This is a genomic window from Moraxella sp. CTOTU46934, from assembly GCF_031979465.1.
In the GTDB taxonomy this organism is placed as follows: domain Bacteria; phylum Pseudomonadota; class Gammaproteobacteria; order Pseudomonadales; family Moraxellaceae; genus Faucicola; species Faucicola tetraodonis.
Genome location: NZ_DALZEG010000004.1, coordinates 1 through 57,671 on the forward strand (window position 1 = coordinate 1; position 57,671 = coordinate 57,671).

Consider the following 57,671-nt stretch of genomic DNA (forward strand, 5'->3'; position numbering starts at 1 on the left):
TTTATCGCCCTAAGTGAAAATCCACACAAGTTGTTCTTGTGTTCGTTGTTATTTAATGTACCAAAGATATCGTCTATCATCTGGTGAGCTTGATATTGTAATACGTTTTGTTTTACGCTGTCAAGCTTTATTTTAATTCTTGCTAAGCTTCGTAACTTGTTTTACTTATTTGTAAACTCTTCGTCGCTCAGTGGTGGCGTATTATACGTGAATCTAAATGGGTGTCAACAGGAAAATATAAATAATTTTAAATTAATTACTAACTTTCTTTTATATTAATGATTTTATTCATATTTTAACTGTTTAAAAAACTCAAATCTTCTTCTGGACGCTTGGTAAACACTTCACAGCCGTTTTCAGTGACCATCAGTGTGTGTTCCCATTGGGCGGACAATTTACGGTCTTTAGTAATTACCGTCCATTTATCGGGTAAGGTTTTGGTTTGCCATACACCTTGGTTAATCATTGGTTCAATGGTAAATGTCATGCCTGTCGTCAGTTGTAAACCGGTATTTTTTTTACCATAGTGCAGAATTTGTGGTTCATCATGGTATACGTCACTAATTCCATGTCCGCAATATTCTCTTACTACGCTAAAACGCTCGGGTTCAGCCACCGCTTGAATCGCTGCGCCAATATCGCCTACATAGGCGCCATTGCGAACAGCTTTCATCCCTGCATATAGTGCGTCTTGGGCAATTTTGCAGATACGCTGCGCCATGATAGATCCTTCACCGATAATCCACATTTTTGAAGTATCACCATGATAGCCATCTTTTATCACTGTGACATCAATATTGACGATATCGCCCTCTTTTAGGATACGGCTGTCATCGGGAATACCATGACAAACAACATGGTTGATTGAGGTACAAAGCGTATGCTGGTAGCCATGATAGCCGACATTGGCAGGAATGGCTTTTTGGATATCGACAATATAGTCGTGGGCAAGCTTGTCTAATGCCCCTGTCGTTACACCTTCTTTGACATATTCATCTAACATCACTAAGACGTCGGCGGCTAACTTACCAGCGACGCGCATTTTTTCAACGGCTTCCGGGTTATTTAATAGTGTTTTCATACAATAATTATCTGATTTTACAAAAATTTAAGAAGACGTATTATAGCGCTTTTCGCCTTTTTCACAAAACTACTATTTGTTTAAACAGTTGTTACTTGAATTTTGGAAGGGTTGTAACTATTGTGATGTTCTACAATGACAACAAAGGCTGGGAACGTCTATGGCTAATTCAATTAATATCGATACACAGAAGTATGTAAGACCGTCTGAAGCTGAAATCAAGGCAAATTTGAATGATGAGCAATATTATGTGACACAGCAAAACGGCACTGAACGCCCTTTTAGTCATGAATATGATCACCAATTTGAACGTGGTATCTATGTGGATATTGTGAGTGGTGAGCCGCTTTTTAGCTCATCGGACAAGTATGACTCAGGTTGTGGTTGGCCCGCCTTTAGCAAACCGATTGATACAGCAGTAATCAATGAATTGTTTGATGACAGTCACGGTATGCGACGTACTGAAGTACGCAGCCGTGTTGCTGATTCGCATTTAGGCCATGTGTTTAATGACGGTCTTCCTGAGCTTGGCGGCATGCGCTATTGCATCAATGGCGCATCGCTACGTTTCATCCCTGTAGATGAGATGGAACAAGAAGGTTATGGTGACTTAATCGGATTGGTTGAATAATTACCATCTGCATTTGCTAAAACATATAGCTTAACCATATAAAAATGTGTTAAAATAGCAGTTTGTCATTTTATCTTGAAATGGCAGATTGCTTTTTTTATTTACTAACATGACACACACATTGCTATTTTCAAGCTAACAAACTTGATAAGAGTTAAGCTGGGTGTTTGCAAATTTGATTAATTAAAATCCTGTAGATTTTGATGCGTGTTTGCAAATCGGCTTAATCGGTAATGTGGAGGCATAACCCAACTTTACTTAAGGAAATCTCATGGCGTCAGCTAATCCTACCCAAGTTTCAATGCGTGATCTTTTAGAAGCCGGTGCACACTTTGGTCACCAAACTCGTTTTTGGAATCCAAAAATGGGCAAATTTATTTTTGGTGCACGTAACAAAATTCACATCATCAACCTTGAGCACACCGTTAAAGCGATGAACGAAGCACTAAACTTCGTAAATCGTGAAGCAGCACGTGGCAACAAAGTACTATTTGTTGGTACTAAACGTGCAGCAAGCAACGTTATCAGCGAACAAGCCGCTCGCGCTGGTATGCCTTATGTTGACCATCGCTGGTTAGGTGGCATGTTAACCAACTGGAAAACCATCCGTCAGTCAATTACTCGTTTGAAAGAATACGAAAAACAAGCTGAAGATGGTACGTTTGCTAAGTTAACCAAACGTGAAGCGTTAGAGCGTACTCGCGAAATGGAAAAACTTGAGCGTGCCTTAGGCGGTATCAAAAACATGAACGGTCTACCTGATGCAATTTTTGTGGTTGACGTTGACCATGAAGCGATTGCAATCAAAGAAGCAAAAAACTTAGGTATCCCTGTTATTGGTATCGTTGATACAAACTCAAACCCAGATGACGTAGATTATGTCATTCCTGCCAATGACGATGCGATTCGTGCGGTAACGCTATACGTATCAGCGGTTGCAGATGCAATTATCGCTGGTAAAGAATACGCTAAAACTCAAGGCGGCAAAGCAGCAAATCAAGAAGAAGCAGTAACTGAAGCACCAGCAGAAGCTGCGGCAGAATAATGGTTACCGTAGTATCATAGCAGCGCATTGCTTAGGTTGTTATGATACTGTCATCAAAATTTTATAAACTAACTTTGATAGGTAAACACAAAATTGGTTTATAAAAATTCGAATTTGTAGCGTAATATTAAAGGGCAAAAATCACCCATTTTTGTCCTTTAATCTTCAAATTTTTAGACAATAAACAACCCAATTCTCATCTATAATGATAATCAATTGAGGTATCTCATGGCAGAAATTAGTGCAAAACTGGTAAAAGAATTACGTGACCGTACAGGTCTTGGTATGATGGAATGTAAAAAAGCCCTGCAAGAAGCAGACGGCGACATCGAAACCGCAATCGATAACCTGCGTAAATCAGGTCAAGCAAAAGCTGCTAAAAAAGCAGGTAACATTGCTGCTGATGGTGCTATCATTATCGCTCAAGAAGGTAACAAAGCCTTACTACTTGAAGTAAACTGTCAAACTGACTTCGTGGCAAAAGATGCTAACTTCACCGCATTTGCAAACAAAGTAGCTGAACTGGCGCTTGCTAACGATACCACTGATGTAGCGGCTATCTCTGCATTGCCGTATGGCGATGGTCAAACGGTTGAAGAAGCCCGTGTTGAGCTCGTACAAAAAATCGGCGAAAATATCCAAGTACGCCGTGCAGAAGTGATTGAAGGTGACAACCTAGCCTCTTACCGTCACGGTATCCGTATTGGTGTAGTGGTTTCTGTTGAAGGTGGCAATGCAGACACCGCAAAACACGTAGCGATGCAAGTTGCAGCATTCAACCCAATCGCCGTTGATGAAGCCAATGTACCTGCTGATATTCTAGCGCGTGAAAAAGACATCATCGAAGCGAAAGCGAAAGAATCTGGCAAACCAGACGCCGTGATTGAAAAAATGATCACAGGTGGTCTACAAAAGTACTTGAACGAAGTGACTTTGTTGAACCAACCTTACGTTATCGACAACGAGAAAAAAGTTGGCGATATATTAAAATCTGAAGGTATGACGGTTAAAGCATTCAAACGCTTAGAAGTGGGTGAAGGCATCGAGAAAAAACAAGAAAACTTCGCTGAAGAAGTGGCAGCGGCACAAGCAGCAGCAGCTAAATAATAAGCGACAACCGCTAGGTTGTAGACTTATTAAAAATACCCCATTCATTTGGGGTGTTTTTTTGTCTAATTTTTTATTTTTTAAATTCAAAAAAGCGAGTTGAAGGCTCGCTTTTTTATGTCAAGCGCTTATTTATATGTATGACGATTATTTGGCTGCGGCTAACGCTTGCTCAAGGTCAGCTTTGATGTCGTCAATATGCTCAATACCAATGGATAAACGAATCATGTCTTCGCTGACACCTGCTTTTTGCAACTCTTCAGCATTTAACTGGCGGTGTGTAGTAGTTGCAGGGTGACAAGCGAGTGACTTGGCATCACCGATATTGACCAAACGGGTAATTAATTGTAGCGCATCAATGAACTTCGCCCCTGCTTCACGACCGCCCTTTAACCCAAAGGTTAGAATCGCTGATGGCTTACCACCAAAGTATGTTTGCGCAAGCTTATGCTCTGGATGGTCGGTTAATCCTGCGTACTTGACCCAAGCCACTTGCGGATGATGGTTTAAAAATTCTGCCACGGCTTGGGCATTTTGGCAATGTCGCTCCATGCGCAAGGCTAACGTCTCTAGCCCAAGCATAATTTGCCAAGCGTTCATTGGGCTTAGTGCCGCACCGGTATTACGTAAGGGCGCAACGCGTGCACGGGCAATAAACGCCGCAGCACCCATGGCTTCGACAAAATTGACACCATGATAGCTGGCATCTGGGGTATTTAAAATCGCGAAACGTTCTTTGTGAGCGCCCCAATCAAATTTACCACTATCGATAATCACCCCACCCACCGACGTGCCCGAACCGCTCACATATTTGGTCAATGAATGAATCACAATATCAGCCCCATGCTCAAATGGACGGCACAATGTTGGCGTGGCGACGGTATTATCAATTACCACAGGTACGCCTTTGCTATGAGCAAATTCGCTAATTTTTGCGATATCCAGCACGTTACCCAATGGATTGCCAATACTTTCGCCAAATACCAATTTAGTACGTTCATCAATCAAATCAACCAAGGTCTCAGGTTGGGTATAATCAAAAAAACGCACTTCGATACCTTGACGTGGCAACGCATGGGCAAATAAGTTGTAAGTACCGCCATATAAAGTTGATACTGAGACGATGTTATCACCTGCCTCACATAGCGTTTGGATGGTATAAGTAATCGCCGCCATCCCGGATGCCACCGTTAATGCGCCGATGCCGCCTTCTAACGCTGCCATACGCGCTTCAAGCACAGCGTTGGTTGGGTTCATGATACGGGTGTAGATATTGCCGGCAACTTTCAGATCAAAAAGGTCAGCACCGTGTTGGGTGTTATCAAAGGCATACGAACTGGTGTGGTAGATAGGGACAGCGACAGCTTTGGTGGTTGGTTCTGGTTCGTACCCTGCATGAATAGCGAGCGTTTCTGGGCGATGCGGTGGGCTCATATATATTCCTTTAATTTAGTTTAATTAGCAAAAAAATCTCTTTTGCATTGTAGCGATTTGCTAATCAATTTTGCAAATTCACAATAGAGCATTATTGGAACATTAATGGCATGTTTTGGAATATAGATTTATAGTGACTTGGCCTCTAAAAGTGCGCCATATATCCATTGATAACCACCAATGATAGACAAACAAACACAGCACCACTAAGCTTTGCGAATAGGCTTTATAAAAGAACCCGCTACCTTTTGGTAACCACCATGGAATGAAACAAGCCATCATTATTACGGGCTTTCACGTAATTACTCTAGACGAAGATAAATTAGAAAAAATAAATTAGCGATAATGAACTAGAAAAGATAAATCATGGAGAACGCCCCACCGTTAAATACCTAATCTAACAAAAGTGTTGAAGCTGGTCACACCAGAATAAACCCTAGAGAGCAATTCAGACGAAAATACCCTTAAAATAGTATCAAATACGCGTAAACTAGCCTGCCAATTTAGTGAAAACAAGCGTAAAAGTATCTTTAGCTTGTAAAAAAACCCATAATGACCGTTGTCAGTATGGGTTTAACCAATGATATTAAAGCAGGGGTATTAAAGCCATTGTATCGAAGCCCTATGATTAAAGCGTTAACTCGTGTCTAAATTAGCTTATAGCTGTAACTCACTGATATCTGCAACCGTTAAAAACAACCCACGCACTTTTTTTAGCAGCGCCAACCGATTGGCTTTAAGATTAGCATCTTCACTATTCACCATCACCTGCTCAAAGAAGTCATCCAATGGCTGCTGCAGCGTGGCTAGCGATTGTAAAATCTGGGTGTAGTTGGCGTTGTCAGTATGTTGGTGGGGCTCAATACTTTGCGCTGCAGTTTGCACCGCTTGATACAATGCTTTTTCGGCAGGTTCTTGTAAATAAGCCGTTTGTATTTGGCTTGCAATCTCACCCTCAGCCTTGGCTAAAATATTGGCAACGCGTTTATTGGCCTCGGCAAGTTGTTTGGCGGGTGGCAAATCACGGAAAGCTTGGACGGCTTTGATACGATGGTCAAAATCCATTGGCACTTGCGGTTGTAGCGCCTGTACCGCCATAATTGTATCCACGCTCACGCCTTGGTCTTCATACATGGCACGGTAGCGTGAATTGATAAACTCCATCACTTGTTTAAAAGTTTTTGGTAAGTCGTCAATTTTGCCTACATAACCCAATAAAGCTTGCTCAAGCAATACTACCAAATTTAATGGCAGTTGCTTCTCAATCAAAATACGCAGTACCCCAATCGCCGCACGGCGCAGACTAAACGGGTCTTTTGAACCGGTTGGCGCTTGGTCAATGCCAAAAATACCGACCAGCGTATCCAAACGGTCTGCTAATGCCAGCGCCGTTCCAATGTTGGTCGCGGGTAGTTTATCGCCGCTAAATTTTGGTAGATATTGCTCTTCGATTGCCGCCGCCACTGCTTCTGGCTCTTGGTTTAAACGCGCATAGTAAGTCCCTGCCACGCCTTGTAATTCTGGAAACTCACCCACCAAGGTACTGGCAAGGTCTGCTTTTGACAGCAAGCCTGCTCGTGCCGTTTGCTCAACGTCTTCGCCAATTTGGGTAGCAATAAAAGCAGCTAACTTGGCAATACGCTCAGATTTTTCCCAAATTGTCCCTAACTTATCTTGGAATACGCGGGTTTTGAGATTTTCAGTCAGTGCAAATAATGGCTGTTTTTGGTCTTGTAAAAAGAAAAACTCGGCATCGGCAAGGCGTGGACGTACCACTTTTTCGTTACCAGCAATCACTTGCGCTTTATCTTTACTGTCAATGTTACTGATAAAGATAAAATAAGGCTGTAATTTACCTTGGCTGTCAGTCAAACAAAAATATTTTTGATCCGCCTGCATGGTGCTAATCAAGGCCTCTTGCGGCACTTGTAAAAATCGTGGCTCAAAGCTTGCGCGTAGCGCTACTGGGTAGTCGACCAGCGCAGTGACTTCATCAAGCAAATCTTGCGGTACGATAGCGGTCGCCCCTACTTCATCGGCAAGCTGTTGGACTTGCGCTTTAATCTGTTGTTGGCGTTTGTCAAAATCAGCGATAACGTGCGCCTCGGCAAGGTTTTGCTCATAGCTGTCCGCCGTGTCAATTCTAACCTTATCAGGATGATGGAAACGATGTCCGAGACTATAACGACCCAGTTCAACGCCCTGCGACCCTGTCTCACCTGACATTAACCCTTGAATCGTTGCTGGCAGCACTTGGTCGTCTTTGAGTAGCACCAACCATTTGACAGGGCGAACAAACTCGGAACGCTCTGCGCCACTACGCATGCGTTTGGCAATCGGCAACTCATCTAAGGCTTTTTGAAAAATACTCGGTAGTAAATCAGCCACAGGCTGACCGATGATATTCATTTCATAGCCGATATAATCGCCTTTATCACCCTTGATGGTAATCAAATCCTTGACGTCAATACCCAAGCCTTGGGCAAACCCTTGTGCCGCTTTGGTTGGATTACCGTCCTTATCATAGGCAGCTTTGACTGCAGGACCGCGTTTTTGTTCGATTTTATCGGGCTGTTTTTCACTAATTCCTTGAATCTGTAAGGCAAGGCGACGCGGGGCGGCAAAGCTTTTAATGGTATCAAAGCGAATATTGGCATCTGTTAGCGATTGGGTGACATGGTCGTTAAGTGCATCGCGCAATGTTTTTAGATTTTTTGGGGGCAATTCTTCGGTGCCAAGTTCAAATAAAATAGTAGACATGCTAAAGCCTTGTTGATTCAAATAGGGTAAATATAGGCGATTATAGCAGAAATTTAAGCCATAAAAATGCCCCATCATTGGGGCAAATCAAGAAAACCGTCAGCGCAAAACGAAAATTAAACTTATCGGCTGGCACTTGCCGAAGTCGTTGCAGCGGTTGTAGCGACTGGCGTATTGACCGCCGCTTTTGGTTTGGCTTTGGCAGGATTGACGACAAAGTTAATGCCTAACAACAACAGCGTCACCCCTAAAATCGGGCGCAATTTTTTCTCAGGTAATTTACTGCTCAATAATGTGCCTACAATAATGGCAGGAATCGCGCCAATGAGCAAAAAGGTCAGCATGTGAAAATCCACACTGCCTGACAGCAAATGTCCGAGACCTGCGACCAAGGTTAATAGCACCGCATGTACCACATCTGAGCCGATGATACGAATGAGGGGCAATTGGGGAAAAATCAGCACCAGCGCCATGACACCAAATGCCCCTGCCCCAACCGACGATAAGGTCACTACTACCCCGAGCAATATGCCCATCAGCACTAATTTATATTTAGGGATTTGGGAGGTGAGGCTGTCAGTTTGGTCATTTTTGCGGTATTTATCAAAAAACGCCTCAATACGGTTGCGAAAAATCAGCGAAATCCCGGTAATGGTCAACATCACGCCCAATATCAAGGTCATGATGAGTTTAATGGCGTTGATATTACCCAAGTAAGTAGCGACGAGATAATTGGTGACAATGGAGGCTGGAATACTACCAATCGCTAGCCATAGCACGATTGGCCAAACGACATTTGATTTTTTAAAATGTACCACACCACCAAAAAACTTGGAAATAGCGGCGTATAGCAAATCGGTGCCAACAGCAATATGCGGCTCTACTTTTAGCAGTAAAATCAGAATCGGCGTCATCAGTGACCCACCGCCCACGCCCGTCACACCCACGCAAAATCCGACAAAAATACCCGCTAAAATAAAATAAAGTTCCACTCACCGCCCCTTGTTACCTGGCTTATTTGCTGCGGCTATTGTAGTAGAATAGCGCGTCGTTGCCCTGTGGCGATTTTTGATATAAATATGCGAGATTAGAATATTCTGATAATTTGATATTTTTTATTAGCGTTGATAACAAAATAAGCAATAAAATAAGGCAAGAAAAAAGGCAATAGAAACTATCTATTGCCCTTTTTAATTTGACCGTTCAAAGAAAATTTTTTCGTCGATTTGACAGAAGCTATTGTTATTTATCCGCTTCTTTCATCTGTTATTTTGAAATAGCTTCTTTTGGTAGATATTTTTCTAACGCATCTGCTTTATGTGCATCATCCGCCAATGGGAAGCCCAATTTGGCGCGCGTTTCTACATAGCTTTGTGCGACCTTACGTGCCAAGGTGCGCACACGCAAAATAAAGCGCTGACGCTCAGTGACTGAAATCGCCCCACGCGCATCCAACAAGTTAAAGGTATGTGACGCTTTGAGCACCATTTCATACGCAGGCAGCGGCAGATTAAGACCGACCAACTTATCGGCTTGGCTTTCATAAAAATCAAATAATTCAAACATTTTTGCCACATCGGCATGTTCAAAGTTGTAGGTCGATTGCTCTACTTCGTTTTGGTGGAATACATCGCCATAGGTGACACGACCAAATTCGCCATCCGTCCATACCAAGTCATACACACTGTCCACGCCTTGGATATACATGGCAAGGCGCTCAAGACCGTACGTGATTTCTCCTGTCACAGGAAAACATTCAATACCACCGACTTGCTGAAAGTAAGTAAACTGGGTAACTTCCATGCCATTGAGCCAAACTTCCCAACCAAGCCCCCATGCACCAAGCGTTGGTGATTCCCAGTTGTCTTCTACAAAACGGACATCATGCGTTAAGGTATCAATGCCAATCGCTTTGAGTGACCCCAAGTACAATTCTTGAATATCAGGTGGATTGGGCTTGAGTACCACTTGGAACTGATAATAATGTTGTAACCGGTTTGGGTTGTCGCCATAGCGACCATCCGTTGGACGGCGTGATGGCTGCACATAAGCGGCATGCCAACGCTCTGGACCTAATGCTCGTAAGAAAGTGGCGGTATGAAACGTGCCTGCACCCATTTCCATATCGTAAGGCTGTAACACCACACAGCCTTTTTCTGCCCAATAATTTTGCAAAGTTAAAATCAATTGTTGAAACGTCATCATACGAGAATTACCACTATATAGTCGGTGATTAGGCAAACCGTGTTTATCAAAATAGTTGTCCAGTTAATTTTGATAAAGCGTCAGTTTTTTTAATTAGTCACATTAAAAATTTAAATTTTTTTGCGTCGCAAATAGCACTTAAAATAGGCGGTACAATTGCCGAACGATATTTTTACTTAAAACGCCCAAAATAGCAAACTTATCCAATTTTTTAGCTATATATAACCATGGTTATTGAGCAAATTAAGCGGTGGGCAAAACTACAAAGCATTAAAACAATATACATTTCGCGACAAATCAGTTACCGCATTTTAGCACTTTTTTACTAGATTTACGAAAATTCCTGTTAACCTTGAACAAGTGATTTCGACGATTGATTGTTAGCTTTTTTTATGCGCTTTTAGCTTTTTTAATCGTTTTTTTTAAGATAAATCAGCCAAATTTGATACGTCATCCATTGTCGTTTTAGTTGGGTTTTGACTTTTAATTTTCATCTTTTACCGCCATAATAACCTATACAAGCTTTTACTTAACTTATCTTAAGTAATTGTTTTCAATAACTTTTCATGAGGTCAACCATGCTTATTTCGGCAAGTCTATTATTAGCTGCTACGTCGTTAACTTCTAACTGGTTGTTTTTAATCGTTCTAGTGACTGTCGGTATGCTAGCGATTGCTTTTACCCCTTATCGTTTTGTATTGGGCTATTTTATATTGGGTATGGTGTACTGGATTTCGGTGGAAGGGCTACATTGGGCAGTCGTTACGCTGTCATCGTTGACTGGCACAGATGCGTATGTGGCGGCAATTGGCTTATCGATGATTCCAATTGTGATAGCGTTAAATGGAAAACCTAAGTTTAACAAAGCCGCAAGTCAAGCTACTACCAACCAAACCATGTTAAAAAGTAGTATTCAAATGAGCGCCGGTCATCGTCCTGTGGTATTAGAAAAAGATACTGATTTTCATCAAAACTTTGTTCGTCATGCTTCTGTGTTTGACTCAAAACACTAATAAAAATCCTATCCCCTTATTGCTAATTAGTAGCAAGTTATTTAACCCATCATGTTGATGGGTTTTTTATGCGCTTTAGCTTGATAAAAGGTAAAAGATTCGCTGTCTTACGCTGCTCAAATACACAAATCAAACGCTTTGATTACAAAAAATGATACTGGTATGTTAAACATTACTGTAACTTGGCATCGATGACCTTATAATATATTGTATAACAAAGCTATTAAATCCTTTGTAGTAGCGAATTATAATCTCTTTGAAGTGAATGACTTAATTATTATCATTTATTAAAAGACCTTGAGCATTGCAATATCTATAAAATCTATAATTTTGGAGGACACGTATGTTATCTCAATTAACCCAAATCAAATCAGATCCCCTTGACGTATTATTGTTTGCCGTTGGCTTGCGTCTAACCCAACTTGCCAAAATGGGCGATGACAAATTTAAAGGCTTATTAGAAAACCGTAATTTTACCATTCAACTCGGCAGCGACGCGGAACAAACGTCACGCTATTATGAGATTAATAACGGTACTTTTAGCCAACATGCAGGTCCAGCCAAAGAGCCAACATTGACGATTACCTTTAAAGACTCAATGACGGGTGTGAAATTGCTCACTAAAGGTGAGGCGACGGCATTTATGACGGGCATCCAAAATGGTGACTTAAAAATGTCCGGTGATTATTCACTGCTAATGTGGTTTAACCAAATCGCAAAATTTATTGTGCCAAAAGTACCTGAGCCACTTAAACCTGTGGTTGAACAAGCAAAACCCTTGATTGAAAAAGCCACACCTTTTGCTAAAGAACTTTGCAGCAAAGCCCTAGCAATGATTGGGGGCGCGAGCGCGGGTAAAGCATCTGGTAGCAGCAAATACTTTAATGAAGCCAACACCAAAGATGTCAATGCTGACAGTGATTCTGAAGCTACGAGCAAATTAGACACCCTTAAGGCGAAAGCGGCTGAAATTAAAGATGATGCGGTGGAAAAATTTGATGAGCTAAAAACCGAAGCCAAAGAAAAAATCGATGCCCTCAAAGAAGATGCGAGCGGAAAATTAGCGGATATTAAAGACACCGCTAACGAAAAACTTGGCGAAACCAAAGAAAAGTTGGATGAGGTTAAAGCGCAAGCGGCTGATAAAATTGACGATGCTAAAGAAACTGCCACTGAAAAGCTTGATGAAGCAAAAGCAGCCAAAGATGATAAACTTGCGGATGCTAAAACCAAGCTTGAAGACGTCAAAGACCAAGCAGCTGAAAAATTAGCTGATGTTAAAAGCTTGGCAGGTGAAAAACTAGATGATGCTAAATCAAAGGTTGAAGAATTAAAAACCCAAGCCGATGACAAACTAGATGCGCTAAACGATGAAGCCAAAGAAAAAGTCAGCGAGGCAAAAGATAAAGTCGAACAAGCTAAGCAAACGCTGACCGACGAAACAGCCAGTGATTCTGATGCATCCGATAATAAAGCCATCGAAGAGAAGTATGAAGCGGCTAAAGATACTACTAACGCTCAAGATAGTACGGCTAAAGATATTACAGCAGATAATGATAGTATCCGTCCTGACAACGTGTTTGCCAAATCAGCGGATAATGACAACTTAACGCCTGCGCTGCGTAAATCTGCTGAGATTGAGGCAAAGCATGCGTCTGATGAGGTCATTGCCGACAATGTCAAAACTAGCGCAGTCAGTGATGATAAATCACCTATCACCAATATTTCCATTACTCGTGGTGATAGCTCTCAAGACAAATAAGCCATTGTCATTAAATGATAAAAAACAATCACTTTAGGTGGTTGTTTTTTTTTGGTATGATGAGACACCTTTTATTATTTTAAGCTTTGTTTTAATTAGGATTATAGCTGTCATGGCAGACTTATTAGCAATTCAACAATCACAACAACCGATTGGCACCACACTGACCCCCCAAAGCCGCCCAACTCGCGAGCAAATCCAAGCTTGGTTTGAACTACCTTTGATGGATTTACTGTTGCTCGCGCAAAACAAACTTCGCGAACACTTTCCACCCAATGCGGTACAAGTCAGTACCCTGCTATCAATAAAAACAGGCAATTGTCCTGAAGATTGCGGCTATTGCTCACAGTCAGGACACCATAGCACCGACTTACAACCTGAAAAGAAAATCGAAGTACAAAAAGCGATTATCGAGGCCAAAAAAGCCAAAGCCGCTGGCTCTAGCCGTTTTTGTATGGGTGCAGCATGGAAGCACCCAAACGATAAAGATATGCCCTATGTGGTTGAGCTGATTAAAGAAGTCAAAGCATTAGGCTTAGAAACCTGCATGACGCTTGGCATGTTATCCGGTAACCAAGCGCAAGTACTTGCTGAAGCGGGATTAGATTACTATAACCATAACCTTGATACCTCACGCGAGTACTACAACCATATCGTCTCCACCCGTAGTTATGATGACCGTCTAACTACCCTTGACCATGTGCGTCAAGCAGGCATTAATATTTGCTCAGGTGGTATCATTGGTATGGGTGAAAGTCGTGATGACCGCATCAATCTACTCACAGAACTGGCTAATCTGCCAAAACCCCCTGAATCAGTCCCAATCAATATGCTGGTACCCATTGAAGGCACGCCGATTGCAGATCAGCTGCAAGGCACGCGCTTGCCTGTGCTTGAGTGGATTCGCACCATTGCTGTCACGCGCCTTGCTTGCCCAACTAGCTATGTGCGTATTGCCGCAGGTCGTGAAGGCTTAACCGATGCCGAGCAAGCCATGTTGTTTATGGCAGGTGCCAATTCTTTCTTTTATGGGAATCGTTTATTGACCACCGATAATGCTACCACCAACCATGATGATCAATTGATTGCCGATTTAGGGTTGACGGTTGAAAAAGCCGAGCCTAGACAAATCCCGGTGACCAATGCGATGAATGGTCGCATCGGGAGTTTGGCTGTCGTTTGATATGCCAAGAAACCGCCGAAGTGGCGGTTTTTTCTTAGATGCTTTAACGATGCCTTAACAGAGTTGAAAAGTATGTTAGCCAATTTTGCCCTTCAATCAGCCCTTGATGAACAGCGCCAAAAAGACTTGTATCGTCAACTGACACCCATTAGCCATGGCGTGACGCCCACCATTGACATAGATGGCAAAACCTACGTCAACTTTGCCAGCAACGATTATTTGGGACTTGCCACCGACCCACAACTCATACAAGCGTTTAGCCAAGCTGCAAAAACTATCCAGCAAGTCGGTAGTGGCGCGTCGCACTTGATTACGGGGCATACGCTTTGGCATGAACAGTTGGATACCACCCTTGCCCAAGTGACAGGCTATGAACGGGCATTAACTTTTAGCACAGGGTATATGGCGAATGTCGGTGTGATTCAAGCGTTGTGTGGTAAAGACAGCGTGATTTTCAGTGATAAGCTCAATCATGCCTCCATTGTCGATGGAGCAATCCTTAGCCGTGCCAAAGTCATGCGTTTTGGGCATCGCAATTATAGCCAATTAGAGCAGCTGCTTTCGCAAAGTAGCGCTAAGCAAAAACTGATTGTCACCGATCATATTTTTAGTATGGATGGTACTATTGCCGATTTGGATGCGCTGCATGCGTTAGCGGTTCGCTATGAATGCGCCTTGATGGTCGATGATGCCCACGGTTTTGGTTTGCCCTATCAGGCTTATAAAAAAGCCCAACCGCAAGCGGATATCTATATCGGTACCTTTGGTAAAGCGATAGGTACCAGTGGCGCATTTGTCGCAGGTTCGAGTGAGTTGATTGACTATGTGGTCAATTTTGCCCGTTCATTTATTTATACTACGGCGATGCCCCCTGTGCTTGCCAGCGTGACTGAAACTAGCATTGCCATGTCGCACACCGATACTTTGCGCAGCGATCAATTACTTGCCAATATCAAACAGCTCAGTCAAGGGCTAGTGCAGCAAAATTGGCAAGTAGGTATTGATAATCAAATACCGACCACCGCCATTATTCCTGTGGTCATTGGCAATAATGACAGAACCCTGCAGCTTGCCAATGCGTTAAAATCTCGCGGTTTTTGGGTCTCGGCAATCCGCCCACCTACAGTGCCGGTAGGCACAGCACGGCTACGCTTTTGCGTAAGCGCTCGTCATAGTGAACAACAAATCTCGGATTTACTTGCTGTCATGCAGACTTTAAAATAACAGCTATTTGCAGACTTTTTTAGGGCAAGTTTATTTAGAATAAGCTGATTTAGGGTAAGCTTGTTTAGTTGCATCATCATCGGGGTAAGCAATGACAGAATATTTTTTATGGTTTAAAGCTTGGCATGTGATTTCATTGGTGTGTTGGTTTGCCGCGATTTTTTATCTACCACGCTTGTTTGTGTATCATGCCATGAGTACCGATAAAATCAGTCAAGATCGATTTGCGTTGATGGAGCGTAAACTGTATCGCGGCATCATGACACCTGCGATGATTGCCACTTGGATTTTTGGCTTGTGTATGCTGCTACCTAATTGGGACAGTTATAAAACCCAAGTTTGGCTACATATCAAGCTAGCCTACGTCATTGCGTTGACGGTATATCATGTAGCTTGTGGTCGATTTCGCTTAAAACTCATTGATAACCCTAACTATAAAACCCATGTTTTTTGGCGGTGGTTTAATGAGGTGCCTGTGTTTATTTTGGTCGCCGTGGTGATTTTGGTGATTGTTAAACCGCAATTTGGCGCGTAATCATTTTGGCACTTCAGGGCTTCAATCATAGCGCAAGGGTTCAATCATAGAAGGTTGCCATGATTGCCTGCGCTATTTTCGGTGAGTGCAAGGTGTAAATACGGGTCAAGGTCAGCTTGTTTGAGCAGCCAATCGACATAATCAGCCGGCAAGTCTTTAATGGCAACCCCTTTATGTTTGCCAAAGCGCATTACCGTGGGTTTTCGGGCATGTTCACTGGCTTGATACAGCTGTGCCATATCGGTGATGCGATGCTGATAGCAGATAGCTTTTAATACCAAAAAAGTAAACCAAATATCGTATTTGGCACCATGCGCGAATTTGATATTTTTTTTGGCAACCTGCGGCTCAAAAAAACACAGTAGCGCCCCCAAACTATGGCTATCTAACTGCGGGAAAAAATGCCGTGCCAGTGCCAAAGTGCAAATACGCTTAATGTTTGATAAATCACAGTTGGCATTGGTGAGCACGTCAGCATCAAAGTCGATATTGTGCCCAATGAGATACTCGCAGTCTTTTGGTAACTGAAAATCAGTATGCGGCGGCTTGTCTGCCACATCGTCGTCAAAAATGCCTGTGATGGCTTGGCTGCCCAAAGTAATTTTTTTGTGTGGGTTAAAGCGCTGCTCAAAGGCGTTGTGGGTCTGTAGTATCAGCTCGCCTGCCGGACTAAACACCACGCCAATGTAGGCAATTTCGGTCGCATGGGGCTCAACCAATCCATGCGCTTCTGTATCTAAAATATAACTACTCATAACCTTAAAACTTACTAAATCGCTCAATTCACCAGTTGTAGAGAATCATCATACACGATTTGGCGATAGCTTCGTTAGGTTTTCAGTATCTTGGGTGCACCAACCGCTGGGTAAAATTTTTGCTTGGTATTTGCCACTTCGCTAACCCTATTAAATTAGTCAACTTAACCAACAAGGGTATGGGTCTCAGGATAACGAATACGGGTCGGTTTAGGGGTGGCGATAAAATACGCCAAAGTTAACGGTCCAAGACGCCCCATATACATCATAAACATAATCACCCATTGCCCAGGCTCACTCAATGTCGGGGTGAAATTTCGCGATAACCCGACGGTTGACGATGCCGATATCACTTCAAATAAAATATCAGTCAAATGCCCTTCTGGCTCAAATATCGTTAAAATAAACGCCGCTAAAGCAATCATCAAAATCGAGGTGCTCATCACCGCAAACGATTTTTTTACCAAGTGATCAGAGATAGCACGATGAAAAATCGTCACTTGCGGGTGCTGACGCAAATATGCCCTAGTCGATGCTAGGATAACCACAAACGTGCCGATTTTGATACCGCCACCTGTGGACATTGAGCCTGCGCCAATAAACATCAATATAAAAGTCAATAACGTACTGGCATCTGTCACTTGGCTATAATCAATATTATTAAAGCCTGCAGTACGTGACGTCACCGCCATAAACCAAGACGCAAACCACTGCCCAGCTTCGCTCAATCCGCCAATCGTTTTGGCGTTATGACGCTCAAGTAACCAATACAGTATACAACCAATGATATTGAGCGCTAACGTGCCCAAAACCATGACTTTGGTGTGCAGGGTAAATTTTTGCCAGCGCTTGTGTTTGATGATATCTAAAATCACCAAAAACCCGATACCGCCCGTGATAATAAGCAAGCTTATGATAAAACTAATCATCGGCTGGTGCACATAGGCAGTCATATTGTTGCCATTTAGCGCAAAACCTGCATTGTTAAATGCTGAGATACATAGAAAAAACGCTTCATACATCGCATTTTTTAGCCCTTTTAGCGGTGCTAAAAATAGCGTTAACCCTAAAAAACCCAAGCTCTCGGTGATAAAGGCAATTTTGATTACCGCTTTGGCGGTACTGCCAATTTGGTTGCTATGAGTACCCAACGCTTCTTGCGCCGTGATTGAGCCAGATAACCCCATTTTACCTTGCAGACTGGTCAATACCAAAATTGCAAAGGTCATAAAGCCTAGACCGCCAAATTGAATCAGCGCGGCAATCACCAGTTGTCCAAACGTGGTATAGTTGGCGGTATCTACGACATTTAGCCCCGTAACGGTCACCGCAGAGGTCGCAGTAAAGGCTGCCGCTAGGATACTAATCGGTTGAATCGTTGCGATTGGCAATGACAGCAAAACCGTCCCCATCACGATTAACGCTAAAAACCCCAAGGACAAAATCGCAGGCGAGGACAAATACAGTCCCTGTTTAGTAGGCGGTTCTAGGTCGTGAGTACTGGATTTTGATTTATCAACAATTTTTGGTTTGTCGCCTTTTTTGACTTCACGAAACGGCATATCTACAATTACCTTTTTTACGTGAGTAGCGGGCTAAATAGCCGTTTGGCGAATGGCTTTGGCAAGGCGACGCAGCGCTTGGGTATCACCACCCACCACCAATTTATCCCCACCTTGAAAGAAAAAGCCATCGGGTAATTGGTTAAAGATTTGCTGGTTGCGTTTTAGCATGATAAAAGTAATATCAGGATGGCTGTGTTGGACATCCGACCACGGGTGCCCTCGCCACTGCTCAGGCGGGTCTAGACGAACCAAAAACTGCTCGTCACCCAACGCCATGTATTGTTTGACCATCGGATAGTTCATTTTTTGGGCAATACGAATCCCCATGTCTTGTTCGGGATGAACTATATTATTCACCCCTAAGCTTTGTAGGATTTGGTGATGGGAGTCGGTTTTGGCTTTCACCCATAGGTTTTGTACGTTCAGGCTTAGTAGGTTGAGTGTACATAGCAAGCTGGCTTCAAGGTTATCACCAATGCTCACGAGTACCCCGTCGAAACTTGCAAGGTCAAGCTCTTCTATGGTGTCTTTGTCGGTGGCGTCAGCAATCACGGCACGGGTGACATATTCACTGATGTCATCGACCAGTTTTTCATCAATATCAATCGCTAGGACTTGGTTGCCCAATTTTTCAAGCTCTTTAGCGCAGGTAATACCAAAAACACCCAGTCCGATAATGGCAAATTGCATTTTGATTTTTCCTTTCTTAGCCCACTTCCTGAGCAATTTTTTTTAAATCATCAATACAGATAACATATTTTCTCATTATTTTTTAGCGCGCTGGCGACTGGCTTCATACAGCACCATGCCAGTGGCGACACTGACATTTAAGCTTTGGATTTGCCCATGTTCATTGCCGGGCATCGGGATATAAACCAACTGGTCGCAGGTATCTGCGGTCAAACGGCGAATACCATCACCTTCTGAGCCCATCACAATCGCCACATCACCTGTCAAATCACAGTCTTGCACGGGCTTTGCCGTGTCATCGAGTGCCGTACCAAACACAAACACCCCTTGTTTTTTGATGTCAGTGAGCGTACGCGCAAGATTAGTGACTTGGATAAAAGGCATTAATTCCACCGCACCGACAGCGACTTTTGCCACGGCTGGGGTGATGCTTGAGCTATGATTTTTGGGAATAATGACGGCTGAGACGCCCATTGCCACAGCGGTACGCAAACACGCGCCAAGGTTGTTCGGGTCGGTGATTTGATCAAGCACCAGTAGTAATAGCGGTTTTCGCTCGGCTTGGTGTTTGTCAACTAAGTATTTGAGATCTGCCTCATCTTGGAGTTCAGCAGGGCGGGCTTGTAATACCACGCCTTGATGCTGCGGACTTTCTGCAAGTTTGGTGAGTTTGTCTTTGGCGCTGATTTGTATCGCAATCCCGTAAGTTTGGGCAAGCTCGGTGATGTTGGCTACCGTGGCATCATCTTGTTTTTTACCGTCTTGAATAAAGAGTATCAACCCATCGATACCGCGGTGTTGCAAGATGGATTGCACGGCATGAATGCCATAAAAGTAACTCGGTTTTGCCATGATTGATGACCCTTTTTTCAATTTTATATTTGCCTTGCCCCTAGCCTTGTATATTATCCGTTAGCCTTCTAGGTGGCAAATGTACTGCACGACTGCTTCATTACGTAGCTCATAACTGCTATGCCCTTCGACCAAGAATGCTTGACCGGCACGGTAATAAGTAAATTCTTCCTCGCCTGCCAGTTTGACTTCACACTCGCCTGCCAAAATTTCGATACGTTCAGATGAGTCGGTTTTAAATTCATAGGCTGGCACATCGGCATCACAAGGCAGCACGATTCCTAGCATTTTTTTGCGTCCATCTTCAAACCAAACGGTCCGACTAAAAGTGCGACCTTCATAGTAAACATTCGCTATTTTTTCTACCGATACATGGTCGAAACGATTAGGTGACGTCATGAGATTCTCCTTAAAATACACAGTCAGTTGACTTGATAACGCTGCCTTGTTATAAAAAATTATAAAGAATTATAAAGATGGGCAAGTCGTTTTGCGGCAACCCGCTTTTTTTAGTCGACAAATGGGTTCTATAATCAAACGCAGTCCGTGACTTGTCGCAATCAGCCAATGGTATTGCCGATAGATTGTTAACGGTTGATAAAAAATTATGTTCCGTTATCCTTATGCAGACGTTGTTTAGACCAATAGGATAGCATCAAATTTAGTCAACTTTTATGACAATCTATTATAACAATCTATGTTTTATCACAATCGATGAAACCGCCCTCAGCTTAACTAGGCGAAGATTGCTAGACACAGATACCCATCAAAGATACCCAGCTGACTGAAAGTTGGATTTTTGCGTTGCTTATTTTGTAATTGTCCCAATTATGCTATTGTTTAGTGTGAAACAGCTAGATGGAATTTTTACTGATTTTTGAAGACTTGTCTAGGATTATTGTGAGCTTTTCATGAGAAGGTTACAATAAAGTTTTTGCAAATTTGACCGCCAATGTGCCACTCTTAACGTCAATGATAGGATTGATATGCTGACACAGTTAACCTTACAAAATTTAGCACTCGTCACCAATGCTGAGATTGAGATGAATGCTGGATTTAACATTATCACTGGCGAGACAGGTGCTGGTAAATCACTATTGCTTGACGCCTTGACCTTGTGCGTGGGTGGTCGTAGTGACGCAGGTTTGATTCGGCATGGACAGACCACGGCAGACGCTTTTGCAGAATTTAATATCGGTCAATTACCTAAAGTCATTGCATGGCTGAGCGAGCAAAATTACCCATTCGAAGACGATACGCTGCTGATTCGCCGGCAACTTGCCAACCAAAACGGTACGCTTCGTAGTAAAGCTTGGCTCAATGGCATGCCCATTAGTATGAATGAGCTTAAAACTTTAGGTGGGTTACTGGTCAATATTCACAGCCAACATGCCCAGCAAAGTTTGCTACGTCCGCAGTTTGTGATGGAATGGCTGGATAGTGCCACGGGCTTAAACAGCCAAGCAAGCGACGTGAAACAGGCTTTTTTGCAGTACGAACGCCTTAAATCACAAGTCGCGCAGCACGCCAAAGACGAGCAATTGCGCCAGCAGCAAATTCAGCTATTGAGCAATCAATTAGCCGATATTGAGCCAATTGCCACTGTCTTATACAGTGAACTTGAAGCTGAATATGATGAATTATCTAACCTTGAAAACCTCATGCAGCAAGCCGCCTTGTCGGTGCAATTACTCGATAATGACAGCGATGAGCCCGATGTGATAGGCTTGCTTAATCGGGCGATTAAACTGTGTGAAGCGCAAACCGAGCTTAGCCAAACCTATGCTGATTGTGTTGAACAGTTGTACTCAGCACATACCCAAATCGCTGAAGTCGCTAGCACCCTGAGCAATTATGCCGAAGGGCAAAGCCTTGACCCCAAGCGGTTAGCACTACTTGATGAGCAGTTATCGACGTTCCACCGACTGGCGCGCAAATATCACACCACCCCTGAAAGCCTTGTTGAAGACAGCCAAGCCTGGCAACAGCAATTAGATGACTTGCAATCGGTGATGTCGCCTGAAGCGATGGCAGAGCAAATTGAAGAAGCTTATCAAGCCTACTTACAAAAAGCCCAAGCGTTGGATGACAGTCGCCAAGCTAATGCCAAGACATTAGCTGAAGCCCTAGTCGCACGGTTAAAAGCATTGGCATTGCCCAATGTGCAAGCAGCATTTGAATTTACCCCACTTGATAAACCGCAAAGTATCGGGTTATCGCAAATAGAACTGCTATTTAGTGCCAATGTCGGTATGCCGATGCAACCGATTCACAAAATCGCCTCAGGCGGTGAATTATCACGGCTAGCCCTTATCATGCAAGTCATTGATGCGCAAGGGGTTTGCCGTAATACGACCACCGATATGGCAACGACCACCCGTCAGTTATTGGTATTTGATGAAGTGGATGTGGGTATCAGTGGTGGCACGGCGCAAGTGGTGGGCGAGTTACTGCGTGAACTGGGTGAAGAACAACAAATCATTGCTATCACTCACCAATCGCAAGTCGCGGCACAAGCCCATCAGCATATTTTGGTGTACAAAACCCAGCAAGAAAAAGCCCAGTCTCACTTAAAAATTCTGTCGGGCGATGAGCAAGTGCAGGAATTAGCGCGCATGTCGGGCGGGGTCAATATCACCGAAGACACGCTCAAACACGCGCGCAGTTTGCTAGCAAGTCGCCGTGTCAGTTAATTTAACATTGCTTGACGCTTTTAATGTTTATCGTTTTTAATGCTTATTGTTTTTAATGTTTGCCGCTTTTAAGTCGCTTTTAATTAGGTATGCCACTGAATGTCAAGAAACCAAAATCTTACCAACCATTTTTTGATAGCCTCGCCCAATATTGACGGCGGGATTTTCTATCAATCTTTGGTCTATATTTGCCGTCAAGACCAACAAGGCGCGTTAGGGCTAGTAATTAACAAACCCATCGAAACCAGCAACGTTGCCAAATTGTTTGAAGAATTAAATATTGATGTGACCATCACCGACTTGCACCGAAAATTACCCTTAGATGGAGGCCCCATGAACCCGGAAGTTGGGTTTGTGCTCCATACGGGACAGCCAGATTGGGTATCTTCGTTTGCCATCACCGAAAACGTCTGTATCACCACTAGCAAGGATATTTTACAAAGTATCGCGGGTGGTCAAGGTGTTGAGCATTTTGAGCTTTGTTTGGGTCATGCCAGCTGGGGAAAAGGGCAGCTAGAAGAAGAAATCAACCAAGGCGATTGGTTTGTTTTGCCGGCATCAATGGGGCTATTGTTTGATATCGACCATCAGACTCGCTGGCAAGTCGCCGCTCAGCAGTTGGGCGTTGATTTTAACAAACTGAGTACGGATATCGGGCATGCTTAACCTGACTATGGCACAAGATACCCATCACACCCACACTATCGAAACGGTGATGGGGCTTGATTTTGGCATCGCAAAAATGGGTATCGCCTTGGGCAATACCTTAACCCAAACCGCAAGCCCGTTGATGCAGTTTAAAATGGATAATGGCAAACCCAATTGGGATGAATTGCTAAAAATTATCGAGTCATGGCAAGTGAGTACCATCATCATCGGTTTGCCGCTGAATATGGATGGTACTGCATCAGAGCTTGGCAATCGTGCCAAAAAATTTGCTCGTAGGCTTAAGCACCAGCTTGAGGAAGCGCATCGACCACGGCCGATTATTTTGGCGGATGAGCGCTTAACTAGCCGTGAAGCCAAAAATTTGGCTTGGGAATATGGGTTAATCAAAAGTGACAAAGAGCCGATTGATAGTATCGCCTCAGCGATTATGCTCGGCAGTTGGCTTAGAAGTGGCGAAGGAGCGCTGTTATCATGACTCAATTAAATGCACCTGCCATGCCAACGACCAAAGGCTTTTCTGCCCCTGTTCTTGGTTTGATTGAGCACGCACAGCGACTCAACAAATGGTCAATTTATCTGGTTTATTTAGCAATTGCGCTATTTTTATTATTTGGTACCCTAAAGAGCTTGTCACAGTTTAAGGACAGTCAAACGATTTATACTTTGTTTCATTGGGTGCCTTACGGACTTGTTGGACTGACCATACCGCTATCCTGCTATGTGGCGTTTATTTTATACCGTTACCGTTTAAGCCAGCCGAGCATGCTTGCGCTGTGTATCGGTATGGGATTTGGCTTGTTTGTTATCAGTAGCTATGTCGCCCTAGCCGCCTGGATTGGGGTGGCGTTTATGTTTAAAGCCAATTTAACCCGTTTTTTTAATTTTATCCAAGAAAGTCGACAAACAGAAACTCAAAAAACAGAGACTCAACATGCCTGATGCCAATTACCAACTCGATACCCAAGGGCTGATTTGTCCAGAGCCGATTATGCTACTGCATAAAACCGTTCGTAAAGCGCAGTCGGGAGAGGTGATTCATGTCATCGCCACTGACCCTGCGACCACGCGCGATATCCCCAATTTTTGTCGTCATCTGGGGCATGAACTTATCGAGCAGCAAGACATCATTAACCCGCAACAACACCAAAACCCTGATCCGTATGCCAATGTGTATCATTACTGGATTAAGAAAAAAGCTGGTTAAAAAAACGCCCCCTTATCCCGAGATTTCAAGTCATTTATGTCCCAAGTCGCCGCGCGCCAACCTCGCCAAGTCAAAGCCTTACACCTTCATGATGAGCCCAGTTATATTCAGCAGTTTCGCCAAGAATTGCTAACCCGAGGACTTGCCACCAATACGCGCAATGCTTATATTCGTGACTTGATGCTGTGCGAAACCACCTGTAGCAAAGCCATCACCCGTTGGGATGCCAGTGACGTGTTGGCTTGCCTAGCAGCGCTCTATAAACAAGGCAAAACAGCACGCAGCCAAGCACGTGCCTTATCATCGCTTAAACAGTTTTTTTTATGGCAAATCAACGCCAATCAGCGTGATGACAACCCGTGTGAGCATATCAAGACCCCAAAACTTGGCCGCGCGCTGCCCAAAGATTTATCCGAAAGTGATGTCGATGCCCTACTCGCTAGCCCAGATACATCGACCCCATTGGGCATGCGTGACCAAGCCATGTTTGAAGTGCTCTATGCCTGCGGGCTACGTGTCTCTGAGCTTATTCATTTATCGCTTAGTGAAGTCAATCTCAATGCAGGCTGGTTACAGGTTACCGGTAAAGGTGATAAGACTCGGCTGGTACCCCTTGGCGAAGTGGCGATTGATGTATTGACTGATTATTTGACCCTGGCGCGACCACAATTATGTATCATGAAAAATGGGCGAGAAAGTCGCTGCCAAGCGGTATTCTTGACCCAACAAGGCGGCTACATGACCCGCCAAAACTTTTGGTATGTCATTAAACGCTACGCCAAGCAAGCCGGCATCGAAAGCGAAATTTCTCCACATACTTTACGTCATGCCTTTGCTACTCATTTGCTCAATCACGGCGCTGACTTGCGCAGTGTACAGATGTTATTGGGTCACAGCGATTTATCAACCACCCAAATCTATACCCATGTGGCTACGGCAAGACTGCAACAGCTACATCAGCATCATCATCCGCGCGCTTAAGGCTGTTTGTTTATAGACAAATTTTTTGAAACCCATAAATCATAAAATCGGTCGTGAAGCCCATTGACCCTGCTTGCTGGCAGCGCTCGATTAATGCTTCACGTCTGGCTGGCTGCGCCCGAAACGCATAGGGCGTCATCGTCAATAAATCTTGTAACTGCATAGCGGTAAGCGAAATGGTGGTTTCCACCCGCGTTTGCTTAACCAACGCAAAATACGGTGCTAATTCATCGATAAATTTGTCTGAGTCGTGCGCCACGATTTGTTCAAATAGCCCATCACGCATCTCAATCAAGTGATTGACGGCAGGCTTGGCAATCACTACAAAACCCTGATCGCTGACTAACCGATGAAATTCATCCACCAAAATCGGGCTAAAAATACTGGTCAATATACTCACCGCATGACTGGCCAATGGTACTTGCGAAGCAGATGCCACTAAGCAATATTTTTGCGTGGTCGTGCTAATTGGTTTAAGTCGTTTGGCGGTGGCGAGTACGGCAGGTTTGCTGATATCAAGCGCAACTAACTTGCTTGGGTTAAGCTGTAAAAATCGCTCAGTGTAATACCCTTCGCCACAGCCAATGTCCAGCCAATTTACCGATGGTTGGGCGGATAATAGCCCTTTGCAAAAGTCATACAGCCCATCTTGCAGCGACTGATAAAACCCCGCTTGCAGAAAACGACGCCGCGCCATAATCGACTCATCACTATCACCGGGGTTTTTGCTATGCTTATTTTGCACCGGCAGTAGATTCACATACCCTTGTTTGGCGACATCAAAGCTATGTTGCCGCTGCTGCGCATTTTCACCGGTGCATTGCCAAACTTTTTCACCCACCTTTAGCGGACTTTGGCAAATCGGGCAGCGAAAATTTGCAGAAAATGTCGAAGGGGATGCCACCATAAAAATATCTCAAAAAAGCTGTTAAAAACCCAATTGATGCAAAGCGCCGTTAGCGAACGTAGCAAAGTTAGCGAAGTTTCAACGTCATCAGCCCTAAAATAACCAAGACAATGGTAATAATCCAAAAACGGGTGACCACTTGGGTTTCTTTCCAGCCGCCTTCTTCAAAATGGTGATGCAGGGGCGCCATGCGAAAGATGCGTTTTTTACGCAGTTTGTAAGAGCCTACTTGTAGCATGACCGATACCGCTTCTGCCACAAATAGACCACCCATGATGAACAGTACAATCTCTTGGCGCGTCATCACAGCAATGGTGCCGAGCATTGCGCCTAACGCTAATGCACCCACATCACCCATAAACACTTGGGCGGGATGCGCGTTAAACCATAAAAACCCAAGCCCTGCGCCAACCATGGCACCACACACGACTGTGACATCGCTATTATAAGCAATATAGGGCACGTGGAGATATTCAGCAAAGCGAAAATCCCCTGACACATAAGCAAACACCCCTAAGCCTGCCGCGACCAACACCACAGGAAAAATGGCGAGACCATCCAAACCATCGGTTAAGTTGACCGCATTTGAGGTGCCGTTAATCACAAAATAAGTAAAGATAATAAACGCCAAACCCAATGGTACAGCGGAGAAAGGAATTGACACGTTTTTAAATAACGGAATCAGTAAATCTTGCATGGCGTGAGCTGTCGCCACATGCGGCTGCTGACTGGCAATCCAGTACAAGGACACACCCACAAATAAAGCACCAACCGACAACCAAAAATATTTTTTGCGTGCAATCAAGCCTTTTGGGTCTTTATATTTGATTTTTAGCCAGTCATCTGCCCAGCCCACCGCACCAAAAATCACCAAGACCACCAGCAAAATCCATACGTAGGGGTTGGTTAGATTCGCCCACAGTAGCGTGGTCACCAAAATACTGCCTAAAATTAAAATCCCGCCCATGGTGGGTGTGCCTGTTTTAGCAAGGTGACTCTGTGGGCCGTCGTTACGAATGGCTTGTCCATATTTGAGCGCCCGCAGCCGTTCGATGACGCGGCCACCAAACACCATACTGATACCCAGCGCAGTCAGCACTGCCAATAAAACACGTAAGGTCAGCGATGACACAGCCGAAAATGGGGAATAAAATTGGCTTAGCCATTCAAATAACCACAATAGCACGAGTGGACTCCTTAGGGGGTTCTGGGTAAAAACAGGGGCTTAAGGTCCCTGTCATTATCATGATAGGATACATGAAAAATCGCTATGAAAACTATCTGTGAAAACCGTCTATAAGAACCGTCTCACGTTGACTCATTAGCAAAAACCCATCATAAAAAGTTGACTATTTTAAGTAAAAATTCACAAAAAATCAGCCAATTTTTATCAAATGGCTGATGAAAGCTCTGTTTTTAGCTAGGATGGCTGACGGGTTAACTCGTCAATTACCTGCTCCATCATCATATAGCGCGAGCCTTTAAACAAGATATGCCAAGCGTCATCACTACTCGTCAGCTTATCTTTGATCGCTGCAAGTAGGGTGGCTTTATCTGGATATGCCTGTGCTTGCATGCCGGATGCCTGCGCTTGCGCGACGGTAACAGGCGTTAACTCCCCCACCGTATACAGCACAGTCACGCCCGAGGCGGCAATAGCCTCACCGAGCTTGCGATGCTCCTCTTGCGCGGCATCACCCAACTCACCAATATCGCCCAATACCAACATGGTGGGCGCACCTTGACTCACCAACACTTGCGTGGCAGCAAGGACGGCACTGGGATTGGCATTATAAGTATCATCAATTAAAGTATGTTTACCAAACTCAATAAAATTGAGCCGACCTTTGGCAGGTTTGGCGGCATCGAGTCCTTTGGCGATATCATCAATCGACAGCCCCAAAGCTTGCGCACAGGCCGCGGCGGCTAAGGCATTGCTGATGTTGTGTTCACCTGCAAAGTTTAAGCTGACGTTTTGACTCTCGATTTCATCAATTTCAAAATTGAAATTTAGGCTAAAGGTGCTGGTATTACCGACTTCCACATCATCAGCAAACACATCGCCCATCAGTAGCACCGTATCTTCATCTGTTAAGCCAATTTCTTTGGCTTGTTGCATATCCACGCCAGCATCCGCCAAGGACACGTCACGCTCGCCAAAGGTCAGAATATTTTGGGTAAATTGTTGGGCATTATTGAGTAGCGTATCAAAATAATCATCACCAAATGGCACAATCGCTGTACCTGTGTCACTTAATCCTTGATAAATCTCAGATTTGGTTTTGGCGATATTATCACGCCCGCCAAATTCCCCCAAATGGGCCGTGCCGATATTGAGCACACAAGCGACATCAGGCTTGACAAGCTGGGTGGTATAAGCAATCTCTCCGACATGATTGGCACCAAGCTCCATGACGGCGTAACGATGCGCATCGGTCAGCTCTAGCAGCATCATCGGCACGCCCAAATCATTGTTGAGATTGCCGCGGGTGATAAGTGTCGGCGCAATACGGTTTAAAATACTGCCAAGCATTTCTTTGGCAGTGGTTTTACCGCTCGAGCCTGTAATCGCGACGACTTTTAGATTGGGATGTTGGTCACGGCGGTAAGCACCTAATTTGCCGAGTGCCAATTTTGTATCAGTCACTACGAGTTGCGGCAAATCACTTTCGACTGCACGACTGACAATCGCTAAGACTGCGCCTTTATCCTTGGCAGTTTTTACATAATCATGCCCGTCAAAGTTGTCACCTTTAATGGCTAAAAAGATATCGCCTTGTTCAATTTTGCGGGTATCGGTGATAATTTTTGTGGATGTCTGGGTAAAATCACTGTGAAAGGTTGGGTTTAGGTCTTTCACAGCTTCGGTTAAGTTGGCAGATTGCCAAATATATGCAGTCATTGTCGTCTCTTTATTCGGGTCTCTTTATTGGGGTCTTGTTATAGTTTATTACTAGCGAATCTCGTCATCTTGCCCATCATTGCGCTTGCGTCTTGCCAACGTCAGTAAGATTAATGGCATGATTGGGGCGCACGGCTTGCCCTGCATTGGACTCGCTTTGGGCATGACGGATTAGGTAGATTTTTTTCATGATGCTAGGCTAAGTTATTTGCCAAATTTGTCAATGGCATTTTTCACCATCACTTTATCATCAAAATCGTGGCGTACCCCTTTGATTTCTTGATAGGTTTCATGCCCTTTGCCTGCAATCACCACGATATCGTTAGGCTTGGCATGCTGCACCGCATATTCAATGGCCTTTTGACGGTCTGGCTCGATAATGGCTTGATAGTGCTGCTGGCAAGTCATGCCCGCTTGCATATCGTTCAAAATCGCGTTAGGGTCTTCACTGCGTGGGTTATCGGCAGTCAAAATCACTTTGTCAGCCAGGCGCAGTCCTGCTTGCGCCATCAGTGGACGTTTACCCTTATCACGGTCGCCACCACAGCCAAATACCGCCCACAGCTCACCTGTACAGTGCGATTTTAAACTGGTCAACACCTGCTCTAGCGCGTCTGGCGTATGCGCATAATCCACGATAAAACAGCTGCTGGTCGATGGCACCCGATCCATACGACCTGTGGCGCCGCGAAGCTTTGGCACTGCCGCTTGGATTTGCGCCACACTCAATCCCATCGCGGCACTTTGTGATAACGCGAAGGCACCTGCGATACTCGCGAGCAAATTGGCCACATTAAATCGCCCTAACAATGGACTGTTCACCGTTAATTCACCTTGTGGCGTGACAGCCTTTGAAAGAGCAATGGTCAAATCACCCCCTTGCAAGCTAGGCAGGATGGTTTTGGCAAAAAAATCGGCTTTGTCATTGGTCAAACTATACGTCCACACGGTTAAATTAGAGGCGTTAGCTGCCTCAATCATCAATTCACTAAATTCATCATCTAAATTAATAATCGCGTGAGTGAGGGTGGGAAAATGCGCTTTATCAAACAGTCGCGCTTTCGCCTGCGCATAATCGTCCATGTCAGTATGATAGTCGAGATGATCACGACTTAAATTGGTAAACATCGCCACATTGACAGGTACGCCTTGCAGCCGCTGCTGGTGCAATCCGTGAGAGCTGGCTTCAATGGCTAAGGCTTGTACGTCTTGCTTGGCAAAATCATCAATCGCATGTTGCAGATTAAAGACTTCTAGGGTGGTGTGGGTACTTGGGGTAAGATTGGGCGCCCCTTTTTCACCAAGCACGCCATTACCTGCCGTGCCCATGACCGCAGTTTTGATGCCCGATTGACTGATGAGTTGGGCGACCAATTGACTTACGGTGGTCTTGCCATTGGTGCCTGTCACCGCGATGACCGCCGGTAACTTGGTGGGATGTTGCTGTTGCAAACTGGTTTGAATCAGAGAACCTAAAAAATCACGAATGGTGGGTAAATAAATAATCGGTAACGTAAACTGCGACTGGATCGCGGATACATCAATTTCTGACAATACAAACGCCGCTTTGTTTGCGACTTGGGCAAGATAACCTGCAACTTTTTCCAAATCTAGGCTATCGGTCGCGTTTTGACTTTTTAGCAATACAAATACATCGCCTTGACCCACTTGACGGCTATTGACCACAAACTGCCCAAATGGTTGATTCATGACAGGGTTTAACAGTTGTCGCACGCTTTCTGGTAGCGATAGCGCAGACATCATCGGTTGCAACGTAATCATAGCTTTTTCCATAGGGTTGTTATAAGTCATTGACACTTTCGATGCTGGCGGCAGTGGTTTCTTTACCCGATAGCGGCTTGTCAAACGGCACATTGTACAAACGCAAGGCTTCTTTCATCACACTGCGGAACACGGGTGCTGCAACCAAACCACCAAATTTGTAAACACGCGGGTCTTCAACCATGATAGCCACCACAAAACGTGGGTTGGAAGCAGGGGCAATACCGACAAACGCGGTGCGGTATTGGTCGTTATAATAACCGCCTTTGGGATTGGTGCGTCTTGCCGTACCGGTTTTACCCGCCACACGATAGCCATCGATAGCCGCTAAGGTTGCCGTACCACCAGGCTCAGTGACTGACGTCATCATATCGACAATGGTAAGGGCATCGCTGGTTTTGATGACTTGCTTGGCGGCAGGTTTGGCAAAAGGAACGGAGACATTATTGGTACTACTGCTATTGAGCGCGTTATCACGGGTACTTTTAAGGAGCGTCAATGGATGCATTACGCCCCCTGCACCTAGCACACTGTAAGCCTGCGCAAGCTGGGCGAGCGTAACTTGTAGACCGTAACCGTACGACACAGTTGCGCGGCGTGCGATTTCATTTTGCTCAGGCGTTGGCACTAGACCTGCAGATTCACCGGGTAATTTTAGGTTGGTTTTTGCGCCAAACCCAAAGGCTTTTTGCGTATCACTCATCGCGGTGGCAGGCAAAGAAAGGGCGATTTTTGCCGAGCCGATATTACTCGATTTTTGCAGTAGGGTACGCAGACTAATGGTGCCTAAATTGCCATGGTCACGAATAGTATGCCCTTGCACCACCATGCTCCCTGGACTGGTATTAACCAGTGAGTTGGCATTGTACTGTCCTGACTTTAAGCCCGTGGCAACGGTGATGGGTTTCATCACCGAACCGGGTTCAAATACATCCATCAAGGCATGGTTACGCTGGTTTTCATTGGATAAGCTATTTAAGTCATTGGCGTTAAACGACGGCCAGTTGGACATCGCCATCACTTCACCTGAGTTGACATCAACAATCATACCCGCTGCCCAGCGCGCCTGCTGCACCCGTCCGACTTTTTCAAGTTCTTGGTACAAGATATATTGTAGCCGTGAATCAACGGTTAATTGTAAATCCTTGCCAGCGACTTCAGGTTTGACTTGTTCGATTTCTTTAATGCTGTTGTTTTTGGCATCACGCATGACCATGACTTCGCCATCTTTGCCCGATAGCATGTCATTAAATACGCGCTCTACCCCAGCTTGCCCTTGGTAATGCGTGCCATCTGTCATGTTGGTACGCGCCATAAAGCCCAATAATTGGGCATTCGGCTGTGGCTGTGGGTAGTAGCGCTGATAAAACGTGTCGGTACTGACCCCAGCAAAATTGGCATCAATGAGCGGCTGTGCTGCTTCAGGTTGCACATTTTTCATCAATGGAAAATAATGCGACCCTGCGCCCGTGGGCAATACAGCTTTTACCGCCTCTTTATCGGCAAGATTGATGTTGTCATTGATACGTACCGCATTTTTAAATTCGCTGACGCTAATGCCTGTCAATGCCGAAAGTTTTGCTAAATCCATGTTCTGCAAGCGTTTTGCAACGCGCTCAAGCTCACGGCTGACCGATTTACTCGGTTTAGACTTTTGCAATTCTTGTTGGCGCGCTTTGAGCTCATAGTATTCCACCGCATAATCATGCGGACTAAAATACGCAGAGGTTAATGGCGCTGAAATCGCAAGCGGCATGTTATTGCGGTCGGTGATCATACCCCGGTAAGACGGCTCTTTTTTGACGGTGGTAATGAGCGAATTACCTTTACCTTGATAGTAGGACTTATTAATGACTTGGATGTATGCCAATCGCCCAAAAATCGCTACAAATACCAGCCCCATCGCTATCCAAATGGACTTAAAGCGAATGGCATCTTCTTCAATGCTGCCTTGGCGTGACGCCCCACTACGACGCTTTGACGCATTTCTTTTAGGGGCAGTGACTTTGAGCACAGGCACTTTGGTGGGTCGCCCTGACATGGTATTGGCAACTTTGGTGGTTATCGATTTTTTATTACGAGTATTCACGCGGTTGCCTCATCAATGCTGCGTTTCTGGATTGATAGCTGGAGTGTTTGACTCGTTGCTGCTGGCGTCACTAGTAAATACCGTGACTTTGTTGTCGTGAATAATCATACGATCGGACAAGTTAGGGTAAAACATATTGAGTTCGGTCACCGCGCGGTTGGTCACTTGCGGGGTAGCACTAAAAGTTTGCTGCTCAATCAGCATACGTTGGTGTTCCATTTGCAGCTGGCGAAATTGTTTTTTGAGTTTTTGCAGCTCGCCATATTGTTGGTGATAAGTTTGGATTTGCTCGACGACGCTCACCCCTGTCCACAAAATCGCAATCACTAATAGCATCATCGCAACCGCATATAGACTAACGCCGCGATACTCAGTATCGAGCATCTCGCTAATACTGGCACCCAAGCCTTCACTGCTTTTTTTCATCGTCGTGTTATTTTTTACCGTTGCGTCGTTATTTTTGGCGGAGAAAAGACGAGTTTTTTTCGGCGAATTTTGGTTATCGCGGCCATTTGACATGGGGTCACTCGTCATGGGAGGCAGGGGCTGAGATTTTGGCATTTTTATATCAAAGAGCTTTTTATATCAAAGAGCAGGGTATCAAGATAAAACAAGTCATTATAACGCAACCCATCTAAGTTTGGTTAATGCAATCGTTTTTTATTGTCTGTTATAAATATCATGTTACAAAAACGGCGATTTTTACAGTCGGGTGGCGGAACGAAGCCAAGCACTTCTAGCGCGCGGGTTGGTTTTTATTTCCGTATCCAACGGGGCGACACGCTCAGGCTTAGACAGGAGTTTGGGGCGTTTGGGTGGCATCGGCAAATTGGCATCTTCAGGATATTGACCTTTACTGTGTTTTTGCAAAAACTGCTTGATGATGCGGTCTTCTAGCGAATGAAAACTAATCACCGCCAAGCGTCCCCCTACCTTAAGCGCCATGAGCGATTGATCCAAAAAGCTATCGATATCACCGAGTTCATTATTGATAAAAATACGCATGGCTTGAAAACTTTGGGTGGCAGGGTGCTTGCCTTTTTGCCAGTTGGGATGCGCCTGTTTGATGGTTTCTGCCAGCGCTAGGGTAGAATCATAGTGCTCCATTTGTTTGATTGCCCTTGCAATACGGCGACTGTGTCGTTCTTCGCCATAGTTATACAGCACATCGGCAAGCACAGTTTCATCGACGCGTTTTAACCATTGGGCGACCGATTCGCCACGGCTGGTATCCATGCGCATATCAACCGCGCCATCGCGCATAAAGCTAAAGCCGCGGCTACCGTCATCAAGCTGCGGTGAGGACACGCCCAAATCTGCCATAATCCCATCGACCTGTTCAATCCCTAATCGCTGCAGATTGTCTTGCAGTTTGGCAAAACTATCATGAATCACTATCACGCGCGCATCACTGGCTGCCAATGCTTGCGCCGTTTGTATGGCTTGGGGGTCTTTATCAAACACGAGCAGACGACTGTCTTTATCCAAATAAGTTAACAGCAATCGGCTGTGCCCACCGCGCCCAAATGTCGCATCGACAAAGGTGCCCGTTTTTTTGATGATTCCTGTTTCTAGCGCCGCTACAGTTACATTGAGCACACTTGCTACCGTTTCCTTTAATAAAACGGTTTCATGGATAAATTCAGGTGCGCTAACAGTCATAACAGGCTCAATGGGACAATAAGAAAAAAGAAATTCGCTAAACAATCGCTAGGGTGAAAACAAATAAAAAGCATAATTTATCTAATCCCCTATTATCGCTGAAGCGAGCCTAAGGTCAAGTAAAATCATAACCTTGACTGGGTTTTTATGATAAAAATGCTCATCTTTGATAAAACCTACCGATAAAAAAGACGGTCATAAAACCGTCATTAATATTCGTTAATACTCGCTAATATTAAAGGGGCGCTTAATCGTCATAGCCATTAGGATTTTGGCTTTGCCAACGCCAAGTGTCGGTACACATACGCTCGATATCAAACTCAGCTTGCCAGCCCAACAGATGCTTGGCTTTATCACTACTGGCATAACAACTGGCAATGTCGCCAGGTCGTCTTGGTGCTATGCTATAAGGCACGGGTTGACCAGTGGTTTTAATAAAGGCATTGACCAATTCTAATACAGATGTTCCCTTACCTGTACCCAAGTTAATCGGCTCAAATCCAAGCTGGGTTTGGTGTTCCAAATACTGTAAAGCGGCGACATGCCCTTTTGCCAAATCAACCACATGGATGTAATCTCGCACGCCTGTCCCATCCACGGTATCGTAATCATTGCCAAACACGCTTAACTGCGGCAGCTTACCCACTGCCACTTGACTGACATACGGCATCAAATTATTCGGGATACCATTGGGATTTTCCCCTATGGTTCCCGTATGGTGGGCACCAATGGGATTAAAATAGCGCAGTGAAATTAATTGCCAGTGATTATCTGCTTTTGCCAAGTCTTCGAGCATATGTTCAATCATCAGCTTGCTTTGCCCATACGGATTGGTCGCAGAACGCGGTGAGGATTCGACAATCGGCAAGGCTTCTGGGTCACCATAAACGGTTGCGGATGACGAGAAAATCAAGTTTTTTACTTGGGCGCTAGTCATCGCATCGAGTAGATTGAGCGTGCCTGCAACATTGTTTTGATAATACCACAGTGGCTTGGCAACCGATTCACCAACCGCCTTTAGCCCTGCAAAATGAATCACCGCAGTGAAGTCATGCGAGGCAAAGGTTTTGGCAAGCAGCTGTGTGTCCAAAATATCGCCTTCGATAAACTCAATGGATTGCCCTACAATTTGCTGGACACGCGCCAGTGAGGCTGGGCTACTATTGGATAAATTATCATACACCACAGGGGTGAATCCTGCGGCAATTAGCTCAATTAACGTATGTGAGCCGATATAGCCTGCCCCGCCAGTCACTAAGATTTTTTTGCTTTGATTTATCATTGTTTTGCCTATTTTTTACAGCCTATACCCGTATAAAAGCCAACGAGCTGCTGAATTTGTGGTTCGGTTAACGTATTTTTTGCATCAAAAATGGGTAATGCAATGTTATTTAAACGATTGATATCTGGCTTGACCGGTAGCGACCAATTGACGATAAACAACGCTTGCACTTGCGTAAGCGGCGCATAGGCATCGTCGGTCAATGAAAACAGCGGATGATTACCATATAACTCTAACAATTCTTCTTTGGTATTGTTGGCATACACAATCGTCTTGATATTGTATGACCATAATAATTTGATCAGTGGATGAAACGCTGAATGGGTGGTGCGTCCTGTACCATTACGATAGCCTGAACCCCAAATCATCACCGTTTTATTTTCGATAAAGCCATCAAAATATTGCCAAAATTCACGGAAAATCAGTTCTTTTTGGTCTTCATTAATGGATTTTACCGCCTCTAGCAACGACGTCTCTACTTGGTTATGCTTAAAACCATCAATCAAAAAATCCAATTCTAGCGGTAATGACTTGCCACCAAATCCCCAACCTGCTTTGAGATAATCTTTACCAATGCGTTTATCAAGCCCAAGGATTTGCTCGACTTGTTTGATATTGACCTGTTCACTGGCGGCGAGACGTGCCATTTCATTCATGAAAGACAAGCGTGTTGCCAGCATTCCCATGATACTACTGCGCGCAAATTCTGCCGTTTTGATATCGGTAATAAAGTGCTTGTCACTTTTTTCAATAAAAAACAGCAAAATGTTGTTGTACGCGCTACTGCCTTGCGTTTTTTCGCCAATCAGTGCCAAATCAGCTTGGAAAAAAGAACTAAAATTCGCCCCGTCTTTCATAAAAATAAAGGGAAGATAATACACCCAAGTAGTCGTCAATTTGCGCGCGAATTGTTCAATCTCACCCATGGCTTTGGCACCGCTGATGATAATCTGGGTGGTGGGGTTAAAATGAAATGAGCCAAATTGGTCAAGCGCCTGCGCTGACACACCATCGACAAACAACCAAATATCATCTGCGCTGACATACGCTGAAAAATCATGGGTTGGCAAAGGCTGGGTAATGATGTTGCCTTGAGATTGGTACAACTGCCACAGTAGCACCATCTGCCGATCAAACTGGTAATCATTCATGACCTGCTGAAGGCTATCGTCATCGGTCAATAGCCTAACTTGGTATTCGAGGGTGGCAAGCAAAATACAAGCATTGATTGATTCATTGGTACTGCCAATTACATATACAGTTTTTGTCATTGTTTTTGTCATCGTTTTCTTCTTTTATCCCTATCATTCATCAGCTTGCAAAGGTTGTTTTAATGGTATTTAGCAACTGGTTGGTTGAGCTGTCAAATGGCTGCGCTTGTTGCGGCGATAATTCTTGCGTTGATACCAAGGCATCGAAGACTGCATTAGCCATCACTTTACCCACTTCAACCCCCCATTGGTCAAATGGGTTAATCTGCCAAATGACTGACATGACAAACACTTTGTGTTCATACAGCGCAATCAATGACCCTAACGTTCTTGGGGTCAGCTGTTTGAGTAAAATGGTCGTTGACGGCTGATTGCCGCGATAATGTTTGAATTTATCCATACCATTATTGCTGTCTTTGATGGCGGCATTGCCAAACGCCAGCACTTGGCTTTGCGCTAAGCAGTTGGCAAGCGAAAGTCCGTGCTGCTCAAGCAAGTTTTTATTGATTGTTTGGGCATCGGCGTAGCGTTTGATGGGCGCAATAAAATCACAACTGACTGCCTGTGTGCCTTGATGCAACAACTGATAAAACGCATGCTGGGCATTGGAGCCAATATCGCCCCACAAAATCGGACAAGTACTGTAAGTCACTGCCTCACCTTGGCGATTGACGGATTTACCGTTACTCTCCATCTCAAGCTGGGTTAAATAATTGGGAAAAAAAGATAACCGACCATCATAAGGTAAAACCGTATGGGCGTTAATGTGTAAAAACGTACTGTTCCAAACACCGAGTAGCCCTAACAACACAGGCATGTTTTGAGAAAAATCGGCGGTGGCAAAATGCCGATCCATCGCATAGGCACCTGCTAGCAGCTCATAGAAATTGTGCATGCCAATTTTTATGGCAATCGCCAGTCCAATCACCGACCACATGGAGAATCGACCCCCAACCCAATCCCAGAGCATTAGTTGGTTATCGACATGGATACCCCATTCTGACATCTTATCGGCTTTAGTAGAAATCCCAATAAAATGACGACGCAAAATAGTGGCTTTGTTATCATGACTGGCTAACAACCATGACATCGCCGTCTTGGCATTGGACAGCGTATCAATGGTGGAAAATGATTTCGACGAGATAATAAATAGCGTGGTTTGCGGATTTAATACCTTGAGCAAACTATCAAGCTGGGTGCCATCCATATTGGAGACAAAATGCACACTGATAGGGGTATCTGTCCATTCTTTTAGTGCCGTTGTTGCCATCACAGGCCCTAGATCTGAGCCGCCGACGCCGATATTTACGACATCGGTGATTGCCTGACCAGAATAACCACGCCAGACCCCATTACGAATCCGCTCTACCAACTTTTCCGCTTTTTGTAAGCTGGTATGCACTTGCTCAATGACATTGACACCTTCGACCCAAACCTGCTCGCCTTGCGGCTGTCTTAACGCGGTATGCAGCGCAGGGCGATGCTCAGTATCATTCACGATTTCGCCTGTCATCAGCCGATGGATTTCTTGCGCTAACTCACGCTCATTTGCCAGTGTGATTAAATTACTAAGCACAGCCGCATCAATTTTTTGTTTACTAAAATCCATGATCATGTCGCACGCGGCAACGCGGTACTGTAAGCCGCGATTGGATTGTTGGCTAAACAATTGATTAAGCGTGGCCATACTATCTGCTTGAGTAGACAGTGTTTGCCATGTACGATTCGCACTTTTATCGGTTGACATTCGTCTATGACCCTATATTAATTTGCTGTATGTTGAAACGCTTCAATACCCAATTGAGTGGCAAAATAACCCACGGCTTGTAAGTAGCTATTCATGTCACCTGCATCAAAACTGTTACCCACCATGCTAACCACGTCTACCCCTTGCGTGCTAATAAGCGCATCAATGGCATCGGTCAGCTGAATTTCCCCACCCACACTTGGCTGTGTGTTGGCTAGATACTCAAAAATAGCATTATTAAACACATAGCGCCCAACGACAGCCAAGTTAGAAGGCGCGTCCTCAGCTTTGGGCTTTTCCACAAACCCCATCACAGCAAACGACTGGTTTTGTTCAGACTTTGCTACCATTTGTGTGCTGGCTAGCTTGGCAATGCCATATTTATGAATATCACTTTCTTTGACAGGATCAACCAATATCTGTGAATGTTGCTGCTTGGCAAACTGCTGTAGCATGTAGGCTAAATTCTGCTGAGTATAGTCAGTGTTATAAGGGTTCAAAATCACATCGGGTAACAGCACAGCAAACGGTTCATCACCTACAATGGCACGGGCTTGCAAGACGGCATGCCCTAATCCTAACGGTTTGCCTTGGCGCACACTGGTAACTGTGACCCCTGCAGGTAGCCAGTTTAAACTATCTGCTAGCGCCGCTTTGCCTTTAGCGCGTAACTGGGTATCAAGCTCACTATTGATATCAAAATAGTTTTCAATGGCGTTTTTTTGCGCATGATTGACCAAGACAATATTGGTTAAACCTGCGGCAATCGCTTCTTCAACGACATATTGAATGGCTGGCTTATTGCCAAGCGGTAGCAACTCTTTTGGCACGGCTTTTGATAGTGGTAGCATACGCGTGCCAAACCCTGCCACAGGGATAACAGCGTGAGTGATTTTTGTCGACATAGTGACTCTTAATAAGACAAGTTGTTCAAATAGTTGATATCAAGCTTAACATATTTTTATGGCAAATATTTTATCTGCCCGAATATTTTAAAGGCATTATTAAAATTGATTGAGGGTGTTTTTCTCACACCAGCGTTTGCTAACACCAGCGGATAATAAAAAAGCAGATAACCCAATGATTATCTGCTTTTGATTAGTCAAAATAGCCGATCATTACCAACCAGTGACTTCTTTTACTTTTTCACCGATTTTTGAAGGGTCACGGGTATAAGCAATACCAGCCTCTTCAAAGGCTTTGAATTTTTCTTCTGCTGTACCTTTACCACCTGAGATAATCGCACCGGCATGTCCCATACGTTTACCTTTTGGTGCTGTGACACCTGCGATATAACCAATGACGGGTTTAGTCACGTGGTCTTTAACGTATGCAGCCGCTTCCTCTTCAGCCGTACCACCGATTTCACCAATTAATACAATCGCTTCGGTTTGTGGGTCGTCTTGAAGCAATTTCAATGCATCGATTTGGTTCATACCTGGGATTGGGTCACCACCGATACCGATACAGGTTGATTGACCAAAGCCAAGTTTAGTGGTTTGAGCCACCGCTTCATAAGTCAATGTACCAGAACGTGAGATGATACCGACTTTACCTTCTTGGTGAATGTGACCTGGCATGATACCGATTTTGCATTTACCTGGGCTGATCACGCCTGGACAGTTTGGGCCAACCATACGGATGATTTCTTCGCCCTTGGCTTGTAGGTCAGCGTTGACGTTTTCTAAGTAACGTTTGGCTTTTAGCATATCTAGGGTAGGTACGCCTTCGGTGATGACCACAATCAATTTTACGCCAGAGTTAATCGCTTCAACGATTGAGTCTAATACAAATGGTGCGGGTACAAAGATAACAGAAGCATTAGCACCTGTTGCTGTTACTGCTTCATCCATGGTATCGAATACTGGACGATCAAGGTGGGTTGTACCGCCTTTACCTGGGGTAACACCACCAACGATGTTGGTACCATAAGCAATTGATTGCTCTGAATGTAGAGTACCGTTTTTACCTGTGAAACCTTGCACTAATACTTTAGTGTCTTTTCCAACTAATACGCTCATTGTTTTTCCTTTTACTTTTTCTGTTTGATTTAAACGATTAACCAGTAGGGCACATAGCCCTACTCGCTCATACCTGTACTTTCTTCATTAGGCATTATTAACCGCATCAACAATTTTTTGACCGGCTTCAGAAAGACCTTCAGCAGGAATTAATTTAAGACCTGAATCACGTAAGATTTGCGCACCTTTTTCAGCGTTGTTACCTTCAAGACGCACAACCACAGGTACAGTAACGTTGACTTCTTTTACCGCTTCGATAATCGCTTCAGCAATCATGTCACAACGTACGATACCACCGAAAATATTGATGAGTACGCCTTGGACTGATTTGTCTTCAAGAATTAATTTGAACGCTTCAACCACACGTTCTTTGGTCGCGCCGCCGCCTACGTCTAGGAAGTTAGCGGGTTGACCACCATATAGTTTGATGATATCCATGGTTGCCATCGCAAGACCGGCGCCATTCACCATACAACCGATGTTACCTTCAAGCGCAACATAGTTTAGGTCAAATTCTGAGGCTTTTAATTCACGCTCATTTTCTTGTGATTTGTCGCGTTGTTCAGCGACTTTTGGTAGGCGATAAAGGGCATTTGAGTCGATACCGATTTTGGCGTCAACACAGGCTAATTCACCAGATTTACGAACGGCTAATGGATTGATTTCAAACAACGCAAAGTCATTTTCCGTAAAGGCTTTATAAGCCCCTGTCATCAATTTGGCAAATTCGTTGATTTGTTTGTCTTTTAAACCCAGTTTGAAAGCCACTTCACGAGCTTGGCTAGGTTGTAAGCCTACCAGTGGGTCAACTTCTACTTTCAAGATTTTTTCTGGGGTTTCTTCGGCAACTTTTTCAATTTCAACACCGCCTTCAGTTGACGCCATAAATACCACACGACGGGCTGAACGGTCTACGACTGCACCTAAGTACAATTCAGTTGCGATTGGGTACATGTCTTCGGCGATAAGTACGCTGTTAACAGGTTGACCATTGGCGTCAGTTTGGTAAGTTACCAAGTTTTTACCAATTAATTCTTCAGCAATTTGTTTGGCTTCTTCACGCGTTTTAGCGATTTTTACGCCGCCCGCTTTACCACGGCCACCGGCATGTACTTGGGCTTTAACAACCACGGCACCGGCGTTGCCTGCCATTTTATCAAACGCTGCTGCGGCTTCGTCGCCATTTTTAGCGATGATACCTTCCTGTACTGGCAATCCATAGCTTTTTAATAATTCTTTGGCTTGATACTCATGTAAATTCATGAATTTGTCCTCTCGGTTTTGGTTTACATTGTTTTAAAATTATTTTTGAATATTGTCGTCAACAGTGAGCTAACCTAGTTGATAATGAGGTTAGCTCACTTACCTTATTCAAACTATTGATGCATAAGCTAATTAGCCCATTTACTTGTAAACTAAGTTACTTATGAACTAAGTTACTTATGAGCCAAATTCCTTGTGAACTAGCTTATTTGCGCTTACGTTGAATCGCATGAATCGCACGACCATCCGCTGATAGCACCGCCTCGTGTACCGCTTCAGAAATGGTTGGATGAGCAAACGTCATCAACTGCAAATCTTCAATACTTGATACGAATTCCATCGCAATCATGCCTTGATGAACGATATCACCCGCACCCGCTGACACGACATGCATACCCAATAAACGGTCAGTTTTGGCATCGGCGACCACTTTGATGAAACCTTGGCCTTCACCAGCGGCTAACGCACGGCCATTGGCAGCTAAGCTGAATTGACCTGTTTTGACTTCATGACCTTGCTCTTTGGCTTGTTCTTCAGTCAAGCCCACCCATGCAATTTCTGGGTGTGTGTAAATCACGCTAATAATGGTGTCATAATTGACTTGAACTTTTTCACCATGAATGCGTTCAACTGCCATCATGCCTTCTTCCATCGCTTTGTGCGCCAGCATTGGACCACGCACCAAGTCACCGATTGCATAGACGCCATCAAGGTTGGTTTGACAGAAGTCATTCACCGCTACCAGACCACGTTCAGTGAGCTCTACCCCTGAATTTTCGCCAAGTAGGTTTTCTTTATAAGCACGGCGACCCACACAAACGATGAGTTTATCGAAGGTTTCTTGTCCTGCTTGACCTTTGGCGTCGAACGATACAAGTACCTGACCGTTTTCTACTTGAGCCTGAGTGACTTTGGTATCAATACGAATATCCATGCCTTGGGCTTTTAGTAGTTTTGCCGCTTCTTTGCTCACGGCTTTGTCCGCCGCTGCTAAAAATTCTGGCATGGCTTCAAATACTACCACTTCACTACCCAAACGACGCCATACCGAACCTAGTTCAAGACCAATCACACCACCACCAATAACGCCTAGACGCGCAGGCACTTCGGTAAAGTCTAACGCACCGGTTGAATCAACGATATATTCGTTATCAATCGGGGCAACAGGGATATCAATGGGCACAGAACCAGAGGCTAAAATCACATTTTTAGCGGTAATAGTGGTAGGCGCAGAACCATCTAATGGGGTAAATTCAACGTGTTTATCCGCACCTTTACCATCAAGTAATTTACCTGTACCTTGTAGCCAGTCAGCACCGTTACCTTTTAACAATGCAGCCACGCCACCGGTTAATTGCTTAACAATAGCGTCTTTACGACTTAACATTTTGCTGATGTCAATCGCCACCTCACCTGTGGTGATACCGTGGTCGGCTAAGTCATGCTTGGTTGCTTCATAACGATGTGAGCTGTCTAGCAATGCTTTTGAAGGAATACAACCGACGTTCAAACAGGTACCGCCTAACGCTGGCTCGCCCTTATTAATACGTTTTTCGATACAAGCCACGCTCATACCCAATTGGCCTGCACGGATTGCGGCTTCATAGCCACCAGGGCCACCACCGATAATTACCAAATCATAGCTTTCTTTCATAATCTTCACCAAAAATTTGAGTTGTTATTGTTAAAGTTGTTAAACAAAAAAGCCTGTATCAACCTTTGCCAATACAGGCTTTTTTCATTATAAATCGAGAAGTAGCATCGCTGGGTTTTCAACCAATTCTTTGATAGTGACCAAGAATTGTACGGCTTCTTTACCGTCGATTAAACGGTGGTCATACGACAATGCCAAGTACATCATAGGTAGAATTACCACTTCGCCATTAACCGCCATTGGGCGTTCTTTGGTAGCATGCATACCCAAAATCGCTGTTTGTGGTGGATTGATGATTGGGGTTGACATCAATGAACCAAATACACCACCGTTGGTAATGGTGAAGGTACCACCCGTCATGTCTTCAATGCCTAATTTGCCTTCACGCGCTTTTGACGCATAGTTACCAATCGCACGTTCGATATCTGCCATACCCATTTGATCAGTGTCACGTAATACCGGCACCACAAGACCACGGTCGCTCGATACCGCAACACCCACATCATAATAACCATGATAAACGATATCGCTGCCATCAATAGAGGCATTTACCGCTGGAAAACGTTTTAACGCTTCAGTAGCAGCTTTTACAAACAATGACATAAAACCTAGTTTTACACCGTGACGTTTTTCAAAACGCTCTTTGAACTCACTACGTAAGTCCATGATAGGTTTCATGTTCACTTCGTTAAACGTGGTCAACATCGCAGTTTCTTGGGTAGCGGCTAACAGACGCTCAGCAACACGGGCGCGTAAACGTGTCATTGGCACACGTTTGTCTGCCCGTTGACCGACGGCATTGGCAACCACTTGACCGTTGTCTGCTTTAATTGCATTGTTGGCTTTTAAGGTTGGGTTTGCCATGTCTTCTTTGGTCACACGGCCGCCACGACCTGAACCTTCAACGTCTGCAGGATTGACGCCTGTGGTATTCGCGGCTTTACGAACCGCTGGACTTTGGTCTTTATAATCTGCTTCAGCAGTCGCTTGAGCGGTAGGCGCTTGTTGTGCAGCTGCAGGCGCGGCTTCAGCTTGGGCAGCCGGTGCTTGGGTTTCAGCAGGTTGGCTTGCTGGTGCAGCCGCGGTTGCGCCTTCAGTCAGCTCACCGATGACTTCAGCAGAAAGCACTGTGTCATCAACTTGTTTGAGAATTTTGCTAAGCACGCCGTCAGCTTGTGCCACCACTTCCATCACAACTTTATCGGTTTCGATTTCACACAATACAGCGTCACGGCTTACTTGATCGCCTTCATTAAAATTCCAAGCAACAATTGTACCGTCAGCAACGGATTCTGGGAAAACGGGGACTTTAATCTCACTCATGGAAAACTCCTAGTTAATTTCACATTCTTTCATTTTTAATGGGTTAAATTCATTGTTGTCTTAGCACTCGGCGCAATTGCCTATACCAAAAACCAAGAAGGATTAGTACGCATCTATTAAGTACTAATCCTTTAAAACGCTTAGTCAGTCGCTTGTTTTTCTGCGATTTCCGCTTTAGCTTCTAGCTTATCTTCGGTTGAATCTTCATTCTTTGGCAAACCCAATGCTTCGTTGATAACTTTTTGTTGTTGGGCAACGTGCATTTGCATCGAACCTGCGGCAGGTGCTGCCGATGAAGGGCGAGCCACTGGCTCAAGCAAGTAGGCTTTAGTCGGACGAGTCGCGGGTTTTGGTGGTGCAATCAAACGGAATAAGTGCGGTGCTAGATAGTACCAAGCACCTTGGTTACGTGGCTCTTCTTGTGTCCAAACAATACCTTCAAGGTTTGGATATTTTGCCACTTCTTCCAAAATACGTGCTTCAGGTAATGGATAAAGCTGCTCGATACGCACAATCGCCACATGGTTAAGACCCAATTCACGACGTTTTTCAAGCAAGTCATAATATACTTTACCGCCACACAACACTAAACGCGTCACTTGGTTATTATCAAGTTGGTCAATCTCTGGAATCACGGTTTGGAACTGACCTTGCGCAAGCTCTTCAAGCGTTGACACTGCCAATTTATGACGTAGCAATGATTTTGGTGACATCACAATCAGCGGTTTACGCGCTGGGCGAACCACTTGACGACGCAAGGCATGGAAAATCTGTGCAGGTGTAGTTGGGGTCATCACTTGCATGTTGTCTTCAGCACATAGCTGTAAGAAACGCTCTAGGCGCGCTGATGAGTGCTCAGGACCTTGACCTTCATAGCCGTGTGGTAATAACATGGTCAGACCACATAGACGTTGCCATTTGGTTTCACCTGATGAAATAAATTGGTCAATAACCACTTGTGCACCATTGGCAAAGTCACCGAACTGTGCTTCCCAAATCACTAGCGCATTAGGTACCGTCGTTGCGTAACCGTATTCAAACGCCAATACTGCTTCTTCTGACAATAATGAGTTGAAGGTGTCAAAACGTGCTTGGTTAGGGCTCATGTTGGCAAGCGGTACATACATACTGCCGTCTTTCATGTTGAACAGTTCTGAATGGCGGTGCGAGAAAGTACCACGACCCACGTCTTCACCCGTAATACGGACAGGGTAGCCTTCTTCTACCAGTGACGCATAAGCCAAGGTTTCTGCCGCGCCCCAGTTCAAGGGCTCTTGACCGGTTTGCATGGCTTTGCGCTGTTCAACCACCTTTTGCACTTGGCGTTGTAGCTCATAGCCTTCCGGCATTTGCGCCATTTTCTCACCATAAGCTTTTAATTTATTGATATCAACGCCCGTATCCCAATTGTCTTCAAGCTTATGACCAATATAAGGTGTCCAATCTACATACAGCGTTTTATTTGGCTCACGCACCAAGGCGCTAGCAACATATTCGCCTTTATCGAGCGACTCACGGTAGTCATCTTCAAAAGCCACAGCTTCTGCTTTGCTAATAACGCCTTCAGCAACCAATTTATTGGCAAATAGCTCACGAGTACTTGGCAGTTTTTTGATGACCGAATACATAAGTGGCTGAGTGGCGGAAGGCTCATCCGCTTCATTGTGACCGTTACGACGGTAACAGTACATATCAATCACGATATCTTTATGGAAAGTTTGGCGATAGTCGTGGGCAAGCTGTGCCATAAATACCACGGCTTCTGGATCGTCACCGTTTACATGAAAAATCGGTGCGTGTACCATCTTGGCGATGTCGGTACAGTATTCAGTTGAACGCGCATCTTCTAAGCGGCTGGTGGTAAAACCCACTTGGTTATTGATAATAATATGCAGCGTACCACCTGTTGAATAGGCACGGGTTTGTGACATTTGGAAAGTTTCTTGGTTGACACCTTGACCGGCGAACGCAGCGTCACCGTGTACCACGATTGGCAAAACGGCATCACCGGTTTTATCTTGACGGCGTACTTGGCGGGCACGCACTGAACCAATCAATACAGGCGATACAATCTCAAGATGCGAGGGGTTAAATGCCAAGGCTAAGTGTGCTTCGCCGCCCGGTGTCATTACGTTAGATGAATAACCATTGTGGTATTTTACGTCACCTGAACCCACGGTCGGTTGTTTTTTACCATCAAACTCATCAAACAAATCTTTGGGGTTTTTACCCAAAATATTCACTAATAAGTTTAAACGTCCACGGTGCGCCATACCGATAACCATTTCTTTGGTACCGTTTTCACCCGCACGCTGAATTATCTCATTGACCATTGGGATAAAGCTCTCGCCACCCTCAAGACCAAAACGTTTCACACCGGTATATTTACGCGCTAAGTATTTTTCTAATCCTTCCGCTGCTGTCAAACGCTCAAGGATAGATTTACGTTTTTCATTGTCAAATTTGACATAGCCAAGATTTTGCTCTAGGTATTTTTCAATCCAGCGTTTTTCTTTGGCAGTGGTCACATGGAAATATTCTGCACCAATGCTGCTACAATAAACTCGCTCCAACACTTGGATGATTTCACGCAGTGTGGCTTTGTCTTTACCAATGTTTAGGTCACTGACAGGGTAAACAGTGTCTAAATCCGCTTCAGAAAGACCATAATACGCCAAAGTCAATTCTTCAACTTCTGGACGTGGCATCAGTCCTAATGGATCTAGATTAGCAATACGATGACCACGACGGCGGTAACTGGTAATCAGTTTTTGCACGCCCATTTGGTTGTCCGCAAATTCGCGAATTTCAGAAGGGCTGACAGCGCCTGCAGCTGATTGACCAGTAACTTTGTGGGCAGTGGTATTGCGAGCTAATAGCAAAAATTGGTCTTGGATAGTATGGTGAAGGGCGTTTTTATCATCATCTTTGGCAAACTGCGCAAAATAAGGAATGTATTTTTCATCAACGCTTTGTGGATCTTGAAGATACTGTTCATAGAGTGATTCAAGATAGACTGCGTTATCTGCTGACAGTTCAGTAAACTGAGCAGATGAGACAGAAGTTTGGTTTTGGTTAGCCATGATTCTTTCTACTGTAGTATTTAAAGGTGGAAATAAAAATTTTAGGGAATAGCCTAGCATTTTTATAATTAACAAAAAATTTTGTTAAGGTAATAGTTACCATTCATTTACTAAATATAGCAACTCACGCCGCTTGGCGTGTGGAGAAATAGCTATCAAATGGTAGTAAAAGAAGAGTAATGTGAAAGTTAGTTTTCTCCTTCCTTAGAAAATCTAAATGAATATTCCCTATAGATACCTATCGTATATTATACAAAATTCATGATAATTTATCTCATTCATTAGGCTGAAAAGGTATAAAAAATATTATGATATTGGGATATGATTTATTACTTTAATTAATAGATAGCCAATTACTATGAATTTATCACATCTCAATAAAAAAAGCCCTGTCGATACAGAGCTTTTTTGTCACCAAACTGTGGTACTAACCTGCTTGGTCTAACAGCATGTTACGTAAGTGACCAATCGCTTTGGTAGGATTCAAGCCTTTTGGACAAACCGACACACAGTTCATGATGCCACGGCAACGGAACAAGCTAAATGGGTCGTCTAAACGCGCTAAACGCTCCTGTGTGCTAGTATCACGGCTATCTGCCACAAAGCGGTAGCCATTCAACAAGGCTGATGGACCTAAGAACTTATCTGGGTTCCACCAGAATGATGGACAGCTGGTTGAACAACACGCACATAAAATACATTCATATAGACCGTTTAACTTTTCGCGGTCTTCAGGTGATTGTAGACGTTCAGTCGGTGGTGCTGGCTGGTCATTGATCAAGTAAGGATGAACTTTTTCATATTGCTCATAGAATTGGTTCATATCTACCACTAAGTCGCGCACCACAGGTAAACCAGGTAGCGGGCGTAAAGTAATTTTTTGTGGTAGCGTGTTCATGTTAATAAGACATGATAGACCGTTTTTACCATTGATGTTCATACCGTCAGAGCCACAAATACCTTCGCGACACGAACGGCGGAAACTGATGGTTTCGTCCATTTTTTTCAAACGGACAAGTACGTCTAATAACATACGGTCAGAGTCTAAAAGCTCAATTTGGTATGTCTGCATACGGGGTGCTGCGTCTTTATCTGGATCGTAGCGGAAAATCTCGATGGTGCGAGTACCTCTGCTCATAATGCTAAACTCCACACGTTTATGGTATTGGTTTATAGGGTCTTTACAACAGTTTGCAAAGACCAAAAAATATTAATTAGAATGTACGCACTTTTGGCTCAACATAGTCTACAGTCAGTGGGCTCTTACGAACAGGTTTATAGATAACACGGTTACCTTCAGAGAACCAAAGGGTATGTTTCATCCATTCGTGGTCATTACGACCAAGCGGCGCATACGAATCATCTGCCGCACGTTCGTAGTCAACGACGGTGTGCGCGCCACGACATTCTTGACGCAGGGAAGCTGAAATCATTGTCGCTTTGGCAACTTCATAGAGATTCGCCACTTCAAGCGCTTCAATACGGGCGGTATTAAACACTTGCGATTTATCAGCTAGGTGAAGACTATTGACCTTACTTTCAAGTGCCAAGATTTTTTGTACACCTTCATTCATTGACGCTTGGGTACGGAATACACCCGCATGTTGTTGCATGGTACGGCGGATTTCGTCAGCCACATCTTGCGCATTTAGCCCTTGAGTAGATTGCTGTAACACATTCAAACGCGCCAAGGTTTTGTCAAGAACACGCGGTGATAACGGCTCATAGTCATGACGGTCAGCGGCGTGGAACTCATCAATGATATGTTGACCCGCTGCACGACCAAATACTACCAAATCAAGTAGTGAATTAGTACCTAGACGGTTGGCGCCGTGAACGGATACACATGAACATTCGCCGATTGCATATAAGCCTTTCACGATTTTTTGCTCGGCGTATAAACCTTCCGCATCCGTACCTGCCTCAAGATCTGGCATGACAACTTGACCATGAATATTGGTCGGGATGCCGCCCATTTGGTAATGGATAGTCGGTACAACTGGGATTGGCTCTTTGGTAATGTCAACGTTCGCGAAGTTTTTACCAATTTCATAAACCGATGGTAAACGCTTCATGATGGTATCCACACCTAAGTGCGTCATGTCAAGTACTACGTAATCGCCCTGTGGACCACAACCACGACCTTCTTTGATCTCTTGGTCCATTGAACGTGATACAAAGTCACGAGGTGCTAAGTCTTTTAGGGTTGGTGCATAACGCTCCATAAAGGCTTCGCCATCTTTATTACGAAGTAACGCACCTTCACCACGACAACCTTCTGTCAATAATACGCCCGCACCCGCGACACCTGTTGGGTGAAATTGCCAAAATTCCATATCTTGTAGTGGAATACCTGCACGCACTGCCATACCTAGACCGTCACCGGTGTTAATAAAGGCATTAGTAGACGCAGCGAAAATACGACCTGCACCCCCCGTTGCTAGGACAGTTGTTTTCGCTTGGAATACGGCAACACGACCTGTTTCTTGCTCCAGCGCGATAACCCCGTTAATGTCGCCTTTGCTATCTTTGACCAAATCTAGCGCAATCCACTCGATAAAAAACTCTGTGCCTTGCTCAAGATTTTTTTGATATAGCGTATGCAATAATGCATGACCTGTACGGTCAGCTGCCGCACACGCACGTTGTACCGCTTTTTCACCGTAGTTGGCAGTATGGCCGCCAAAGGGACGCTGATAAATCGTACCGTCCGCGTTACGGTCAAATGGCATACCCATATGCTCAAGTTCATATACCACTTTTGGTGCTTCACGGCACATATACTCGATGGCGTCTTGGTCACCTAACCAGTCAGAACCTTTGATGGTGTCATAAAAGTGAAAATGCCAGTTATCATCACTCATGTTACCCAAACTTGCGCCAATACCACCTTGCGCGGCAACCGTGTGAGAACGCGTTGGGAACACTTTGGTTAATACCGCAACATTCATACCGCCACGCGCCAATTGTAGCGACGCACGCATACCAGAGCCACCGCCGCCAACGATAACCGCATCGAAGGTTAAGGTTTGAATATTGCTAATGGTGTTGTCTTGTTTTGTTGCCATTGCTTTAATTTCCTAAATGATGGTTCGATTCTATCCATACACATACTTGAAAAGCCATGGATGTCAAAATCGATAAATACGTTAACAAAATTTATCTAACAGGATGTTTAGAAGAAAATCATCACGCCCCAAAATAAATAAACCAAGACTGCAAGAATCATGGCAGATTGCAGCACAAAACGTAAACCATTTGACTTAACGTAGTCTGTTAATACAGTCCACATCCCTACCCACGCATGACCCACTAATGCTAGTATCATCAATAGCGTAAATAAGCGCATTGGTAGGCTTAGCATAAAGCCTTGCCATAATTCAAACGTTGGTTGGTGGGTTAAGAACCAGCCCAACATCACCAATGAATAAACTGCCAATACAACCGCACTAATACGTTGTACCACCCAATCGCGCGAGCCTGAGCCTGTTAAACCTGTTGCACTTTTCATTAGAACATCACCCATACAAATGAACCCACAACCCAAAGCGCTGCAAGTACAAAGCCAATGAATGTCGCAGTACGACCACTGTTTAATTCTTCATTCATGCCCATGTCGGCAAATAAATGTTTGAAACCCATCACAAAATGGTAGCCTAATGCAGCCACAAAGATCCAAGCCAAAAACTTCACCAAGGGGCTCGTGAAAATATCTGCAAAGCCTTCAGCACTGGCAAGCGACGTTTGAAAAATCCATAACATCACAGGAATTAGGAGAAATAGCACCACACCAGAAACACGGTGGGTAATTGAAGCCAAAGCAATTGGGTTTTTTGAATTAACATTAATTACTTGGCTTAAAGGAAGGTCAATCGGTCGGTTGCTTTTCACAGCGGGCATCCTTTATTCGCAGTTATAACTTACCTGTGTTATCGCTATGCCAATATCCAAAATATCAAGCACGAACTTCAAATCACTTGTAGGATTTGATGAATCACATAGCCTGTCAAAAAACAGGTAAATCGAAGATAAGGAATAGCTAGCGTACTTTGGATTATTCACAGAATAGATAGTTATTAGCCGCAAACCTAATCGTATCTCACAATTAAAAACTAATAAATTACCAACTAATAATCGACAAAAAGCCACCCACAATTTACTTTTTAATTTTGTTAAATCACAAAGCTAAAAAGTAAATTATGTTTAGCAAATATTAATAATACAAAGCTAGCCACCAGTAAAATTTTTATAATTATAAGAGTCTTTGATTACAAATACAAACAAAAACAGAAAAAAAACCATCTTTTATCAAACCACTGTAGCCCACTATTAAAATTCAGAAATAATTTGACAAGATTACGCGTTTTGAGACTTACCTATCTAGATATTTAACCGCATCAAGGGTCGATAGAATGTCAGTAGCAGAGAGCATAGTTTTAGCTAACTCCTGTTAATTATAACTAACTGTTTGTACGCGTAAGGCGTAAATTTACTTTCATTTTTGGCAAAAATGCTGTTAATATAGATATGTTTTAGTTTTGGGTTTTCGCTATTTTTTCGCTATTAATAAAGTCGCCCTGCACGTCTCTGTGTGGCTGGGCATTCACCTATCCTTGTCATTGCGCCAATGCATTTGAGCAAGTATAGGTCTTCTTTTTTTACACGTCTGAGAGGATTTTATGTCAGAGAAAGACAATATTGCAACCTTGCACGTCAATGGCCAGGACTATGAGCTTCCTATCATTGAAGGAACATTAGGCGATCCTGTACTCGATATTAAGGCCGTACCCCAAGCTGGTTTTTGGACATACGATCCAGGTTTCATGTCAACCGCTTCCACTGAATCAAAAATCACCTTCATTGATGGTGATAAAGGTATCTTATTACACCGTGGTTACCCAATTGACCAATTAGCTGATAAAGCAGAATACTTAGAAGTTGCGTATGCACTCATTCATGGTGAATTACCCAATGCTGAGCAAAAAGCCGATTTCTATGAAAAAGTTCGTAAACATTCAATGGTAAATGACCAATTACGTCGTTTCTTTGAAGGTTTCCGCCGTGACGCTCATCCGATGGCGATTATGGTTGGTGTGATGGGTGCGTTATCTGCGTTCTACCACAACAATCTTGATGTGAGCAAACAAGACCATCGTGAAATCACTGCGATTCGCTTGATTGCAAAAGTCCCTACCATCGCCGCCATGTGCTACAAATACAGCAATGGTCAGCCATTCATGTATCCGCGTAATGATTTAAACTACGCTGAAAACTTCTTACACATGATGTTTGCAACCCCAGCGGATGTCAACTATCAAGTCAATCCAATCCTGGCAAAAGCGATGGATAAAATCTTTACCTTACATGCTGACCACGAACAAAATGCCTCGACCTCAACTGTACGTCTAGCAGGCTCTACGGGCGCTAACCCATACGCTTGTATTGCGGCAGGTATTGCGGCTCTTTGGGGACCTGCACACGGTGGCGCCAACGAAGCTGTACTTAAAATGCTTGATGAAATCGGCAGCGTAGACAACGTTGACGAATTCATGGAAAAAGTCAAACGTAAAGAAGTGAAATTAATGGGCTTTGGTCACCGTGTTTATAAAAACTTTGACCCACGCGCCAAAGTGATGAAAGAAACTTGTGACGAAGTATTGGGCGAGCTTGGTATCAAAGATCCACAACTTGAACTTGCAATGAAGCTTGAACAAATCGCCTTGAATGACCCGTACTTTAAAGAGCGTAACCTATATCCAAATGTTGACTTTTACTCAGGTATCATTCTAAAAGCCATCGGTATTCCAACCTCTATGTTTACCGTAATCTTTGCTTTAGCACGTACTTCTGGTTGGATTAGTCATTGGTTAGAAATGCACTCTGCACCTTACAAAATCGGTCGTCCACGTCAGTTATATACTGGCTACACACAACGTGATTTTGTGGCTGTTGAAGACCGCGATTAAGCCAATGCTTCAAAAATGTTTCGAACCAAAACCCAGTGTTACACTGGGTTTTTTATTATTAGATGTTAATCAATAAAAAAGGACGTTTTGCAACGCCCTTTTCATTTAACTATAACTTGCCAATCTCTTCACCTTACTTATAAAACGCATTGGCAGTATAAGTATGGTCAGTCTCATCAATCACTTGGGTTAATTCTGGTATTTGCTGTTTTAGCGAGACTTCAACCCCTTGTTTTAGCGTCATATCAACGGCGGAGCAGCCTTGACAGCCGCCGCCAAATTTAAGCACGGCGGTGATACCAACCCCTTCTTCATGTACCAAATCCACCAATTGCACGTTACCGCCATGCGATGCTAGATTTGGATTGATTTCTGAAGACAACACGTAATTGATACGCTCTTCTAGGCTCGCATTTTCACCCAGTTTTGGCACTTTTGAGTTGGGCGCACGGAATGTCAATTGACCGCCAAAACGGTCTTTATTGTAATCAATCACCGCATCTTCAAGATAAGGAATAGATGGGGTGTCTATATAAGCGGTGAATGTCTCATAATCCAATTTTAAATCGTCAGGATTGTGTTCATCTGGCTGGCTATATGACATACAGCATTCTGCTCGCGGCGTGCCTGGATGTTCAACAAAAATACGCACGCCGATGCCGTCAGTATTTTGTTTTGCCAATAACTCAGTCAGATAACCTTGCGCTGAATCGGTAATTTTGATATTTGTGGTTTTTTCTGTATCGCTCATATGTCACCCTAGCTTGTCATCAATTTTTACCCATATTTTAGCATAAACTTGAGTAATTTACTCGGATTTTATTGGGGGTGATTTTTTGGCTTATCAAGGGTCGTCACAATATTTTTTAGTTAAGTCAAAACTTGAATCTAGCCATTATCTTTAACCAAAAATCTTTAACCAAAAATAACTTGGCATTGTTTGAAAGTTTAGGCAAGATAGTTAAAAAAACATGCTTTATCACCGAACTTTATCACCAAAACGCTATTGGATAGACCGAGGGCGTTATCATTCGCAAGGAGTTTGCGTCATGCCAAATAAAACGACAGACACTATCACGGTTACTAAAAACGACTTTAACGAGGATAAAGGGCGTTTTAGCACACCCAAAAATAAAAAAGGTTATCAATATGATTATTTGGTATTTATCGGGCGTTTTCAGCCGTTTCACTTAGGTCATAAATCGGTTGTCGATGAAGCATTAAAGCTTGCTGAAAATGTGATTATGCTCATTGGCTCTGCCAATTTGCCAAGTAGTATCCGCAATAGCTTTAGCGTCGAAGCGCGTACCCAAATGATTTTGGGCGCCTTTGACAAAAAAGATGCCAAACGCATACATTGTGTCGGTTTGGATGATGCCTTATACAATGACACAAAATGGCTTCAATACGTGCAGCAGTGCGTGAAGTCGGTTACCGGCGATTTAAACGCCAATATTGGTCTGATTGGACATTCAAAAGACAGCTCATCGTATTACTTGTCACTTTTTCCAAATTGGCAGTCGGTGGCGGTGCCGAATTTTCATGAGTTGTCTGCCACGCCAATCCGCGAAGGCTTTTTGCTGGGTGCCGATCCGTTAACCGATACGGTACCGCAATCGACAGCCGATGTCATGAAGGCATTTAAAAAGACCGAAGCATATAAACGCCTACACGAAGAGGCTGGCTTCATTGATAAATACAAAAAACAATGGGAATCAAGCCCCTACCCACCCACCTTTATGACCGTTGATGCCGTGGTCATTCAATCAGGACACATCTTATTGGTGGAGCGTCGTGGTATGCCAGGTCAAGGGCTATGGGCATTGCCTGGTGGCTTTATCGACCCTAAAGAGACGCTATTTGACGCCTGTATTCGTGAGCTACGTGAGGAGACACGGTTAAAAGTGCCTGAAGCGGTTCTGCGCGGCTCGCGCCATAGTCAACACACCTTTGATGACCCGTATCGCTCCGCTCGTGGTCGTACCATCACCCAAGCGTTTTACTTTGTGCTCAAAAACGACCCCAAAGGCTTACCATCGGTGAAAGGTGGCGATGATGCCAAAAAAGCGTTTTGGCTACCCTTGGCTGAATTAAAAGCCGATAAACTGTTTGAAGACCATTATGCCATTATTTGTAAAATGGTAGGTCTCTGATTTTTTCCTGCCAAACTGATAGACGGTTTGGTTTTAACCTGCGCAAGCAATCACCAGAGGAGTTCTGTGATGTTTAGTCAAAATTTTGACAATTTTATTTTAAATACCGATAGCTATAAGACGTCGCATTGGCTGCAGTACCCGCCAAATACCGAGTACGTATCTAGCTATATTGAAGCGCGTGGCGGCAATAGTAACTTTGAAAATGTGCTATTTTTTGGTCTACAAGCTTTTTTAAAACAGTATCTTACCAAAGCCATTACCGACGCTGATATAGATGAAGCCAAAGTGCTACTTGCTGCTCATGGCGTACCATTTAATGAAGCAGGCTGGCGACAATTAGTCGCCAAACATGGCGGTCTATTACCACTTCGCATTCAAGCGATACCAGAGGGTATGGTGGTACCAACGGGTCAAGTATTGTGTCAGGTGGTGAATACCGACCCTGAGTTTTACTGGTTGACGAGCTATATCGAAACCACGCTATTGCGCGCTATTTGGTATCCTAGCACTGTGGCAAGCCTTTCTTATTATTGTAAACAAATCATCAAAGCAGGCTTGGAAAAATCTGCCGATAACTTAAATAATCTACCGTTTAAATTGCATGATTTTGGTGCCCGTGGTGTGTCTAGCCTTGAATCGGCTGCGCTTGGTGCTCTTGCGCACCTCGTGAATTTTTCCGGTACGGATACCTTAAGCGCGATTGTGGCTGCCAATCGTTGGTATGGTATGCAAAATGACATGACGGCTTTTTCCATTCCCGCAGCAGAGCATAGCACCATGACCACTTGGGGACGTGAGCATGAGGCGGACGCCTATGGCAATATGATTGCCAAATTTGGTGGTGAAGGTAAAACCTTTGCGGTGGTGAGTGATAGCTACGATTTATGGAATGCCATCGATAATATTTGGGGTGGTGAGCTAAAAGAAAAAGTATCGCAAACAGGCGGCACGTTGGTCATTCGTCCTGATAGTGGCGATCCGATTAAAGTGGTGCGTGAAGCCTTGCAGCGCCTTGCAGCAAAATTTGGTACCACCACCAACTCAAAAGGCTATAAATTACTGCCGAGCTATGTGCGACTCATCCAAGGGGATGGTATTAATCCCACCAGCATGGGTAAGATTATTGATGCGGTGATTAAAGCCGGTTTTAGTAGTGACAATATCACCTTTGGGATGGGTGGCGGACTACTGCAACAAGTCAACCGCGATACCTTGAATTTTGCCATGAAGACCA

Annotated in this window: 49 protein-coding genes (1 of these 49 running past the window's edge); 17 read left to right on the plus strand and 32 right to left on the minus strand. The window is 44.2% G+C overall.

The annotated features are described in order from the left end of the window. Positions 1–295: 295 nt before the first annotated feature. Positions 296–1,081, minus strand: a complete 786-nt coding sequence (gene map, locus RTN07_RS04705; protein ID WP_312176214.1) for a type I methionyl aminopeptidase — start codon at positions 1,079–1,081, stop codon at positions 296–298. 160 nt (positions 1,082–1,241) lie between these two features. On the opposite strand from map, the gene msrB reads away from it, so the two are divergent. From msrB to tsf, 3 genes are all read left to right on the plus strand, one after another. Beyond that, positions 1,242–1,712: a peptide-methionine (R)-S-oxide reductase MsrB gene (gene msrB / locus RTN07_RS04710; RefSeq protein ID WP_096489404.1), complete on the plus strand. Its 471-nt coding sequence runs from the start codon at positions 1,242–1,244 to the stop codon at positions 1,710–1,712. A 271-nt stretch (positions 1,713–1,983) separates the two neighbouring features. Next, a complete protein-coding gene (rpsB, locus tag RTN07_RS04715; protein WP_050324911.1) occupies positions 1,984–2,757 on the plus strand; it encodes a 30S ribosomal protein S2 in 774 nt (257 codons plus the stop codon). A 228-nt stretch (positions 2,758–2,985) separates the two neighbouring features. Further along, positions 2,986–3,864 carry a translation elongation factor Ts gene (gene tsf / locus RTN07_RS04720; RefSeq protein WP_096489405.1) on the plus strand — a complete coding sequence of 293 codons (879 nt, stop codon included), beginning with the start codon at positions 2,986–2,988 and terminating at the stop codon, positions 3,862–3,864. A gap of 147 nt (positions 3,865–4,011) precedes the next feature. On the opposite strand, the gene RTN07_RS04725 is transcribed toward tsf, so the two are convergent. From RTN07_RS04725 to glyQ, 4 genes are all read right to left on the minus strand, one after another. Continuing rightward, positions 4,012–5,298, minus strand: a complete 1,287-nt coding sequence (locus tag RTN07_RS04725; RefSeq protein ID WP_188875263.1) for an O-acetylhomoserine aminocarboxypropyltransferase/cysteine synthase family protein — start codon at positions 5,296–5,298, stop codon at positions 4,012–4,014. A 657-nt stretch (positions 5,299–5,955) separates the two neighbouring features. Then, positions 5,956–8,058 carry a glycine--tRNA ligase subunit beta gene (gene glyS / locus RTN07_RS04730; RefSeq protein ID WP_312176218.1) on the minus strand — a complete coding sequence of 701 codons (2,103 nt, stop codon included), beginning with the start codon at positions 8,056–8,058 and terminating at the stop codon, positions 5,956–5,958. A 122-nt stretch (positions 8,059–8,180) separates the two neighbouring features. Further along, the gene (locus tag RTN07_RS04735) at positions 8,181–9,050 is read right to left on the minus strand and encodes a sulfite exporter TauE/SafE family protein (RefSeq protein ID WP_312176219.1); all 870 of its coding nucleotides are present in this window, start codon (positions 9,048–9,050) and stop codon (positions 8,181–8,183) included. 274 nt (positions 9,051–9,324) lie between these two features. Continuing rightward, positions 9,325–10,260 (minus strand): glycine--tRNA ligase subunit alpha, encoded by a 936-nt coding sequence (gene glyQ, locus RTN07_RS04740; RefSeq protein ID WP_065253959.1) that lies wholly within the window; start codon positions 10,258–10,260, stop codon positions 9,325–9,327. A gap of 569 nt (positions 10,261–10,829) precedes the next feature. Here glyQ and aciT point away from each other — a divergent pair. The 5 genes from aciT (at position 10,830) to hemJ (ending at position 15,980) form a co-directional block, all read left to right on the plus strand. Then, positions 10,830–11,276, plus strand: a complete 447-nt coding sequence (gene aciT / locus RTN07_RS04745) for an AciT family ciprofloxacin tolerance protein (protein ID WP_157819387.1) — start codon at positions 10,830–10,832, stop codon at positions 11,274–11,276. A 343-nt stretch (positions 11,277–11,619) separates the two neighbouring features. Further along, positions 11,620–13,038, plus strand: coding sequence for a hypothetical protein (locus tag RTN07_RS04750; RefSeq protein WP_178086209.1), 1,419 nt, complete (start codon positions 11,620–11,622; stop codon positions 13,036–13,038). A 112-nt stretch (positions 13,039–13,150) separates the two neighbouring features. After that, on the plus strand, positions 13,151–14,221 hold the full coding sequence (gene bioB / locus RTN07_RS04755) for a biotin synthase BioB (RefSeq protein ID WP_312176222.1): 1,071 nt from the start codon (positions 13,151–13,153) through the stop codon (positions 14,219–14,221). A gap of 72 nt (positions 14,222–14,293) precedes the next feature. After that, on the plus strand, positions 14,294–15,445 hold the full coding sequence (locus tag RTN07_RS04760; protein ID WP_312176225.1) for an aminotransferase class I/II-fold pyridoxal phosphate-dependent enzyme: 1,152 nt from the start codon (positions 14,294–14,296) through the stop codon (positions 15,443–15,445). A gap of 91 nt (positions 15,446–15,536) precedes the next feature. Beyond that, entirely contained in the window at positions 15,537–15,980 is a 444-nt protein-coding gene (gene hemJ, locus RTN07_RS04765) for a protoporphyrinogen oxidase HemJ (RefSeq protein ID WP_219331982.1), read from the plus strand. 44 nt (positions 15,981–16,024) lie between these two features. Here hemJ and RTN07_RS04770 read toward each other — a convergent pair whose 3' ends face one another. The 5 genes from RTN07_RS04770 to ppnP all read right to left on the minus strand — a co-directional run bounded on the left by RTN07_RS04770 (position 16,025) and on the right by ppnP (position 20,241). Then, positions 16,025–16,735: an exonuclease domain-containing protein gene (locus tag RTN07_RS04770; RefSeq protein WP_312176228.1), complete on the minus strand. Its 711-nt coding sequence runs from the start codon at positions 16,733–16,735 to the stop codon at positions 16,025–16,027. 164 nt (positions 16,736–16,899) lie between these two features. After that, the gene (locus RTN07_RS04775) at positions 16,900–18,297 is read right to left on the minus strand and encodes a TrkH family potassium uptake protein (RefSeq protein ID WP_312176230.1); all 1,398 of its coding nucleotides are present in this window, start codon (positions 18,295–18,297) and stop codon (positions 16,900–16,902) included. Between the two features lie 33 nt (positions 18,298–18,330). Continuing rightward, positions 18,331–18,990 carry a potassium channel family protein gene (locus RTN07_RS04780; RefSeq protein ID WP_050324901.1) on the minus strand — a complete coding sequence of 220 codons (660 nt, stop codon included), beginning with the start codon at positions 18,988–18,990 and terminating at the stop codon, positions 18,331–18,333. A 75-nt stretch (positions 18,991–19,065) separates the two neighbouring features. Next, positions 19,066–19,842 (minus strand): 23S rRNA (guanosine(2251)-2'-O)-methyltransferase RlmB, encoded by a 777-nt coding sequence (gene rlmB / locus RTN07_RS04785; protein WP_312176231.1) that lies wholly within the window; start codon positions 19,840–19,842, stop codon positions 19,066–19,068. 60 nt (positions 19,843–19,902) lie between these two features. Beyond that, on the minus strand, positions 19,903–20,241 hold the full coding sequence (gene ppnP, locus RTN07_RS04790; protein ID WP_007115041.1) for a pyrimidine/purine nucleoside phosphorylase: 339 nt from the start codon (positions 20,239–20,241) through the stop codon (positions 19,903–19,905). Between the two features lie 587 nt (positions 20,242–20,828). Here ppnP and recN point away from each other — a divergent pair. From recN to xerD, 6 genes are all read left to right on the plus strand, one after another. Beyond that, the gene (gene recN / locus RTN07_RS04795) at positions 20,829–22,535 is read left to right on the plus strand and encodes a DNA repair protein RecN (RefSeq protein WP_312176234.1); all 1,707 of its coding nucleotides are present in this window, start codon (positions 20,829–20,831) and stop codon (positions 22,533–22,535) included. 99 nt (positions 22,536–22,634) lie between these two features. Then, the gene (locus RTN07_RS04800) at positions 22,635–23,201 is read left to right on the plus strand and encodes a YqgE/AlgH family protein (RefSeq protein WP_312176236.1); all 567 of its coding nucleotides are present in this window, start codon (positions 22,635–22,637) and stop codon (positions 23,199–23,201) included. Next, entirely contained in the window at positions 23,194–23,679 is a 486-nt protein-coding gene (gene ruvX, locus RTN07_RS04805; RefSeq protein WP_063619555.1) for a Holliday junction resolvase RuvX, read from the plus strand. The genes RTN07_RS04800 and ruvX overlap by 8 nt, the downstream gene beginning before the upstream one ends. Continuing rightward, positions 23,676–24,143: a hypothetical protein gene (locus tag RTN07_RS04810; protein ID WP_312176237.1), complete on the plus strand. Its 468-nt coding sequence runs from the start codon at positions 23,676–23,678 to the stop codon at positions 24,141–24,143. Before ruvX ends, RTN07_RS04810 begins: the two co-directional genes overlap by 4 nt. Further along, the gene (gene tusA / locus RTN07_RS04815; protein ID WP_050324895.1) at positions 24,136–24,408 is read left to right on the plus strand and encodes a sulfurtransferase TusA; all 273 of its coding nucleotides are present in this window, start codon (positions 24,136–24,138) and stop codon (positions 24,406–24,408) included. Before RTN07_RS04810 ends, tusA begins: the two co-directional genes overlap by 8 nt. A 36-nt stretch (positions 24,409–24,444) precedes the next feature. Beyond that, positions 24,445–25,389 carry a site-specific tyrosine recombinase XerD gene (gene xerD, locus RTN07_RS04820; RefSeq protein WP_312176239.1) on the plus strand — a complete coding sequence of 315 codons (945 nt, stop codon included), beginning with the start codon at positions 24,445–24,447 and terminating at the stop codon, positions 25,387–25,389. Positions 25,390–25,399: 10 nt separating this feature from the next. Here the strand turns inward: xerD and RTN07_RS04825 are convergent, their stop codons facing one another. From RTN07_RS04825 to sdhC, 21 genes are all read right to left on the minus strand, one after another. Continuing rightward, positions 25,400–26,296: a putative RNA methyltransferase gene (locus RTN07_RS04825; protein ID WP_312176241.1), complete on the minus strand. Its 897-nt coding sequence runs from the start codon at positions 26,294–26,296 to the stop codon at positions 25,400–25,402. A gap of 67 nt (positions 26,297–26,363) precedes the next feature. After that, positions 26,364–27,482: a phospho-N-acetylmuramoyl-pentapeptide-transferase gene (gene mraY, locus RTN07_RS04830; protein WP_007115049.1), complete on the minus strand. Its 1,119-nt coding sequence runs from the start codon at positions 27,480–27,482 to the stop codon at positions 26,364–26,366. 234 nt (positions 27,483–27,716) lie between these two features. Further along, positions 27,717–29,198 carry a UDP-N-acetylmuramoyl-tripeptide--D-alanyl-D-alanine ligase gene (locus RTN07_RS04835; RefSeq protein ID WP_312176243.1) on the minus strand — a complete coding sequence of 494 codons (1,482 nt, stop codon included), beginning with the start codon at positions 29,196–29,198 and terminating at the stop codon, positions 27,717–27,719. A 76-nt stretch (positions 29,199–29,274) separates the two neighbouring features. After that, complete coding sequence (locus RTN07_RS04840) at positions 29,275–29,388, minus strand: histidine phosphatase family protein (RefSeq protein ID WP_138018422.1); 114 nt, start codon at positions 29,386–29,388, stop codon at positions 29,275–29,277. 14 nt (positions 29,389–29,402) lie between these two features. After that, entirely contained in the window at positions 29,403–30,980 is a 1,578-nt protein-coding gene (locus RTN07_RS04845) for a UDP-N-acetylmuramoyl-L-alanyl-D-glutamate--2,6-diaminopimelate ligase (protein ID WP_312176248.1), read from the minus strand. 19 nt (positions 30,981–30,999) lie between these two features. Then, on the minus strand, positions 31,000–33,069 hold the full coding sequence (locus tag RTN07_RS04850) for a peptidoglycan D,D-transpeptidase FtsI family protein (RefSeq protein WP_312176251.1): 2,070 nt from the start codon (positions 33,067–33,069) through the stop codon (positions 31,000–31,002). Positions 33,070–33,081: 12 nt separating this feature from the next. Next, a complete protein-coding gene (gene ftsL / locus RTN07_RS04855; protein WP_312176254.1) occupies positions 33,082–33,630 on the minus strand; it encodes a cell division protein FtsL in 549 nt (182 codons plus the stop codon). A 141-nt stretch (positions 33,631–33,771) separates the two neighbouring features. Further along, a complete protein-coding gene (gene rsmH, locus RTN07_RS04860) occupies positions 33,772–34,731 on the minus strand; it encodes a 16S rRNA (cytosine(1402)-N(4))-methyltransferase RsmH (RefSeq protein ID WP_312176257.1) in 960 nt (319 codons plus the stop codon). A 247-nt stretch (positions 34,732–34,978) separates the two neighbouring features. Continuing rightward, positions 34,979–36,013, minus strand: a complete 1,035-nt coding sequence (galE, locus tag RTN07_RS04865) for a UDP-glucose 4-epimerase GalE (protein WP_312176260.1) — start codon at positions 36,011–36,013, stop codon at positions 34,979–34,981. Positions 36,014–36,021: 8 nt separating this feature from the next. Continuing rightward, positions 36,022–37,284, minus strand: a complete 1,263-nt coding sequence (locus tag RTN07_RS04870) for a UDP-glucose 6-dehydrogenase (RefSeq protein ID WP_312176262.1) — start codon at positions 37,282–37,284, stop codon at positions 36,022–36,024. A gap of 40 nt (positions 37,285–37,324) precedes the next feature. Then, complete coding sequence (gene pgi / locus RTN07_RS04875) at positions 37,325–38,971, minus strand: glucose-6-phosphate isomerase (RefSeq protein WP_312176264.1); 1,647 nt, start codon at positions 38,969–38,971, stop codon at positions 37,325–37,327. Positions 38,972–38,988: 17 nt separating this feature from the next. Beyond that, a complete protein-coding gene (locus tag RTN07_RS04880; RefSeq protein ID WP_312176265.1) occupies positions 38,989–39,876 on the minus strand; it encodes a UTP--glucose-1-phosphate uridylyltransferase in 888 nt (295 codons plus the stop codon). A 213-nt stretch (positions 39,877–40,089) separates the two neighbouring features. After that, positions 40,090–40,992 (minus strand): succinate--CoA ligase subunit alpha, encoded by a 903-nt coding sequence (sucD, locus tag RTN07_RS04885; RefSeq protein WP_007115061.1) that lies wholly within the window; start codon positions 40,990–40,992, stop codon positions 40,090–40,092. An 87-nt stretch (positions 40,993–41,079) separates the two neighbouring features. Beyond that, on the minus strand, positions 41,080–42,255 hold the full coding sequence (gene sucC, locus RTN07_RS04890) for an ADP-forming succinate--CoA ligase subunit beta (protein WP_007115062.1): 1,176 nt from the start codon (positions 42,253–42,255) through the stop codon (positions 41,080–41,082). Positions 42,256–42,460: 205 nt separating this feature from the next. Next, positions 42,461–43,909, minus strand: a complete 1,449-nt coding sequence (gene lpdA / locus RTN07_RS04895; protein WP_312115401.1) for a dihydrolipoyl dehydrogenase — start codon at positions 43,907–43,909, stop codon at positions 42,461–42,463. A gap of 87 nt (positions 43,910–43,996) precedes the next feature. Further along, positions 43,997–45,232: a 2-oxoglutarate dehydrogenase complex dihydrolipoyllysine-residue succinyltransferase gene (gene odhB, locus RTN07_RS04900; RefSeq protein ID WP_007115064.1), complete on the minus strand. Its 1,236-nt coding sequence runs from the start codon at positions 45,230–45,232 to the stop codon at positions 43,997–43,999. A gap of 140 nt (positions 45,233–45,372) precedes the next feature. Then, complete coding sequence (locus RTN07_RS04905) at positions 45,373–48,315, minus strand: 2-oxoglutarate dehydrogenase E1 component (RefSeq protein WP_203172417.1); 2,943 nt, start codon at positions 48,313–48,315, stop codon at positions 45,373–45,375. 427 nt (positions 48,316–48,742) lie between these two features. Further along, positions 48,743–49,453: a succinate dehydrogenase iron-sulfur subunit gene (locus tag RTN07_RS04910; protein WP_007115066.1), complete on the minus strand. Its 711-nt coding sequence runs from the start codon at positions 49,451–49,453 to the stop codon at positions 48,743–48,745. A gap of 76 nt (positions 49,454–49,529) precedes the next feature. Continuing rightward, positions 49,530–51,392 (minus strand): succinate dehydrogenase flavoprotein subunit, encoded by a 1,863-nt coding sequence (gene sdhA / locus RTN07_RS04915; RefSeq protein WP_312176440.1) that lies wholly within the window; start codon positions 51,390–51,392, stop codon positions 49,530–49,532. A gap of 98 nt (positions 51,393–51,490) precedes the next feature. Then, positions 51,491–51,826, minus strand: a complete 336-nt coding sequence (sdhD, locus tag RTN07_RS04920; protein WP_036594948.1) for a succinate dehydrogenase, hydrophobic membrane anchor protein — start codon at positions 51,824–51,826, stop codon at positions 51,491–51,493. Then, positions 51,826–52,215: a succinate dehydrogenase, cytochrome b556 subunit gene (sdhC, locus tag RTN07_RS04925; protein WP_100274133.1), complete on the minus strand. Its 390-nt coding sequence runs from the start codon at positions 52,213–52,215 to the stop codon at positions 51,826–51,828. The genes sdhD and sdhC overlap by 1 nt, the downstream gene beginning before the upstream one ends. Before the next feature lie 779 nt (positions 52,216–52,994). Between sdhC and gltA the strand changes: the two genes are divergently transcribed. Next, a complete protein-coding gene (gltA, locus tag RTN07_RS04930) occupies positions 52,995–54,281 on the plus strand; it encodes a citrate synthase (RefSeq protein WP_050324880.1) in 1,287 nt (428 codons plus the stop codon). Positions 54,282–54,414: 133 nt separating this feature from the next. Here gltA and nfuA read toward each other — a convergent pair whose 3' ends face one another. After that, on the minus strand, positions 54,415–55,032 hold the full coding sequence (nfuA, locus tag RTN07_RS04935) for a Fe-S biogenesis protein NfuA (protein ID WP_050324879.1): 618 nt from the start codon (positions 55,030–55,032) through the stop codon (positions 54,415–54,417). A gap of 298 nt (positions 55,033–55,330) precedes the next feature. Here nfuA and RTN07_RS04940 point away from each other — a divergent pair, with 298 nt between their 5' ends. Together RTN07_RS04940 and RTN07_RS04945 are read left to right on the plus strand one after the other, a co-directional pair. Beyond that, positions 55,331–56,434, plus strand: coding sequence for a bifunctional nicotinamide-nucleotide adenylyltransferase/Nudix hydroxylase (locus RTN07_RS04940; protein ID WP_076775850.1), 1,104 nt, complete (start codon positions 55,331–55,333; stop codon positions 56,432–56,434). 69 nt (positions 56,435–56,503) lie between these two features. Beyond that, positions 56,504–57,671, plus strand: partial view of a nicotinate phosphoribosyltransferase gene (locus RTN07_RS04945; RefSeq protein WP_309592823.1) — the 5' portion only. Its footprint extends 239 nt past the window's final position; 1,168 of the gene's 1,407 nt are visible here — the first part of the coding sequence; its start codon is at positions 56,504–56,506; the stop codon falls past the right edge of the window.

Coding starts and splice junctions, on each gene's coding strand:
- RTN07_RS04840 (WP_138018422.1), bottom strand. CDS start 29,388: ATGAAAAAAATCTACCTAATCCGTCATGCCCAAAGCGAGTCCAATGCA.
- sucD (WP_007115061.1), bottom strand. CDS start 40,992: ATGAGCGTATTAGTTGGAAAAGACACTAAAGTATTAGTGCAAGGTTTC.
- RTN07_RS04845 (WP_312176248.1), bottom strand. CDS start 30,980: ATGATTACGTTGCAACCGATGATGTCTGCGCTATCGCTACCAGAAAGC.
- RTN07_RS04770 (WP_312176228.1), bottom strand. CDS start 16,735: ATGAGTAGTTATATTTTAGATACAGAAGCGCATGGATTGGTTGAGCCC.
- ftsL (WP_312176254.1), bottom strand. CDS start 33,630: ATGCCAAAATCTCAGCCCCTGCCTCCCATGACGAGTGACCCCATGTCA.
- RTN07_RS04880 (WP_312176265.1), bottom strand. CDS start 39,876: ATGTCGACAAAAATCACTCACGCTGTTATCCCTGTGGCAGGGTTTGGC.
- glyQ (WP_065253959.1), bottom strand. CDS start 10,260: ATGACGTTTCAACAATTGATTTTAACTTTGCAAAATTATTGGGCAGAA.
- RTN07_RS04825 (WP_312176241.1), bottom strand. CDS start 26,296: ATGGTGGCATCCCCTTCGACATTTTCTGCAAATTTTCGCTGCCCGATT.
- aciT (WP_157819387.1), top strand. CDS start 10,830: ATGAGGTCAACCATGCTTATTTCGGCAAGTCTATTATTAGCTGCTACG.
- recN (WP_312176234.1), top strand. CDS start 20,829: ATGCTGACACAGTTAACCTTACAAAATTTAGCACTCGTCACCAATGCT.
- nfuA (WP_050324879.1), bottom strand. CDS start 55,032: ATGAGCGATACAGAAAAAACCACAAATATCAAAATTACCGATTCAGCG.
- xerD (WP_312176239.1), top strand. CDS start 24,445: ATGTCCCAAGTCGCCGCGCGCCAACCTCGCCAAGTCAAAGCCTTACAC.
- rsmH (WP_312176257.1), bottom strand. CDS start 34,731: ATGACTGTTAGCGCACCTGAATTTATCCATGAAACCGTTTTATTAAAG.
- RTN07_RS04775 (WP_312176230.1), bottom strand. CDS start 18,297: ATGCCGTTTCGTGAAGTCAAAAAAGGCGACAAACCAAAAATTGTTGAT.
- RTN07_RS04910 (WP_007115066.1), bottom strand. CDS start 49,453: ATGAGCAGAGGTACTCGCACCATCGAGATTTTCCGCTACGATCCAGAT.
- RTN07_RS04760 (WP_312176225.1), top strand. CDS start 14,294: ATGTTAGCCAATTTTGCCCTTCAATCAGCCCTTGATGAACAGCGCCAA.
- map (WP_312176214.1), bottom strand. CDS start 1,081: ATGAAAACACTATTAAATAACCCGGAAGCCGTTGAAAAAATGCGCGTC.
- RTN07_RS04905 (WP_203172417.1), bottom strand. CDS start 48,315: ATGGCTAACCAAAACCAAACTTCTGTCTCATCTGCTCAGTTTACTGAA.
- lpdA (WP_312115401.1), bottom strand. CDS start 43,909: ATGAAAGAAAGCTATGATTTGGTAATTATCGGTGGTGGCCCTGGTGGC.
- tusA (WP_050324895.1), top strand. CDS start 24,136: ATGCCTGATGCCAATTACCAACTCGATACCCAAGGGCTGATTTGTCCA.
- sdhC (WP_100274133.1), bottom strand. CDS start 52,215: ATGCCCGCTGTGAAAAGCAACCGACCGATTGACCTTCCTTTAAGCCAA.
- rlmB (WP_312176231.1), bottom strand. CDS start 19,842: ATGGCAAAACCGAGTTACTTTTATGGCATTCATGCCGTGCAATCCATC.
- msrB (WP_096489404.1), top strand. CDS start 1,242: ATGGCTAATTCAATTAATATCGATACACAGAAGTATGTAAGACCGTCT.
- RTN07_RS04810 (WP_312176237.1), top strand. CDS start 23,676: ATGACTCAATTAAATGCACCTGCCATGCCAACGACCAAAGGCTTTTCT.
- hemJ (WP_219331982.1), top strand. CDS start 15,537: ATGACAGAATATTTTTTATGGTTTAAAGCTTGGCATGTGATTTCATTG.
- tsf (WP_096489405.1), top strand. CDS start 2,986: ATGGCAGAAATTAGTGCAAAACTGGTAAAAGAATTACGTGACCGTACA.
- rpsB (WP_050324911.1), top strand. CDS start 1,984: ATGGCGTCAGCTAATCCTACCCAAGTTTCAATGCGTGATCTTTTAGAA.
- galE (WP_312176260.1), bottom strand. CDS start 36,013: ATGATAAATCAAAGCAAAAAAATCTTAGTGACTGGCGGGGCAGGCTAT.
- odhB (WP_007115064.1), bottom strand. CDS start 45,232: ATGAGTGAGATTAAAGTCCCCGTTTTCCCAGAATCCGTTGCTGACGGT.
- glyS (WP_312176218.1), bottom strand. CDS start 8,058: ATGTCTACTATTTTATTTGAACTTGGCACCGAAGAATTGCCCCCAAAA.
- bioB (WP_312176222.1), top strand. CDS start 13,151: ATGGCAGACTTATTAGCAATTCAACAATCACAACAACCGATTGGCACC.
- RTN07_RS04725 (WP_188875263.1), bottom strand. CDS start 5,298: ATGAGCCCACCGCATCGCCCAGAAACGCTCGCTATTCATGCAGGGTAC.
- sucC (WP_007115062.1), bottom strand. CDS start 42,255: ATGAATTTACATGAGTATCAAGCCAAAGAATTATTAAAAAGCTATGGA.
- ruvX (WP_063619555.1), top strand. CDS start 23,194: ATGCTTAACCTGACTATGGCACAAGATACCCATCACACCCACACTATC.
- RTN07_RS04750 (WP_178086209.1), top strand. CDS start 11,620: ATGTTATCTCAATTAACCCAAATCAAATCAGATCCCCTTGACGTATTA.
- RTN07_RS04780 (WP_050324901.1), bottom strand. CDS start 18,990: ATGCAATTTGCCATTATCGGACTGGGTGTTTTTGGTATTACCTGCGCT.
- sdhD (WP_036594948.1), bottom strand. CDS start 51,826: ATGAAAAGTGCAACAGGTTTAACAGGCTCAGGCTCGCGCGATTGGGTG.
- gltA (WP_050324880.1), top strand. CDS start 52,995: ATGTCAGAGAAAGACAATATTGCAACCTTGCACGTCAATGGCCAGGAC.
- RTN07_RS04940 (WP_076775850.1), top strand. CDS start 55,331: ATGCCAAATAAAACGACAGACACTATCACGGTTACTAAAAACGACTTT.
- RTN07_RS04800 (WP_312176236.1), top strand. CDS start 22,635: ATGTCAAGAAACCAAAATCTTACCAACCATTTTTTGATAGCCTCGCCC.
- pgi (WP_312176264.1), bottom strand. CDS start 38,971: ATGTCAACCGATAAAAGTGCGAATCGTACATGGCAAACACTGTCTACT.
- ppnP (WP_007115041.1), bottom strand. CDS start 20,241: ATGACGTCACCTAATCGTTTCGACCATGTATCGGTAGAAAAAATAGCG.
- RTN07_RS04835 (WP_312176243.1), bottom strand. CDS start 29,198: ATGACTGCATATATTTGGCAATCTGCCAACTTAACCGAAGCTGTGAAA.
- RTN07_RS04870 (WP_312176262.1), bottom strand. CDS start 37,284: ATGACAAAAACTGTATATGTAATTGGCAGTACCAATGAATCAATCAAT.